52 protein-coding genes, 5 tRNA genes, 1 other RNA gene and 2 pseudogenes (2 of these 60 only partly in view) are annotated in these 55,618 nt (G+C 71.6%); 35 read left to right on the forward strand and 25 right to left on the reverse strand.

Features of this window, described 5'->3' with window-relative positions; all coding sequences use genetic code 11:
* The 5 genes from AMK18_RS19815 to AMK18_RS19835 form a co-directional block, all read left to right on the forward strand.
* On the forward strand, positions 1-488 hold the 3' portion of the coding sequence (locus AMK18_RS19815; protein ID WP_073863785.1) for an ABC transporter ATP-binding protein. Its footprint begins 457 nt before the window's first position; 488 of the gene's 945 nt are visible here — the last part of the coding sequence; its start codon lies off the left edge, out of view; its stop codon occupies positions 486-488.
* Positions 485-1,297, forward strand: a complete 813-nt coding sequence (locus AMK18_RS19820; RefSeq protein ID WP_018101741.1) for an ABC transporter permease — start codon at positions 485-487, stop codon at positions 1,295-1,297. The genes AMK18_RS19815 and AMK18_RS19820 overlap by 4 nt, the downstream gene beginning before the upstream one ends.
* An 18-nt stretch (positions 1,298-1,315) precedes the next feature.
* Entirely contained in the window at positions 1,316-2,647 is a 1,332-nt protein-coding gene (locus tag AMK18_RS19825; RefSeq protein ID WP_073863786.1) for a sensor histidine kinase, read from the forward strand.
* A 2-nt stretch (positions 2,648-2,649) separates the two neighbouring features.
* Entirely contained in the window at positions 2,650-3,261 is a 612-nt protein-coding gene (locus AMK18_RS19830; RefSeq protein ID WP_073863787.1) for a response regulator transcription factor, read from the forward strand.
* Positions 3,262-3,283: 22 nt separating this feature from the next.
* A tRNA-Gly gene (locus AMK18_RS19835) sits at positions 3,284-3,356 on the forward strand.
* Positions 3,357-3,408: 52 nt separating this feature from the next.
* Here AMK18_RS19835 and AMK18_RS19840 read toward each other — a convergent pair.
* The 6 genes from AMK18_RS19840 to ffs form a co-directional block, all read right to left on the reverse strand.
* Positions 3,409-4,320, reverse strand: coding sequence for a phosphoribosylaminoimidazolesuccinocarboxamide synthase (locus AMK18_RS19840; RefSeq protein ID WP_073863788.1), 912 nt, complete (start codon positions 4,318-4,320; stop codon positions 3,409-3,411).
* Positions 4,321-4,436: 116 nt separating this feature from the next.
* Entirely contained in the window at positions 4,437-5,900 is a 1,464-nt protein-coding gene (locus tag AMK18_RS19845; protein ID WP_018101745.1) for a N,N-dimethylformamidase beta subunit family domain-containing protein, read from the reverse strand.
* Between the two features lie 194 nt (positions 5,901-6,094).
* Positions 6,095-7,792 (reverse strand): hypothetical protein, encoded by a 1,698-nt coding sequence (locus AMK18_RS19850; RefSeq protein ID WP_073863789.1) that lies wholly within the window; start codon positions 7,790-7,792, stop codon positions 6,095-6,097.
* A gap of 241 nt (positions 7,793-8,033) precedes the next feature.
* Complete coding sequence (gene purD / locus AMK18_RS19855; protein WP_018101747.1) at positions 8,034-9,302, reverse strand: phosphoribosylamine--glycine ligase; 1,269 nt, start codon at positions 9,300-9,302, stop codon at positions 8,034-8,036.
* 70 nt (positions 9,303-9,372) lie between these two features.
* Positions 9,373-11,556, reverse strand: coding sequence for a DNA polymerase III subunit gamma and tau (locus tag AMK18_RS19860; RefSeq protein ID WP_073863790.1), 2,184 nt, complete (start codon positions 11,554-11,556; stop codon positions 9,373-9,375).
* Between the two features lie 64 nt (positions 11,557-11,620).
* An RNA gene (gene ffs / locus AMK18_RS19865) (signal recognition particle sRNA small type) lies at positions 11,621-11,715 on the reverse strand.
* Between the two features lie 111 nt (positions 11,716-11,826).
* Here ffs and AMK18_RS19870 point away from each other — a divergent pair.
* Positions 11,827-11,914, forward strand: a tRNA-Ser gene (locus AMK18_RS19870).
* 90 nt (positions 11,915-12,004) lie between these two features.
* On the opposite strand, the gene AMK18_RS19875 is transcribed toward AMK18_RS19870, so the two are convergent.
* The gene (locus tag AMK18_RS19875) at positions 12,005-13,069 is read right to left on the reverse strand and encodes a hypothetical protein (RefSeq protein WP_241836606.1); all 1,065 of its coding nucleotides are present in this window, start codon (positions 13,067-13,069) and stop codon (positions 12,005-12,007) included.
* Between the two features lie 438 nt (positions 13,070-13,507).
* Between AMK18_RS19875 and AMK18_RS19880 the strand changes: the two genes are divergently transcribed.
* From AMK18_RS19880 to AMK18_RS19885, 3 genes and pseudogenes are all read left to right on the forward strand, one after another.
* A complete protein-coding gene (locus AMK18_RS19880) occupies positions 13,508-13,840 on the forward strand; it encodes a hypothetical protein (protein WP_073863791.1) in 333 nt (110 codons plus the stop codon).
* A gap of 147 nt (positions 13,841-13,987) precedes the next feature.
* Positions 13,988-14,167 (forward strand): annotated as a pseudogene (locus AMK18_RS35265) (transposase family protein); the annotation flags it as partial.
* A 483-nt stretch (positions 14,168-14,650) separates the two neighbouring features.
* On the forward strand, positions 14,651-15,604 hold the full coding sequence (locus AMK18_RS19885; protein ID WP_241836607.1) for a hypothetical protein: 954 nt from the start codon (positions 14,651-14,653) through the stop codon (positions 15,602-15,604).
* A gap of 444 nt (positions 15,605-16,048) precedes the next feature.
* On the opposite strand, the gene AMK18_RS19890 is transcribed toward AMK18_RS19885, so the two are convergent.
* On the reverse strand, positions 16,049-17,494 hold the full coding sequence (locus tag AMK18_RS19890; RefSeq protein ID WP_073863792.1) for a hypothetical protein: 1,446 nt from the start codon (positions 17,492-17,494) through the stop codon (positions 16,049-16,051).
* Between the two features lie 516 nt (positions 17,495-18,010).
* On the opposite strand from AMK18_RS19890, the gene AMK18_RS19895 reads away from it, so the two are divergent.
* Positions 18,011-18,904 (forward strand): phosphorothioated DNA-binding restriction endonuclease, encoded by an 894-nt coding sequence (locus AMK18_RS19895; RefSeq protein ID WP_073863793.1) that lies wholly within the window; start codon positions 18,011-18,013, stop codon positions 18,902-18,904.
* A 6-nt stretch (positions 18,905-18,910) separates the two neighbouring features.
* On the opposite strand, the gene serS is transcribed toward AMK18_RS19895, so the two are convergent.
* The gene (gene serS, locus AMK18_RS19900) at positions 18,911-20,203 is read right to left on the reverse strand and encodes a serine--tRNA ligase (protein WP_018101774.1); all 1,293 of its coding nucleotides are present in this window, start codon (positions 20,201-20,203) and stop codon (positions 18,911-18,913) included.
* 273 nt (positions 20,204-20,476) lie between these two features.
* On the opposite strand from serS, the gene AMK18_RS19905 reads away from it, so the two are divergent.
* The 4 genes from AMK18_RS19905 to AMK18_RS19920 all read left to right on the forward strand — a co-directional run bounded on the left by AMK18_RS19905 (position 20,477) and on the right by AMK18_RS19920 (position 24,387).
* Entirely contained in the window at positions 20,477-22,579 is a 2,103-nt protein-coding gene (locus AMK18_RS19905; protein WP_073863794.1) for a TerD family protein, read from the forward strand.
* Positions 22,580-22,672: 93 nt separating this feature from the next.
* Positions 22,673-23,293: an HhH-GPD-type base excision DNA repair protein gene (locus AMK18_RS19910; RefSeq protein ID WP_018101776.1), complete on the forward strand. Its 621-nt coding sequence runs from the start codon at positions 22,673-22,675 to the stop codon at positions 23,291-23,293.
* A gap of 69 nt (positions 23,294-23,362) precedes the next feature.
* Entirely contained in the window at positions 23,363-23,659 is a 297-nt protein-coding gene (locus tag AMK18_RS19915) for a type II toxin-antitoxin system VapB family antitoxin (RefSeq protein ID WP_018101777.1), read from the forward strand.
* A 131-nt stretch (positions 23,660-23,790) separates the two neighbouring features.
* Complete coding sequence (locus tag AMK18_RS19920) at positions 23,791-24,387, forward strand: LytR C-terminal domain-containing protein (RefSeq protein ID WP_018101778.1); 597 nt, start codon at positions 23,791-23,793, stop codon at positions 24,385-24,387.
* A 36-nt stretch (positions 24,388-24,423) separates the two neighbouring features.
* Here AMK18_RS19920 and upp read toward each other — a convergent pair whose 3' ends face one another.
* On the reverse strand, positions 24,424-25,059 hold the full coding sequence (gene upp / locus AMK18_RS19925) for a uracil phosphoribosyltransferase (RefSeq protein ID WP_018101779.1): 636 nt from the start codon (positions 25,057-25,059) through the stop codon (positions 24,424-24,426).
* Positions 25,060-25,174: 115 nt separating this feature from the next.
* Between upp and AMK18_RS19930 the strand changes: the two genes are divergently transcribed.
* The 5 genes from AMK18_RS19930 (at position 25,175) to AMK18_RS19950 (ending at position 27,856) form a co-directional block, all read left to right on the forward strand.
* Entirely contained in the window at positions 25,175-25,438 is a 264-nt protein-coding gene (locus AMK18_RS19930; RefSeq protein ID WP_073863795.1) for a hypothetical protein, read from the forward strand.
* A 191-nt stretch (positions 25,439-25,629) separates the two neighbouring features.
* Positions 25,630-26,184: a tRNA adenosine deaminase-associated protein gene (locus tag AMK18_RS19935; RefSeq protein ID WP_073863796.1), complete on the forward strand. Its 555-nt coding sequence runs from the start codon at positions 25,630-25,632 to the stop codon at positions 26,182-26,184.
* 171 nt (positions 26,185-26,355) lie between these two features.
* Entirely contained in the window at positions 26,356-26,853 is a 498-nt protein-coding gene (gene tadA / locus AMK18_RS19940; RefSeq protein WP_079199320.1) for a tRNA adenosine(34) deaminase TadA, read from the forward strand.
* A 77-nt stretch (positions 26,854-26,930) separates the two neighbouring features.
* Positions 26,931-27,018: transfer RNA gene (locus tag AMK18_RS19945), tRNA-Ser, on the forward strand.
* A gap of 175 nt (positions 27,019-27,193) precedes the next feature.
* Positions 27,194-27,856: a class I SAM-dependent methyltransferase gene (locus tag AMK18_RS19950; RefSeq protein ID WP_073863797.1), complete on the forward strand. Its 663-nt coding sequence runs from the start codon at positions 27,194-27,196 to the stop codon at positions 27,854-27,856.
* 10 nt (positions 27,857-27,866) lie between these two features.
* Here the strand turns inward: AMK18_RS19950 and AMK18_RS19955 are convergent, their stop codons facing one another.
* Positions 27,867-28,361, reverse strand: a complete 495-nt coding sequence (locus AMK18_RS19955; RefSeq protein WP_018101784.1) for a TrmH family RNA methyltransferase — start codon at positions 28,359-28,361, stop codon at positions 27,867-27,869.
* Positions 28,362-28,454: 93 nt separating this feature from the next.
* Here AMK18_RS19955 and AMK18_RS19960 point away from each other — a divergent pair, with 93 nt between their 5' ends.
* From AMK18_RS19960 to AMK18_RS19975, 5 genes are all read left to right on the forward strand, one after another.
* The gene (locus AMK18_RS19960; RefSeq protein WP_073863798.1) at positions 28,455-29,633 is read left to right on the forward strand and encodes a DUF371 domain-containing protein; all 1,179 of its coding nucleotides are present in this window, start codon (positions 28,455-28,457) and stop codon (positions 29,631-29,633) included.
* 340 nt (positions 29,634-29,973) lie between these two features.
* Entirely contained in the window at positions 29,974-30,138 is a 165-nt protein-coding gene (locus AMK18_RS34925) for a hypothetical protein (protein ID WP_018101786.1), read from the forward strand.
* A gap of 9 nt (positions 30,139-30,147) precedes the next feature.
* The gene (locus AMK18_RS19965) at positions 30,148-30,441 is read left to right on the forward strand and encodes a Dabb family protein (protein ID WP_018101787.1); all 294 of its coding nucleotides are present in this window, start codon (positions 30,148-30,150) and stop codon (positions 30,439-30,441) included.
* A gap of 228 nt (positions 30,442-30,669) precedes the next feature.
* Complete coding sequence (locus AMK18_RS19970; RefSeq protein WP_026171347.1) at positions 30,670-31,581, forward strand: RNA polymerase sigma factor SigF; 912 nt, start codon at positions 30,670-30,672, stop codon at positions 31,579-31,581.
* A 234-nt stretch (positions 31,582-31,815) separates the two neighbouring features.
* Complete coding sequence (locus AMK18_RS19975) at positions 31,816-32,682, forward strand: RNA polymerase sigma factor SigF (RefSeq protein ID WP_018101789.1); 867 nt, start codon at positions 31,816-31,818, stop codon at positions 32,680-32,682.
* Positions 32,683-32,837: 155 nt separating this feature from the next.
* Here the strand turns inward: AMK18_RS19975 and AMK18_RS19980 are convergent, their stop codons facing one another.
* Positions 32,838-33,050 (reverse strand): hypothetical protein, encoded by a 213-nt coding sequence (locus AMK18_RS19980; protein ID WP_018101790.1) that lies wholly within the window; start codon positions 33,048-33,050, stop codon positions 32,838-32,840.
* 249 nt (positions 33,051-33,299) lie between these two features.
* Between AMK18_RS19980 and AMK18_RS19985 the strand changes: the two genes are divergently transcribed.
* The 5 genes from AMK18_RS19985 to AMK18_RS20005 all read left to right on the forward strand — a co-directional run bounded on the left by AMK18_RS19985 (position 33,300) and on the right by AMK18_RS20005 (position 38,782).
* The gene (locus AMK18_RS19985) at positions 33,300-33,821 is read left to right on the forward strand and encodes a MarR family winged helix-turn-helix transcriptional regulator (protein ID WP_018101791.1); all 522 of its coding nucleotides are present in this window, start codon (positions 33,300-33,302) and stop codon (positions 33,819-33,821) included.
* A 23-nt stretch (positions 33,822-33,844) separates the two neighbouring features.
* On the forward strand, positions 33,845-36,346 hold the full coding sequence (locus AMK18_RS19990; protein WP_073863799.1) for an MFS transporter: 2,502 nt from the start codon (positions 33,845-33,847) through the stop codon (positions 36,344-36,346).
* A gap of 215 nt (positions 36,347-36,561) precedes the next feature.
* Positions 36,562-37,380 carry a YceI family protein gene (locus AMK18_RS19995; protein WP_073863800.1) on the forward strand — a complete coding sequence of 273 codons (819 nt, stop codon included), beginning with the start codon at positions 36,562-36,564 and terminating at the stop codon, positions 37,378-37,380.
* A gap of 26 nt (positions 37,381-37,406) precedes the next feature.
* The gene (locus AMK18_RS20000; RefSeq protein WP_073863801.1) at positions 37,407-37,871 is read left to right on the forward strand and encodes a PPOX class F420-dependent oxidoreductase; all 465 of its coding nucleotides are present in this window, start codon (positions 37,407-37,409) and stop codon (positions 37,869-37,871) included.
* Positions 37,868-38,782, forward strand: coding sequence for an NAD(P)-dependent oxidoreductase (locus AMK18_RS20005; RefSeq protein ID WP_073863802.1), 915 nt, complete (start codon positions 37,868-37,870; stop codon positions 38,780-38,782). The genes AMK18_RS20000 and AMK18_RS20005 overlap by 4 nt, the downstream gene beginning before the upstream one ends.
* A gap of 4 nt (positions 38,783-38,786) precedes the next feature.
* Here the strand turns inward: AMK18_RS20005 and AMK18_RS20010 are convergent, their stop codons facing one another.
* The gene (locus AMK18_RS20010; RefSeq protein ID WP_073863803.1) at positions 38,787-39,551 is read right to left on the reverse strand and encodes a TetR/AcrR family transcriptional regulator; all 765 of its coding nucleotides are present in this window, start codon (positions 39,549-39,551) and stop codon (positions 38,787-38,789) included.
* Positions 39,552-39,769: 218 nt separating this feature from the next.
* Here AMK18_RS20010 and AMK18_RS20015 point away from each other — a divergent pair, with 218 nt between their 5' ends.
* Positions 39,770-40,642, forward strand: a complete 873-nt coding sequence (locus tag AMK18_RS20015) for an endonuclease/exonuclease/phosphatase family protein (RefSeq protein WP_073863804.1) — start codon at positions 39,770-39,772, stop codon at positions 40,640-40,642.
* Between the two features lie 10 nt (positions 40,643-40,652).
* Here the strand turns inward: AMK18_RS20015 and AMK18_RS20020 are convergent, their stop codons facing one another.
* From AMK18_RS20020 to AMK18_RS20030, 3 genes are all read right to left on the reverse strand, one after another.
* Positions 40,653-42,818: an ArnT family glycosyltransferase gene (locus tag AMK18_RS20020; protein WP_073863805.1), complete on the reverse strand. Its 2,166-nt coding sequence runs from the start codon at positions 42,816-42,818 to the stop codon at positions 40,653-40,655.
* Positions 42,815-44,209: a bifunctional glycosyltransferase family 2/GtrA family protein gene (locus AMK18_RS20025; protein WP_239079383.1), complete on the reverse strand. Its 1,395-nt coding sequence runs from the start codon at positions 44,207-44,209 to the stop codon at positions 42,815-42,817. The genes AMK18_RS20020 and AMK18_RS20025 overlap by 4 nt, the downstream gene beginning before the upstream one ends.
* A gap of 82 nt (positions 44,210-44,291) precedes the next feature.
* Entirely contained in the window at positions 44,292-45,125 is an 834-nt protein-coding gene (locus tag AMK18_RS20030) for an MOSC domain-containing protein (protein ID WP_073863807.1), read from the reverse strand.
* Positions 45,126-45,251: 126 nt separating this feature from the next.
* On the opposite strand from AMK18_RS20030, the gene AMK18_RS20035 reads away from it, so the two are divergent.
* Entirely contained in the window at positions 45,252-45,947 is a 696-nt protein-coding gene (locus AMK18_RS20035; RefSeq protein WP_073863808.1) for an IMP cyclohydrolase, read from the forward strand.
* Here AMK18_RS20035 and AMK18_RS20040 read toward each other — a convergent pair.
* The 4 genes from AMK18_RS20040 to AMK18_RS20055 all read right to left on the reverse strand — a co-directional run bounded on the left by AMK18_RS20040 (position 45,894) and on the right by AMK18_RS20055 (position 50,091).
* Positions 45,894-47,462, reverse strand: a complete 1,569-nt coding sequence (locus tag AMK18_RS20040) for a sensor histidine kinase (RefSeq protein WP_073863809.1) — start codon at positions 47,460-47,462, stop codon at positions 45,894-45,896. The two genes, AMK18_RS20035 and AMK18_RS20040, sit on opposite strands and share 54 nt — an antisense overlap.
* 4 nt (positions 47,463-47,466) lie before the next feature.
* Positions 47,467-48,210: a response regulator transcription factor gene (locus AMK18_RS20045; RefSeq protein WP_073863810.1), complete on the reverse strand. Its 744-nt coding sequence runs from the start codon at positions 48,208-48,210 to the stop codon at positions 47,467-47,469.
* A gap of 77 nt (positions 48,211-48,287) precedes the next feature.
* Positions 48,288-49,163, reverse strand: a complete 876-nt coding sequence (locus tag AMK18_RS20050) for an amidohydrolase family protein (protein WP_020207281.1) — start codon at positions 49,161-49,163, stop codon at positions 48,288-48,290.
* A gap of 13 nt (positions 49,164-49,176) precedes the next feature.
* A complete protein-coding gene (locus AMK18_RS20055; RefSeq protein WP_073863811.1) occupies positions 49,177-50,091 on the reverse strand; it encodes a DUF2797 domain-containing protein in 915 nt (304 codons plus the stop codon).
* Between the two features lie 54 nt (positions 50,092-50,145).
* On the opposite strand from AMK18_RS20055, the gene sigJ reads away from it, so the two are divergent.
* From sigJ to AMK18_RS20070, 3 genes are all read left to right on the forward strand, one after another.
* Positions 50,146-51,087, forward strand: a complete 942-nt coding sequence (sigJ, locus tag AMK18_RS20060; protein ID WP_073863812.1) for an RNA polymerase sigma factor SigJ — start codon at positions 50,146-50,148, stop codon at positions 51,085-51,087.
* Between the two features lie 114 nt (positions 51,088-51,201).
* Positions 51,202-52,407 carry an NAD(P)/FAD-dependent oxidoreductase gene (locus AMK18_RS20065; RefSeq protein WP_073863813.1) on the forward strand — a complete coding sequence of 402 codons (1,206 nt, stop codon included), beginning with the start codon at positions 51,202-51,204 and terminating at the stop codon, positions 52,405-52,407.
* A 53-nt stretch (positions 52,408-52,460) separates the two neighbouring features.
* On the forward strand, positions 52,461-52,949 hold the full coding sequence (locus AMK18_RS20070) for a hypothetical protein (RefSeq protein ID WP_073863814.1): 489 nt from the start codon (positions 52,461-52,463) through the stop codon (positions 52,947-52,949).
* Between the two features lie 20 nt (positions 52,950-52,969).
* On the opposite strand, the gene AMK18_RS35270 is transcribed toward AMK18_RS20070, so the two are convergent.
* From AMK18_RS35270 to AMK18_RS20095, 5 genes and pseudogenes are all read right to left on the reverse strand, one after another.
* Positions 52,970-53,233: an ATP-binding protein gene (locus AMK18_RS35270; protein WP_338014066.1), complete on the reverse strand. Its 264-nt coding sequence runs from the start codon at positions 53,231-53,233 to the stop codon at positions 52,970-52,972.
* A 125-nt stretch (positions 53,234-53,358) separates the two neighbouring features.
* Positions 53,359-54,571 (reverse strand): annotated as a pseudogene (locus AMK18_RS20080) (helix-turn-helix domain-containing protein).
* Positions 54,572-54,606: 35 nt separating this feature from the next.
* Entirely contained in the window at positions 54,607-54,984 is a 378-nt protein-coding gene (locus tag AMK18_RS20085) for a hypothetical protein (RefSeq protein ID WP_018101811.1), read from the reverse strand.
* Between the two features lie 70 nt (positions 54,985-55,054).
* Positions 55,055-55,127: transfer RNA gene (locus tag AMK18_RS20090), tRNA-Arg, on the reverse strand.
* Between the two features lie 161 nt (positions 55,128-55,288).
* Positions 55,289-55,379, reverse strand: a tRNA-Ser gene (locus AMK18_RS20095).
* A 199-nt stretch (positions 55,380-55,578) separates the two neighbouring features.
* Between AMK18_RS20095 and AMK18_RS20100 the strand changes: the two genes are divergently transcribed.
* A protein-coding gene (locus tag AMK18_RS20100; RefSeq protein WP_018101812.1) for an SSI family serine proteinase inhibitor crosses the window boundary here: on the forward strand, positions 55,579-55,618 show its beginning. Its footprint extends 419 nt past the window's final position; 40 of the gene's 459 nt are visible here — the first part of the coding sequence; its start codon is at positions 55,579-55,581; its stop codon lies off the right edge, out of view.

Here is a 55,618-nt window from a genome sequence, read left to right on the forward strand (position 1 = left end):
TGCTCGGCCGGCCCGAGGTGCTCTTCCTGGACGAGCCGACCACCGGTCTCGACGCGGAGGGCCGCCGCGACACCTGGGCGCTGGTGCGCCGCCTCCAGGAGGACGGCATCACCGTGCTGCTCACCACGCACTACCTGGAGGAGGCCGAGGCCCTCGCGGACCGGCTGGCGATCATGCACCGCGGCCGGATCGTGACCGCGGGCACCACGGCCGAGGTGACGGCGGCCCGCCCCGCCCGCATCCGCTTCGAACTGCCCGAGGGCGTTCCGGCGGCACGGCTTCCCCTGGAGCTCCGCGCCGCCGCCGAGGGCCCCCGCGTCGAGATACGGACGCACCGCCTCCAGGACGCCCTGACCGAACTGCTCCGCTGGGCCGACGAGTCGGACGTCCGGCTCCACGGGCTCGACGCCCGCTCCGCCTCCCTCGAAGAGGCGTTCCTCGACATCGCGAAGTCCGCCGCCGAAACCGAAGAGGTGCCCGTCCCGTGACCACCGCGACCACCCCCGCGACCATCCCCGAAGCCGGCCCCGCGCGCACGACGGCCGTGAGCCGGCTGGCGGCCCTCGGCCGGGCCGAACTGTCGTTGCTCGCCCGGAACAGGACGGCGATCTTCGTCGCGCTCCTCATGCCGGCGGCCATGATCATGGCGATGAAGTCGGCGTTCGAGAAGGTCGACCTCGACGGGACCGGACTCAGCGTCGCCGGAGCGACGCTCATGGGCGGCGTCGGGACCGTGCTCATCCAGGCCGTCTACATGAACCTGGCCGCCGCCTACGTCGCCCGGCGCGAGGAACTGGTCCTGAAGCGGCTGCGCACCGGCGAGGTCACCGACGGCGAGATCCTGGCCGGGACCGCCCTTCCGGCCGGCGCCCTCGCCCTGGCCCAGAGCGCGGTGATCGTCGTCGCCGGAATCGCCTTCTTCGGCCTCGGCGCACCGGAGCGCCCGGAACTGCTCGTGGCGGGGCTGCTGTTGGGCGTGGTGCTGCTGACGGTCCTGGCCGCGGTCACCTCCGTGATCACCCGCACCGTGCAGACCGCCCAGCTGACGACGCTGCCGCTGTTCCTCGTCTCGATGATGGGCTCGGGCCTCTTCATCCCCCTCGACATATTCCCCGACCGGCTCGCGGCGGTCTGCGAGTACCTGCCGCTGACCGGTGTGATGACCCTGGTCCGGGCCGGCTGGTTCGGCGGCCCCGAGGGCACCGACCTGCTCGGCGCCGCGTTGACCGGGCTGGTCTGGACGGCACTGGCCGTGTTTGCTGTGCAGCGGTGGTTCCGCTGGGACCCCCGCCGCTGACGAGGAGGTTGGGCCGTGATGCGCGTACGGGGCTGGTACCGCGGCTGGCAGGAGCGCAGCAAGATGGAGCGGATCGACCTGTACTCGCGGTTCACCGTCTCCTGCATCCCCTGGCTCTTCGCCCTGGCCTGGCAGGGGGCGCCCTTCGACCACGACATCCGCCACGCACCGCTGCCGCTGGCCCTCGGTCTGGCGCTGCTCCTGGTGAGCCTGGCGCAGTGCCTGCTGAGCAACCGCAACCTGCACGCTTCCTACGAGCACTACCTGGGCATCTCCGTCTTCCCGGGGCGGCGCCTGGTGGCCCCCGTGGTGCTTCTGGTCGTGGCCGTCGGGCTCCTGGCGGCGCTGGCCGGGGTGGACGGCGTCAAGGGCTCGGGACTGCTGCTCATGACGTTGAACGCGCCGATGGCCCTGGTGATCACGCGGGTGCTCCTGGTGCCGGTCCGCCGCTTCCTGGTCGAGTCCCTCTGCCTCACCGCCCTGATCACCGGCGCGCTCGCGGTGGCCGGCGTCCGGGGCGGCACCCTGGCGGGAGTGCTGCCCTGCAGCCTCTTCGGCTGTGTGCTGGTCCTGATCTCGGTCCGGCCCAGCGCCTGGAGCATGAGCGTCATGTGGCAGGCCGAGCAGGCCCGGGGCATACAGGCCAGGCTCGCCGTGGCGGAGGAACGGCTGCGGTTCGGGCGGGACATGCACGACGTGCTGGGCCGCAACCTCGCGGTGATCGCGCTCAAGAGCGAGCTGGCGGTGGAGCTCGCCCAGCGCGGCCGGCCGGAGGCGGTGGACCAGATGATCGAGGTGCAGCGGATAGCGCGCGCCTCGCAACAGGAAGTGCGCGATGTGGTGCGCGGCTACCGTGAGGCGGACCTGAGTACGGAACTGGCGGGTGCGCAGGGCGTGTTGAGCGCGGCCGGCATCGAGTGCACGGTGACCGGCGACAGCGGCGAGCACCTGCCCGCGCCCGTGCAGTCGGCGCTCGGCTGGGTCGTCCGGGAGGCGGCCACCAACGTGCTGCGCCACGGCGACCCGCGCCACTGCGTGATCCGGGTGCGGGTCTCCGCCGGCTCCGTGGCGCTCGAGGTGGAGAACGACGGCGCGACACCCGCCGGGACGGCGCCCTCGCCCACCTCGGACGGGCCGGGCTCCGGACTGGCCGGCCTCCGCGAACGGCTCGCCGCGCTGGACGGCTCGCTGGAGGCGGGCCCGGCGAAGGGCGGCCTGTTCCGGCTGACGGCGACGATCCCGCTGGCGGAGGTCCCGGCGGCACGCCGCGCGCCCCTGGTCCTGCGTCCCGCGGCCATGGTGGCCCCGGGTGTGATGGTGAGGTCGCGATCCGGCCTCGTGGAGGAATGACGATGACCGCGGTACGGGTACTGCTCGCCGACGACGAGCATCTGATCCGGGGCGCGCTCGCCGCCCTCCTCGCGCTGGAGGAGGACCTGGTGGTGGTCGCGGAGGCGGCGACGGGTCCGGAGGCGCTGGCCATGGCCCGGGCCCACCGCCCGGACGTCGCGGTGCTCGACCTGGAGATGCCGGGGGCCGACGGTGTGAGCGTGGCCACATCGCTGCGGGCCGAACTCCCGGACTGCCGGACCATGATCGTGACCAGCCACGGCCGGCCCGGCCATCTCAAGCGGGCCCTCGCGGCGGGCGTGCGGGGCTTCGTGCCCAAGACCGTGAGCGCCCGCCAGCTGGCCGGCATCATCCGTACCGTGCGGGCGGGGAACCGTTACGTGGACCCGGAGTTGGCGGCCGACGCCATCGCCGCCGGGGACTCCCCGCTGACCGTGCGCGAGACCGAGGTGCTGGAGCTCGCGGTCGACGGGGCGCCGGTCTCGGAGATCGCCGAGCGGGCCTCGCTCTCGCAGGGGACCGTACGGAACTACCTCTCGGCGGCCGCCTCGAAGCTGGGTGCGGAGAACCGTCACGCGGCAGTGCGTCTCGCGCGCGAGCGGGGATGGGTATAGTAGGTCTCGCGCTTCGGCGCTTGCGGACGTAGCTCAGTTGGTAGAGCGCAACCTTGCCAAGGTTGAGGTCGCCAGTTCGAACCTGGTCGTCCGCTCAGAAGAAGAAGCCCCCGGCCTTTCGGCCGGGGGCTTCTTCGTGTGGCTCGCCTACCAGGACGTGCCGGTGAGGAGTTCGAACGCCTCGATGTACTTGGCGCGGGTCGCGTCCACGATCTCCTGGGGCAGCGGCGGCGGAGGCTGCTCGCTCTTGCGGTCCCAGCCGGAGGCGGGGGACGTCAGCCAGTCGCGGACGAACTGCTTGTCGTACGACGGCTGCGCGTGGCCCGGCTCCCAGGAGCCGGCCGGCCAGAAGCGGGAGGAGTCCGGGGTCAGGACCTCGTCGGCGATGATCAGTTCCTCGCCGCCGTCGGCGGTGGGCGCGTAGCCGAACTCGAACTTCGTGTCCGCGAGGATGATCCCGCGCTCGCGGGCGATGTCGCGGGCCCGGCCGTAGACGTCCAGGGTGGTCCGGCGCAGCGCGACTGCGGTCTCCGTACCGACCTGGCGGGCCACCTCCTCGTAACTCACGTTCTCGTCGTGGGCACCGACGGCGGCCTTGGTGGCGGGGGTGAAGATCGCGCCCGGCAGCTCGGAGCCGTCGACCAGGCCGTCGGGGAGGCCGATGCCGCAGACGGTGCGCGAGGCGTTGTACTCGACGAGGCCGGAGCCCGCCAGGTAGCCGCGGGCGACGCACTCGACCGGGACCATCCGCAGCGACGTGCAGATCATCGTGCGGCCCTCCCAGTCGGCGGGGGCTCCGGCGGGCACCTCGGTCGACAGGACGTGGTTCGGCACGAGGTCGGCGAGCTGGTCGAACCACCACATCGAGAGGCGGGTCAGGACGCGGCCCTTGTCCGGGATCTCGGTCGGCAGCACCCAGTCGTACGCGGACATCCGGTCGCTGGCGACCATGACGAGGTCACCGGCCTCGTTCCGGTACAGGTCGCGCACCTTGCCGGTGTGCAGGTGGGTGAGGTCCGGCACCTGCACCGGCTCGGGCTTTTCTACGAATCCGGACACGCTGCCTCCGCGTACGTTGTTCCAAGAACCGTTCCGATTGTCCCGTATCCGGGAACGGCAGGCTGCGGAGGGGTGCCGTCCGGGTGGGCGCGGGAGCGCGGGGTGGCGTCCTCCGGTCAGGCGCGCTTGCAGATCCGGTCGAGGAGGTTGGCGGTGGCCTTCTGGATGCGCGGGTCCACGTGGCCGGGGCGATCCAGGGCCGGGGACCAGGCGAAGGTGCCCGAGGCGAAGACGAGCGCGCCGGACGGGGCCCGGTACAGCGAGGTCTCCTGGTGCCGCATCACGCCCTCGCTGTCCTGGTACGGGGAGTGGGCGAGCAGGATGCGGTTGTCGTGCTCCGGCAGCGTGGTGCGCGGGAAGTAGCGGTCGGCCTCGCCCGCCACCAGGCCCTCGATCTCGTCGCCCTCACCGGCACCCGTCGCGTCCCACAGCCAGTGCTCCGCGTTCCGCACGACCAGGGGGTGGGGCTCGGGGACCCGGCCCGCGTACTGGATGCCGAGCAACTGCTGCTCCGGGCGGTCGATCTCACGCCAGAGCGCGGGCTTGCCTGGCCCCCGGCGCTTGCGGCAGGTGAGCAGCCGGTCCGGCACCCCGGACGCCGAGGGCCCCAGGCTGACCTGCCAGTACATGGTGTTGGCGGAGAGGTAGACCAGGGAGGTGCCGTGCTCGCGGGCGCGCTCGGCGGCCCGGCGCATCGGCACCGACCAGTACTCGTCGTGGCCCGGGAAGACCAGGCCCCGGTAGCGGGTGGGGTCGACCCGGCCCGCGTGCAGGTCGCGGGTGTCGGCGTAGGCGAGGTCGTAGCCGTAGCGCTCGGCCCAGCGGATGAAGTCGTACGCGTGTCCGACGTGCAGCGGGAGGCCCGCGCCCGCGTAGGGGCGGTCGAAGGAGACGGTGACCGCCGCGTCCTCCTCACCGAGGAGCCGGCCCTCCTCGTCCCAGGCGTGGTAGAGGCTGGCGCCGGTCCGGCCGTCCTCCGGATAGAGGTTGTACGCCTGCCAGGTGACGTCCGGGAGGACGAGCAGCAGGTCCGCCGGGTGGTTGTCGCGGATCGTGAACGGGATGTGGGAGCGGTAGCCGTCGAGCGTGGTGAGCACGGCGACATACGCCCCGAGCGACCAGTAGCTCGGGATCTGCAGCCGCCAGGACAGCCACCAGTGGTGACAGGAGACCGTGCGGTCGGCGGTCAGCGGGGCCGGCTGCACGATCCCCGAGAGCCGGGGGCTCGTGGTGATCTTCGAGGCGCCGTCGCCCCCGTAGTGGCCGATCCGGTAGACGTCCACGGAGAACTGCTGCGGCGGGTCCACCGTGATGTGGAAGTCGATCGCCTCACCGGGGGCCGCGGCGCCCGTGGAGGTGAAGCCCTTGATCTGGCGGCGCACATCGTCGGCGGTGCGGGTGCCGCCGCCGGTGGAGCCGCGGGACAGGGTGGGGTCCACGTACCAGGGCACGACCTGGCCGGTGTCGTCGAAGTAGTTCTCGCTGCCGCGCAGCCAGGGCAGCGGCCCCTGGCCGAAAGGGTCGGTCACGGCATGCGCCAGGGCACCCGATTCCCACCGACGGATCTGTTCAGCCCCCATCACGCTCCCCCTCCCTCAGGCCCCCGGATCAACTGTGGTGCGCCGTCAGTCAGCGCCGTTCCCCAGCACATCACATAACGCACGCACTCCGTCACCGTTCGTCGTGAATTGACGTTAACGGAAGCCGTCGCTCCGGTTATGCGGTTGTTCTCGGCCATCCCGTCCGCCCCGTCTCCTGTCGGCGGGGGCCTGTTTCAGACGAGACGGACGGGCTTGTCGGTGCGTACGCCGACCGAGGCGAGCCAGGACCGCAGCGGTCCGGCGTCGCCGTCCTCGATGAGGCTGAGGACGGGGCTGCCGAGGTCCGCGCGGCGCTCGCCGTCGACCAGCAGCGTGGGCCCGTCGAGCCAGTCGAGGCCGGGCGCCGCGCCCGCCGTGTCCACGGCGGCGCAGCAGACCATGGCCGCGACGTGATCGGCGAGCAGCTCGGTGCCGGTACGGGGCGGCTGGAGCGGGAACAGCGGGAGCGGGTCGGGGCCCCAGAGGGCGAGGAGATCGTCGCCGGCGGCGGGGTCGGAGCCGGTGCCGGGGGCGGCCGGGCCGCCCGGGGCTGTGGCCTTCGCTCGTCTCTGCGCCTCGTCCTCCGCCTCGGCCTCCTCGCGCGCCACGGCGGCGGTGATCCCGGCCGCCAGCTCCTCGCCACCGGCCTCCCCCGCCTCCAGGTGCTCGACCACACGGTCCAGCGTGGGCACCCCGCCGACGGCGGCGGCGGGCGGCACGCCCACGGCGTCCAGGACGCGGTGCAGCCGGGCCGCCTCCGAGCGCCACTTCCGGTCGACCACCTCGTCCGGATACTGCTGCCAGTCCACCGGGGACCAGTCGGGGCCGGTCTCGGCGGGCCCGCCGTGGAACAGCCGCGCCGCCAGCAGGGACGCCGCCTCGTCGGCCGCCCCCGGCTCCTCCAGGAGGTCGCAGGCGGGCCGCTCGCCGAGCCGGGAGGCGTACCCCTCGGCCAGCCGGTCGCGGCGGGAGAGCTCGGTGAGCGCGGCGACCACGCCCGCGTCCAGCTGCGAGGGCCAGCGGCCCATCCGCCAGGCGGGCAGCGCGACCCGGGTCAGCAGCCGGTCCCAGCCGGCGTAGGCGAGGCCCACCTGCTCCTGCGCGACGATCCGCAGCCCGTAGTCCACCTCCCGGGCCCGCGAGGACGCGGCGGCCGCGACCCCCCGCTCCATCTCCGCGGCATGACCGCGACAACTGCGCAGCAGTATCCGGGCGATCCGCCCGACGAAGACGCGCGGCAGCCGCAGGGCCCGGCGCACCGGCCCCCGGGCGGGGGCGGCGGCATCGGCGACCGCCCCGTCCAGGCCCCGGACGAAGCGCCGGGCAGCGGCTATGTCGGGCTGGGCGGAGGCGCTGGTGCCCGCCACGACCGGGGCGAGCAGGGCCCGCAGCTCGGCGACCCGCATCCACCACAGGAACGGGGAGCCGATGACCAGCACGGGGGCCGCCTCGGTCCGGCGGGCGGAGCCGCCGGACGCCGGATGTGTACGGTCCTCCAGCCAGCTGTCGCAGTCGGGCGTGAGGGCTATGGCCGAGGGCGCGGGTACGTCGAGTCGGTCCGCGAGCTCGCGGACCAGGCGGTAGAGGTCGGGCGCCGCCGCCTCGCTGAGCGGGACGGTCGGGCTGACCGCCGGCTTCGCGCGTACGACCGCGAGCGCGACGGCTCCCGCGATCAGCAGGACCACGACCGCGCAGACGGCCACGGCCCAGCGCGCCGCGTCCCAGCCGCCGCCGTCCGCGAACCCCCGCGCGCCCGCGGCGAACAGCACCACGGCCAGCGCGGCGGGCAGCAGCGCGACCGCCGTCGCCCTGCCGCGGATGCGCAGCAGGACGAGCGCCCGGGCCCGCGCTGCCCGCGCACCCGGCTCCTCACCCGTACCGGTACCGGACACGGCTGGACCTCACCCCCTCTGCCCCCACGGCGGTGTTGCTCACTCCCCCACTGTGGCACCGGCCACTGACATCGCAATGCCGGTGGGCCAAGTGCCGGAACGCTTGCGCCGCACCCTAGTTGGGGGTGCGGCGGGCGTCATCCGGATGGCTCAGCCGTCACTCGATGGAATGGCTTTGGTCAAAGGTGTTGAGGTGCGAGGGGTCAGCGGGGTACGGGCCTGAGCCCACCGCGCGTCCGGTTCAGGCTCCGGCGGCCGCCGCGTCCTCCGCGGCCTTCTTGGCGATGTCCGTACGGAGCTGGGAACCGTCGAGCCGGATCCGCGCCGCAGCCGCGTAGGCGCGCTCACGGGCGCCCGCGAGGTCATCGGCGGTCGCCGTCACGGACAGCACGCGGCCGCCCGCGCTGACGACGGTGTCGCCGTCGCTCTTGGTGCCGGCGTGCAGCACGTACGCGTGCGGGGCGTCCTGCGCCGCGACCTCGTCCAGCCCCTCGATCGGGTCACCCGTGCGCGGGGTGCCCGGGTAGTTGTGCGAGGCGATGACCACGGTGACGGCCGCCTCGTCGCGCCACACCAGGGGCGGCAGCTGGTCCAGGGTGCCGTTGGCGGAGCCGAGCAGCACACCGGCCAGCGGCGTCCGCAGCCGCGCCAGGACGACCTGGGTCTCCGGGTCGCCGAACCGGGCGTTGAACTCGATGACCCGCACCCCGCGCGAGGTGATCGCGAGACCCGCGTACAGCAGCCCAGAGAAGGGCGTACCGCGCCTGCGCATCTCGTCCACGGTCGGCTGGAGCACCGATTCCATGACCTCGTCGACCAGCTTGGGGTCGGCCCACGGCAGCGGGGAGTACGCGCCCATGCCGCCGGTGTTCGGACCCTCGTCGCCGTCGAGGGCGCGCTTGAAGTCCTGGGCGGGCTGGAGCGGCAGCACGGTGGTGCCGTCGGTGATCGCGAAGAGGCTCACCTCGGGGCCGTCGAGGAACTCCTCGATGACCACCCGGTCGCAGGCCAGCGCATGGGCGCGGGCCACCTCGACGTCCTCGGTCACGACGACGCCCTTGCCCGCGGCCAGACCGTCGTCCTTGACCACGTAGGGCGCGCCGAACGCGTCGAGGGCACTGTCGATCTCGGCGGGCGTGGTGCACACGTAGCTGCGGGCGGTGGGCACGCCCGCCCCGGCCATCACGTCCTTGGCGAACGCCTTCGAGCCCTCCAGCTGCGCGGCGGCGCCGGACGGGCCGAAGCACGGGATGCCCGCGGCGCGCACCGAGTCGGCGACACCGGCGACGAGCGGTGCCTCCGGGCCGACGACCACCAGCCCGGCGCCCAGCTCGGCGGCGAGGCGCGCGACGGCGACTCCGTTGAGGGCGTCGACCGGGTGCAGTTCGGCCACCTCTGCGATGCCGGCGTTGCCGGGCGCGCAGTACAGATCGGTGACGTCGGGGTCGAGGGACAGAGAGCGGCACAGGGCGTGTTCGCGGGCGCCGCCGCCGATGACGAGGACCTTCACGGGGTGCAGCCTAGCCGCCGGGGCGCCGCGCCCTTGACGGACGCCGGTCCGTGGACAGGGGGCGGCCCGCCTACTCGTTGTTGAACTCCTCGACCACCGTGGCACCCAGCTCGCGGACGATCAGCTCGTGCCCGGAGAGGGCGGAGTCGACCAGGTCGGGGTCGTCGGCCTCCGGGATGTCGTCCTCCGGGGCGACCGGCTTCGGCGCCTCGGGGGCCGCGTAGGCGGCGGGCGGCGGCCCGGCCGGGGAGCCGGAGCCGGGGCCCGGCTGCTGCGGAGCGGGCGCGGGAGCCGGTGCCGGGGCGGGCGCGGGGGCGGCGGGCCGCTCGTACGACTGCGGGGCGGGCGCGGCGGGGCGCGGCGCGGCGGGCGGCGGGCTGTACGGACGCTGGGCGCCGCCGGAGGGGGGCTGCGGGGGCTGACCGGCGCCGCCCGACGGGTCGACGATCGCCTCGATCTTCCACTGGGCGTTGAACTGCTCCGCCAGCGCCTGCCGCAGCACGTCCTCGCTGCCGCTGCTCGTGAAGTTGTCCCGCGCACCCGCGTTGAGGAAGCCGATTTGCAGCGTGCTGCCGTCGAACCCGGTCACCTGGGCGTTCTGGCTGAGAAGGATCCACGTGAAACGTCGGCGGTTCTTGACCGCCTCCAGGATGTCGGGCCACATGTTGCGCACCTGGCCCGCGCCCTGCGCCATGCCCGGAGCGGCCTCGGGCGCGGCGGGCCCGGGGGGCGCGGCGGGGGCGCTCTGCGGGGCCGGGGCCGCAGCCGGGGCGGGGGTCCGGCCGGGTGCGGCGGCGGTGGGCCAGCCACCGGGCCGGCGCCCCTGGTCCGGGGCGGGCGCGGCGGCGGGCCAGGCACCGGGCCGCTGCCCGGCGGCGGGCGCCTCCGCGGGCGGCGGTGCCTGTACGGGGGCGGGGGGCGGGGTCTGGGGCGCGACCGGCGCCGGGGCGGGGGGCTGCGCGTCTCCCCGGACGGCGGCGCGGGCGGCGGCGGGCCCGGCGTCCGGCTGGGGGGCAGGCGGGACCGGTGCGTGGGCGAGGGCCTCGGGGCCGGGCACGTAGCCCATGGCGGGGCCGGGGCCGGTGGTGGCGAAGGAGGCGCCCCGCTCCAGCCGGGCCAGCCGGGCCTGCATGGAGCGCTCGTCGTCGAAGGCGGCGGGCAGCAGGACGCGGGCGCAGATGAGCTCGACCTGGAGGCGTGGCGAGGTGGCGCCGCGCATCTCCGTAAGCCCCTCGTTGACCAGGTCGGCGGCGCGGCTCAGCTCGGCGGCCCCGAACACGGACGCCTGGGCCTGCATGCGCTCCACGACGTCGGCGGGGGCGTCGATCAGCCCCTTCTCGCCCGCGTCCGGCACGGCGGCCAGGATCACCAGGTCACGCAGCCGCTCCAGCAGGTCGGCGACGAACCGGCGCGGGTCGTTGCCGCCCTCGATGACCCGGTCCACGACCTCGAAGGCCGCGGCCCCGTCTCCCGCCGCGAAGGCGTCCACGATCGAGTCGAGCAGCGAGCCGTCCGTATAGCCGAGCAGTGCCGTCGCCATGGCGTACGTCACACCCTCGTCGCCCGCACCGGCGAGCAGCTGGTCCATGACGGACATCGAGTCACGCACGGACCCGGCCCCGGCGCGCACGACGAGCGGCAGGACGCCGTCGTCCACATGGCTGTTCTCGCGGCCGCAGACCTCGGCGAGGTAGTCGCGCAGGGTCCCGGGGGGCACGAGGCGGAACGGATAGTGGTGCGTACGCGACCGGATGGTCCCGATGACCTTCTCGGGCTCCGTGGTCGCGAAGATGAACTTCAGGTGCTCCGGCGGCTCCTCCACCACCTTCAGCAGGGCGTTGAACCCCGCCGACGTCACCATGTGCGCCTCGTCGATGATGTAGATCTTGTAACGACTCGACGCCGGTCCGAAGAACGCCTTCTCCCGCAGATCACGGGCATCGTCCACGCCACCGTGCGAAGCGGCGTCGATCTCGATCACATCGATGGACCCCGGCCCGTTGCGCGCCAGGTCCTGGCAGGACTGGCACTCCCCGCAGGGCGTGGGCGTGGGCCCCTGCTCGCAGTTCAGACAGCGGGCCAGGATGCGCGCACTCGTCGTCTTGCCGCAGCCTCGCGGGCCGCTGAACAGGTACGCGTGATTGACCCGGTTGTTCCGCAGGGCCTGCTGGAGCGGGTCAGTGACATGCTCCTGACCGATGACCTCGGCGAACGACTCGGGGCGGTAGCGGCGGTACAGCGCAAGGGACGACACACCTACGAGGTTATCGGGGCGCACTGACAACCGGCCCCGACCGTGACCCGCACCACCCGGAAACGCAAGGGCCCCCCACGCACCCGCCAGAGCCAACCTACCCTTGCTGCCTTCCGGCCCTGGGGGAGTTCAGTCAGATAGCGCCACGTGAGGGGCTGACGCCCACCTTAGCCGATCCCCACCCCCACAAGTCCACCTCGGCCACCACCCCGCCCCCTCCCCGGGGAACGGGTTCGCGAGCACTCCTCAACGTCTTGTATTGTTTGCCGCGGAGGATTCGCCTAGTGGCCTAGGGCGCACGCTTGGAAAGCGTGTTGGGGGCAACCCCTCACGAGTTCGAATCTCGTATCCTCCGCCAGTGCCTCACCGGGCACGATGTCGAAGGGCCCCACCGTTCGCGGTGGGGCCCTTCGACGTATGTGGTTGCAGTTTTGGTTGCAGTTCCCGGCTATCGCCCGTTGAGGACGGAACGGCACACGTTGCAGTACATGGCGGCGTTGCGCCCGTAGCGCCGCATCATCTGGCCGCAGCCAGCACACAGCCCGAGCTCCCACGGCGGGCATCCCAGCGCGGCAGAGGCGGCGGCGCGTTCCACGGTGGTGATCCGCATCGGGTCGCGGAAGTGCTGGACCGGCATGCGGGGAAGCGTGAAGCCGCCGGTCGGCTGGTCAAGGTCACGAATGGGCCGGCCGTCGCTGACGAACCAGCCCTCCTCCCCCGCTCGGCAGGCGCAGTCGATCTCCTGCTCGGCGAACGTGATCACGTCGTCCTCCTCTTCGGCCGGGGCCGCCGGGAGAGGCGACTTCTCGCCGATGAGCTCCTGCCACAGCGCACAATCGTCGGCCGAGACCCACATGCGCCGACCGGCACGGCCGCTTCCTCGGCTGGGCACGTAGACCGGGACGCTCTCACCAGTGGCGCTCTGCAGGACCAAGTCCTCGATGAAGACCGGCTTCTTCTCCGGGAGGCACAGCGCGGGCACGAACCAGTCCGCGTGAATCGCGCCACAGTGGCCGGCACCCTCACTGATGATGCAGTGGCGTTCGCTGCTCGGTATGCACTTCCAGACTTCGAGGTGCCGGTACCCACCGCGGATCACCATCTCCTTTCCGCTGGCGATGTCCTTCCACGGCATGTCGTCGACCTGCACCCACGGAGCGCGGTCGATCAGGGAGGCCATCCGGTCCTTCGTTACCCAGAGGGGGTTGATGCTGTGCCCCACGGCGTTGACCGAGCGCCGGTGCACGCTGCTGGGACTGAGGTGGTGGTACTGGATCTCCCAGCCGATCCGCGTGCCGTCGGGTCCGACGACTACGGCGCCCCAGATGCTGCGCCGGTTGCCGATGGGAACCTCGGCCTCGGCGTCCAGGCCGTAACGTCCGGCGGTCTCGACGATCCGCTCTTTGGTGGCCTTGTGCTGTGCGCTCTCCGCCAGCGTCGCCTTGTGCGTGATCGGCAGATGCGAGGCGACGAGCGGTCGCCGGCCACCCACGCGCCCTCGACGGATGAACATCCAGGGCGATTTGCCGCCCGACTCCGACTGGCAGTCGCGCCTGTCGTGGTGCGCCAGGCATTCGAGCAGCTGCGGATCGCGAATCGCTCAAACCGCTGGCCTGCGCACACAGTCAGGCAAGGGGTACCACTTATGCAACTACCTTGACTGGTGGGGTTCTTCGACTGGGTCTGCCTCGGGGGACATGACTCTCGGCAGACATAACAACGAGCAACTACTCTGCGGCCGATCATCTGGGAACTCCCGGAAGACGCTTCCCGCGTCCGCGTCTTGATCAAGCACGACGCTCACGAAAATGCCCAGAAGATCAGCGTCGTCTACGGGGAGGCCAAGGGCGCCGGCACCTGGGCGCGAGCCGTGAGCAGCATCGGTGCGACCAGCAACATCGGTGCAGGGGCGGCGGCACACGCTCACACGGTCCCGCTCAACTGACCCTGTATGAACTGCTCCGAACCGGTCAGCGTCACCAACCGGTCCTGGGCAAACAAGGTGGGCGACAAGTACCTGGATGCCGAGGCTCCCTCGTACCTCTGCGGGGTTTGCACAGCAAGCCAGAGACGCGAGGAGACCGAGCGACAGCAACGCGCCACTGAACAGAGGCGTGTCGAGCAGGAGCGTGAACAGGAGGAGAGCGAACGCATCAGAATCCTGATTGCTGATGTGATCAAGGATGAGGATGCGAAGAGCAAGCCATCCGTCTCCCTCAGGGTGGAAAGTCCTCTGCCCCTGACCCTCTACTACACCGAGCTTGTTTGCCTTCGCACCGGATAGTCCGACTCAGGCGTTCGCTCGTTCTCAGGATGGTGACGGCATCGCCTTCGTTTCCACAGAGTTCGCGTGGCGCGTCATCGGGTGAGTTCCTCCGGCTGTCGACAGCGCTGCCGGGCCGGTCCACGGCCTGACTGCCGCCCGTACTCACCGCGGGGCGAACTCACGCCAAACGAGCAGACCACGAACCGGGCGTCGTCCGCAGCCCGTGCACCCGTCGAACGCGGCATGGCACGACTGAAAGCCTGGGCAGGTCTTCCGCAGATCCCGCATCAGCCCAGCCGCATGAGCGTCATCGCCCGAGCCGCCCTCTCCCTGGAGAGGCAACGCTGGAAACGCTCAGTGCCCGCTGCTTTGGGCTCGGGAAGCAGAGTGACGCCCTCACATGGCTCTAGTCGGAGTCCAGAGACGGCCGGAGCACTTGCCGAGGGGGTGGACTCACCGCCGGCCCGTTGCGGTGCAAAGCGTCGTTTAACGCCCTGGACAGCGAGGTCAGCGCCCCTCCAACGGCACATCTGATCCCTCATGAGCGCGTCCACGCTGCGCATATGTGCAGCCCTGACATGTACAGGCAGCCTCAGGAAGGCAAGACGGACAAGGTGACTGCCTCCTGGAGCGGGCGACATGGAAAAACACTGAATAGAAATGATCAATCATGATCAAATCTTTCAATAAAATTGCATCGTATGGCAGTAGTACGACATCGACCACTGGCGAGCGATTCCCCCCTCTAGCATCTTCAGCAACCGACGGGACGTGCGCCGGACCATCTCCAGGCCACGCGAACACAGGCGCAACCGAGAGGAAGAGGTCGTGACCGAGGAAAGCGACAAAGATCCGTACACCGAGATCATCCAGGTGACGCCCGAAAAATGCTCCACCTGGATGGAGAAGAGGACATGCAACCGCGTCCCCTTGAAGCGCTCCAATGTGGATAAATTCAAAAGCATTCTCCGGAACGGTCAATACCGCACAACCCACCAAGGGTTCGCGCTGGACTGGCACGGTTGCCTGATTGACGGACAACACCGCGCCGCCGCAATCATCGAGACCGGCGCCACGGTGACTGCTCAAGTCACGTACAACCTCAGCCCAGAAAGCTTCGCTGCCATCGACGGCGGTCGCGTCCGTTCTGCTGGGGACTTCGTCGCTCAGATCACCGAGATGCGGCAGAGCAATGCCAACGTATACGCAGCCGCACTGAAGATCCTCGCCAACCGCGGAGCCGGGATCCACTGGACAAGGTGGACCAGCGGAAAGCTGACCGCAGAACAACTACAAGAGCTGGTTCCAGCTTGGCCGGTCGAAGAAAAACGCATCGTTCACCTCATCAGCAAGGGTAAGCAGTGCCACGCTAGCGCAACGGGCTTGATCGTCGCCCACAAGATCATCACGGAGGTGTGGCCGGAGCACATTGCCGATCTTTTCTTCGACGGCATCGGAGAGGAGAGCCGCGAGTTCGTCGGAAGAGACCCGCGCGCGATGTACACGAATACCATGATCAACGTGAACCGTGGAGTTGTGAGCCGGGACAGCGTGCAACAGTCAGCCCAAGCCATCAAGGCGTTCAATGCCCTCGTATCAGGGGATTCCATTGGCACACTAAAGAAGATGAAGGCATCCGGCGTGAAAATCGTAACGGACCGACGGACTGGCAAGGAAATCCGGCAAGAGTATCTCGCGGACCGCTACCCTGATGTCATTCAACCCGCTATCAATATCAGCGAAAAGTGGCTCGGGGAAAGCGGTTTGGAACCGAACAGGTAGATCCCCTCGCTCGCTTCGCCTCCTGCTGGAGTGAAACTGGAACGGACCGGTGTGTCGGGGCTCCGTGCCGGCCTCTCGGCTCATGAGGTGATTGCTCACGGCCTAGGCGCCGAGCAACAGCACGACGTCACCGCCGGGTGGCACCACATCACGCCGGCGAGCCCCGTCCCCGGCCTCACAGGGCAAGGCACCTAGCCGTCTCAATTCTGCTCTCGTTCGCCGACGTACGGCGCTCGTCGGACGCCCTGCCTGTTTTCGGCTCCGTTCCTCGTCAGGCTGCCACTGTCCCACCCGAGCGCCGAGACGAACGCTTGGAAAGCGTGTTGGGGGCAACCCCTCACGAGTTCGAATCTCGTATCCTCCGCCATTGCTCTCACCGGGCAATACGTCGAAGGGCCCCGCAGCTTGCTGCGGGGCCCTTCGACGCGTTCGGGCTCTGGCGGGTTACTCGTTGCCGATGCGCAGGACCCCGGTGATGGTGCCCTGGTAGATCACGCCGCCGGGGGCGATGGAGCCGACCATCTGGAGGGTGTCGTAGAGGGCGCTCGTGCCGAGGTAGTGGGTGCGGACGGTCTTGCCGGTCGCGGGGTCGATCTCGGCGTAGAAGAACGAGTCGAGGATCGAGGTGGTGTCGGTGAAGGGGAGGGCGGGGGCGCGGACGACCGTGTGGATGAGGCCGTCCGCGGTGGACAGCCGGGGTACGGCCGCCGAGCGGATCCTGGTGTCCCACTTCAGGTCGCAGCCGGATCCGTCCGCGCGTACGTCGACGCGGCTGAGGCCGCCCTTGAAGTCGGCGGAGGCCGGAGTGGACGGGCCCGCGTCGTCGGGGAGCGCGGGGTAGGGGTATCCGTAGGTGCTCGCGACGAAGACGGAGTTGCCGGCGCCCACCGGGGAGTTCTCGCTGCCGCTGCCACCGGTCCGGAGAACGGGGACGGAGCACACCTGGGCACCGGTGTCCGTGCGGTAGACGAGCAGGTTCTCGGTGGGGGCGGCGTTGTCCACGACCGTGAGGTAGTCGGTGCCGGTGCGGGGGCCGAAGAACGTCGGGGTGGAGCCGGTGCCCCAGCTGAGCTGGCCGGGCTTGCGCGCGGGCCCTCGGTCGTACGGTTGCCGCCAGGCGATGCCGGGAACGCCGTCGGCCCCGGCGGTCAGCAGATAGGTGGCCTGTGTGGTCGCGACGGCGGTGCCGGCGGGTGCCGTCGAGATGGAGTTGCCGACGCGTTCCCCGGCGGGGAGCGTCAGGGCGTGGACGGCGCCCGTGCGGTCGTCGGCGGTGCCCACGATGCCGCCGCCGGTGGCGAACCAGACGCGGCCCTGCCAGTCCGGCGAGATGCCGGTGACCGCGTCCCCCTCCGGTACGGCGGACGCCAGCGACAGCGAGTTGGCGACGTACAGCTCCCAGCCACCGGAGGCCGTCCGGCGGTGGGCGATGCGCAGCAGGGCGCGGTCGCCGTCCACCGCGACCAGCCGGTCCTGGTGGTCGAGGTACGCGTAGACCCCGCCGAGCAGCGAGCCCTTGGCGATCTTCAACTGGGCCAGCGAGTCGCCGGTCGCCGGGTCCAGCAGGTGCACGGTGGGGACCTGGCCGAGGATCGGCGTGCACAACGCCACCGGGTATCCGTCGGCGCCGACCAGGACGGTCGGGCAGGCCGACTGCAGGGCGACGCGCCTGGAGGTCAGCGGTCCGGTGCCCGGGCCCGCCAGCGGGGTGGCGTCGGACGAGCCGGTGTCGCCGTGCATGGTCGCGGTGCCCTGGGGCCCCGCGTACGGGTTGTGCGGTGGGAGCGGGTCGAAGACCGTGGCGGCCTGCGCCGGGAAGGCGGCCCCCAACGCGAGCAGAGCAGCAGCACCGAGCACGGCGGCGCGCGGGAACAACGGGAGACGCGGCATGGCGATGTCCAATCGGGCGAGTAACACGCGGGCCGGCCGGGAAGGGGCCGGCTTACGGGACCGGGAAAGCGACGCCCTCGGCCGTCCCGCGTCACTACCCGCGCCGGAGATCGGATCGGGCGGGCCCGGCACGAAACAACGTCCGCGCGGTACGGACCGGAAGCGGTCAGCGACGGGGGCGCGGCGGCGAGGGCCGCGAGGAGAAGAAGGGCCGCCCGCCTTGGGGCGTGCCGGTTACGTCAGCGACACAGCGCGCTGGACTGCCGACAGCAGTCGACGTGGCGACGGATCACCAGCAGGACGGGTGCGTAACCGCTGCCTGCCATATCTGTCATGAACATGGATCGTAGTGTCCAAGTCCCCCTGGGCAAACGCCGTTCCGTATCGCGGACGGTGTACGGAAAACCGGCGTCGATGGGGCTGATCCGCGCCGACAATGGGGCAGCCGGACAGCCCTGTGCCATGATCGGCGGTGTTTCGCAGCGCTTGGCCCTCACAAGGAGATCCGGCTGACGCATGGACTGGCTGGAACGTACCGCGACCCTGCGGCAGTGGACCCGGAGTGGGGTGCGGGCGCCGCACAAGCCGTTGTTGGTGTTGTACGCGCTTGCGCGGTTTCAGCAGGATGCCGCGGGGGAACTGCGGTACAGCTCCGTGGAGGCGGATCTGAAGCGGCTGCTGGATGAGTACGGGCCTGGGCGTGCGACGACGCCCGCGTATCCGTTCCACCATCTCGTGAGCGACGGGGTGTGGGAGGTGCGCACCGATCGCGGGGCGGGGAGTCCCGGCACCGGCGTACGGGAGTTGCGGGCGACGGGGGCGACCGGGCGGCTGGTGCCGGAGTTGCGGGACGCGTTGCGGCGGGAGCCGTCGTTGCTCGGGCGGATGGCGCGGGTGCTGCTCGACCTCAACTTCCCGCCCTCCCTGCACGAGGAGTTGTGCGAGGCGGTCGGGCTGGAGCTCCAGCCGGCCGAGATCGCCGAGGCGGGGGCGGCCGCGCGGCGGGGGCGGGATCCGCGGATGCGGGAGTGGGTGCTGACGGCGTACGAGTACCGGTGCGCGTTCTGCGGGTACGACGGGCGCATCGGCGCGGTGCCCGTCGGGCTTGAGGCCGCCCATGTGCGGTGGTGGGCGTTCGACGGGCCGGACGTGGTCGAGAACGGGCTCTGCCTCTGCTCCCTGCACCACAAGCTGTTCGACAAGGGTGTCCTCGGCCTCGGTGCCGACGACCGCATCCTCGTCTCGCAGAGCTTCGTCGGCCACAGCGCGGCGGCCGGCGCGCACGTCATAGCGCTCGCCGGCCGCCCGCTCATCGGGCCGCAGTCCTCCGCCGCCCCGGTCGCCCGGGACCACCGCGACTGGCACGCGCGCGAGGTGTTCCACGGCGAGCCGCGCGCGGCGGCGGTCTGAGGCCCCTTACGCCTCCGGTGTCCCGTCCGCCGCGATCCGGCGGAAGCCGAGGTACGGGGTCAGGGCCTCGGGGAGCACGAGGGAGCCGTCCTCCTGCTGGCACTGTTCGAGGAGGGCGGCCAGGGTGCGGCCGATGGGGAGGCCGGAGCCGTTGAGGGTGGCGACGAGCTTGGGCTTGCCGTTCTCGTCGCGGGTGCGGATGTGGGCGCGACGGGCCTGGAACGTACCGAAGTTGGAGACCGAGGAGATCTCGCGGTACGTGTTCTGGCTCGGGATCCAGACCTCGATGTCGTACGTGAGCTGCGCCGAGAAGCCCGTGTCGCCGGCGGCGAGCATGACGACGCGGTAGGCGAGGCCGAGCTCCTTCAGGCACGCCTCGGCGTGGCCGACCATCTGCTCCAGCTCCGCGTCCGCCTCCGCCGGGTCGACGATGCGGACCATCTCCACCTTGGAGAACTGGTGCTGGCGGATCAGGCCCCGGGTGTCCCGGCCGTACGAACCCGCCTCGGAACGGAAGCACGGGGTTTGCGCGGTCAGCGCGAGGGGAAGCTCGGCGGGCGGGATGATCTCGTCCGCGTACAGGTTGGTCAGCGGGACCTCGGCCGTCGGGATGAGGAACAGCTCGCGGTCGGCCACCCCGGTCTTGAACAGGTCCTCCTCGAACTTCGGGAGCTGTCCGGTGCCGGTCATGGTCTTACGGGTGACCAGATACGGGACCGCGTGCTCCACGTAGCCGTGGCGGCGGGTGTGCAGGTCGAGGAAGAGGGTCGCCAGGGCGCGCTCCAGGGCTGCGCCCGCGCCGCGCGTCACCGCGAAGCGGGGGCCCGAGAGCTTGGTCGCCCGGGCGAAGTCGAGGATGCCCGTCGCCTCGCCGAGGTCGACGTGGTCCTTCGGCTCGAAGGAGAACACCGGCGGCGTGCCCACGCGCCTGACCTCGACCGCGTCCGCGTCGCTGTCGCCGTCCGGGGACTCGTCGGCCGGGAGGTTCGGAATGCTGAGGAGGAGGTCGCTCAGCTGCTCCTGGACCTGCTCCTGGTCCGCGTCGATGTTCCGGATCTCGTCCTTCAGCTCGCGGGCCCGCTCCTTCAGCTTGGTGATGTCACCGCCCTGACGCGCCGTCTGCTGGACCTCGCTCGCCACCCGCTTGGACTCCGCACGCAGCTCGTCCGCCGAGCGGATGTTCTGGTTCCGCCGGGACTGGAGCTCCTCCAGCGCGGGCAGGTCCAGCGCGTAACCGCGACGAGCGAGCCGGCGTACCGCTTCGGCACCCATGTCGATCAGGGCGCGGGCATCATGCATGAGGAAGATCCTTCTGGTCCGGCGAACGGGTCGGTGCGTTGTGGGACCGACGGTAGCAATGAGCGCACCGCGCGCGACCCGCAATATCTGCGGGGCCACCTCACCGGCTCCGCGGGGACCGCAATCGGACTTCACGATTCCTTCACGGGTAGTCCATACGGGGGATACGGTTCTCCCGTGTGCGGCGAGTTGCGCTGCGTCACGGAACAACCTGCTGCCGTCGCCAGGGCGCGACCCGACGCGGCCGCGCGTCTGGGGGACTGCATGCGTGAGATGACCAAGGGTGCCAACGTCGGGCTGGCGGACCTCAGCGACGATGCCGGCACGGTCATCGCGAGCCTGAGCTGGAGCAGCACCGCCGGGGACGGTGACGCGGACGTGTCCGTGCTCCTGCTGGACGCCGGGGGCAAGGTCCGGGGCGACGCCGACTTCTTCTACTACAACAACCCCTCCGCGGCCGACGGCAGCGTGCAGCTGCTGGGCAAGACGCCGACGGACGGCGGCAGCGAGGACCGCATCAGCCTCGACCTGACCGCCGTCCCCGAGGACGTCGAGCGCCTGGTCGTCGCCGCGAGCCGGTACGGCGGCTCCCGCTTCGGCGACCTGGACGACCTGCGGATGACCGTCGCCGACCGGTCCGGCGAGGTGCTGCTCGGGTTCTCGATCGGCGACGCGTCCGTGGAGAGCGCCTTCATCTTCGGCGAGCTGTACCGGCGCGGTACGGAGTGGAAGTACCGGGCCGTCGGCCAGGGTTACGAGACCGGGCTCGCCGGACTCGCCACCGACTTCGGCATCGACGTGGACGACGAGGGCGAGAACGAGTCGGCGGACGAGGGTGCGCACGCGGTTGCGGACCCGGGTGACGGGGAAGGCGCCGCGCCCGCCGTCGAGTTCGCCGGTGCCGCCCAGCCACTCCCTGACGGTTCCTCCCAGCCGCTCCCCGCTGTTCCCGCGCAGCCCGGCCCGAAAACCTCGGCGGTCGAAGAGCCGCCGGCCGCCCCCGCCCCCAAGCGCCCCCGTGCCCGTACGGCGAAGAAGAAGGTGACCCTGCCCGCCGTCGCCACGAAGTCGCTCGCCGAGAACGACTCCTGGCGGGCCGCACGGCTCTTCCCCGCCTCGAACCTCAAGAGCGACAAGGAGCGCGAGGTCCGGGCGACCTCCGTGCTGCTGTCCGTGATGGCGCAGGTGCCGGAGTTCGGGCGCCGGCTGACCGCCGCCTTCGGGGCTCCCGCGGGGCGCATGCAGACCTTCACCGAGGTCTCCCTCCCGCACGGCGAGACCCCGAAGCGTCCCGACGGGGTGATCCGGGTGGAGCGGGCGGGGAAGCTGTGGACCGCGCTCGTGGAGACGAAGACCAACGGGAACGCGCTGAAGTCGGAGCAGGTCCAGAACTACATGGACATCGCCGCCCGCCGCGGCTACGAGGCGGTGATCACGCTCTCCAACGACGTGGCGCTGGAGGGCAGCCCGCTGGTCGAGGTCAAGACCGACGGACGGCGCAAGCACAAGGTGGCCCTGTGGCACCTCTCGTGGGCGGAGGTGGCGCACCAGGCCCAGATGCTCATCCGGCACGAGGGTGTGGGCAACGCCGCCCACGCGTGGCTCCTCCAGGAGCTGCTGCACTACCTCCAGCACGAGAACTCCGGCTGCCACGGCTTCCAGAACATGGGCCCCTCCTGGGTGCCCGTGCGCAACGGCATCGACGAGGAGACGCTCAGCCAGGGCGACCCACGCGCCGTGGAGGTCGTGGAGAGCTGGGAACGGCTCATCCGCCAGGTCTGCCTGCGGATCGGCGGCGAGCTGGGGCAGAAGGCCCTGCCCGTCCAGCGCACCCCGCGCGGCACCACCGCCCTCTCGCGGCGCGCCGCGCACGCCGACCGGCTCTGCGAGGAGGGGCGGCTCGCCGCCGAACTGCGGGTGGACGGATCGCCCGGCACCATCACGATCGTCGCCGATCTGCGGACCGGGAAACTGCGCACCTCGGTGGAGATCCCGGTGCCCGAGGGGGGCTACCCGCTGACGTCCGCCAAGCGCCTGATGCGGCAGCTCGCCGAGGCACCCGCCGATCTGCACGTCGAGACGCTGGTCGAGGGGCAGAAAGGCCCCCGCGGCACCCTGGAACGCCTCCGTCCGGAGCCGGGCGACGTGCTTCCCCGCGACGGCAGCCGGATCACGGGGTTCCGGCTCTCGCTCTTCAAGAGCATGGGCGCCACGCGGGGCAACGCCGAGACCGGGTTCATCCGCAGCGTCGACAACGCGGTGGACCGCTTTCACTCGCACGTGATCGCCCACCTCGCGCAGGCCGAGCGCCGCACCCGCCGCACACCCGCCCCGGAGCCGGAAAGTACCCCGGTCCCGGCGCCCGCGGGGGCCTGAGCCGACCCCCGCTGACCGGCAAACGGCTGCAAACCGCTCGGTCGGCGGTGGTTGTGCTGGCCGTCGCCCCCGGCGCTCGTCATGATGCCGCCCATGACCAAGAGCGACGATGGCCGAGACATCACCCTCCGGATCGCCCAGGAGCCGGCGGCGGACGAGCTTCTCGCACGCAGTCCGCTCGCCGCCCTGGTGGGCATGCTGCTCGACCAGCAGGTGCCGATGGAGTGGGCCTTCGCGGGCCCGCACGCCCTGGCGCAGCGCATGGGCAAGGATGATCTGGACGCCCATGAGATCGCCTCGTACGACCCGGAGGCGTTCACCGGACTGTTCACCGCCAAACCCGCGCTGCACCGCTATCCGGGCTCGATGGCGAAGCGGGTGCAGCAGCTGTGCCAGTTCCTGGTGGCGCAGTACGACGGTGAGGCGGCCGCCGTATGGACCGATGCCGCGACCGGGGCGGAGCTGCGGCGGCGGCTCAACGCCCTGCCCGGGTTCGGTACGCAGAAGGCGCAGATCTTCCTCGCGCTCCTCGGCAAGCAGTTCGGGGTCCGGCCGCCGGGCTGGCGCGAGGCGGCGGGGCCGTACGGGGAGGAGGGCTCGCACCGGTCCGTCGCGGACATCACAGGCCCCGAGTCACTGGCCGAGGTGCGCGCGTTCAAGCAGGAGGCCAAGCAGGCGGCGAAGGCCGCGAAAGCCGCGGCGAAGGGCAAGTGAGCCTTCTTGTACGCGGCGTGGTGGCAATCGTGGCTGCGCCCGGTGGCTCCTGACCGGTAGGCTTTCCGTGTGATCTTCAAGCGCATCGGAAATGGGAAGCCTTATCCCGACCACGGCCGGGAAAGCACCCGGCAGTGGGCGGATGTCGCGCCGCGCCCGGTCCGCCTCGACCAGCTCGTGACCACCAAGGGACAGCTGGACCTCGAAACCCTGCTCGCCGAGGACTCCACGTTCTACGGCGACCTCTTCGCGCACGTCGTGAAGTGGCAGGGCGACCTCTACCTGGAGGACGGGCTGCACCGCGCGGTCCGTGCCGCGCTCCAGCAGCGCCAGGTGCTGCACGCCCGCGTGCTCGAACTCGGCTGACGCCCCGGAGCCCGTACGGGGTTCGTTCGGGTGTTTTCCCACCCGGACGGGTGCGATCCATTGATCATTTAGTAGGCATCATCACCGGGTCGCACTACGCTGCGCCCATGAGCATGCTCACTCCCCCCGGCATGGGCGGAAAGTACCGCATCACGGGTGACAAGTACCCCCGCATGCGACGCCCCCGCCGCCGCAGCAAAGTGGTCCTCGCGACCCTCGCCTCCGTGGTCGCCCTCGGGCTGGCCGGATGGGGCACCTTGCAGCTCATCGATGTCTTCACGGGCGGCGACAAGACGGCCAGCGCCGCCGACCGGACCGAGCGCTGCCCGTCCCCGGAGGCGTCGAAACCCGCCAAGGTGCTGCCGCAGCCCGCGAAGATCACGGTCAACGTCTACAACGCGACCACGCGCGGCGGTCTCGCCAAGGCGGCCGCCGACGAGCTGAAGAAGCGCGGGTTCAAGATCGGCGAGGTGGGGAACGCGCCCGCCGCGTACGACAAGAAGGTGGCGGGTACGGGCATCCTGCTCGGCGCCCCGGCCGCCAACGACGGCACGTTCCCGGTGCTGGGCGCCCAGCTGCCCGGGGCCACGACAAAGACCGACGCCCGCAAGAACGGGGCGGTCGATCTGATCATCGGCAAGAAGTTCACGGCGTTCAGCAAGCCGCAGACGGCCGCCGCCGCGCTGTCCGCGCTGACGAAGCCCGCCCCGGCGCCCTCCTCCTGCTGAGGACGGCGCCGAGCGGGGGCGTTCGCGCGGGAGTGCCTAGTCGACGGTGCCGTACATGCGGTCGCCCGCGTCGCCGAGGCCCGGCACGATGTAGCCGTTCTCATTGAGCCGCTCGTCGACCGAGGCGGTGACCACGGTGACCGGCGTCCCGGCGAGCTCGCGCTCCATGACCTCGACCCCCTCCGGGGCGGCGAGGAGCACGACCGCGGTGACGTCGTCCGCGCCGCGCCTGATCAGCTCCTGGATGGCCGCGACGAGCGTGCCTCCCGTGGCCAGCATCGGGTCCAGGACGTAGACCTGGCGGCCCGAGAGGTCGTCGGGCATCCGGCTCGCGTACGTGGACGCCTTCAGCGTCTCCTCGTCGCGGATCATGCCCAGGAAGCCCACCTCGGCGGTCGGCAGCAGCCGGACCATGCCGTCCAGCATGCCGAGACCGGCCCGCAGGATCGGGACGACCAGGGGGCGGGGGTACGACAGCTTCACGCCGGTGGTGGGTGTCACCGGGGTCTCGATGTCGACCTGTTCGGTGCGCACATCGCGGGTGGCCTCGTACGCGAGCAGGGTCACCAGCTCGTCGGCGAGGCGCCGGAAGGTCGGGGAGTCGGTGCGCTTGTCGCGCAGGGTGGTGAGTTTGTGCGCGACCAGCGGGTGGTCGACGACGTGGATCCGCATGACTCCCAGCGTAGCCGCGCCTTCCGCACCCGTGCGCTGGCATCATCCACACGTTCGGGGGGAAGGTGGTGGCATACGGACCCAGCGACGCAGCCAGCTTGGGGGTGAAGAGCCGATGGCCGACGGGGCACAGAGCGCCGAGGACCCCAGGAACGCGCGGACTCCCCGGAGCACACCGGACACCCCCGACGCACCGGACTCCCCCGACGCACCGGACTCCCCCGACGCGGCCGAGACCGACGCACAGCGCCGCCGTCGGCGCGCCCAGTTCCTCCGCGAGCTCCACGAGGCGAAGGCGCTGCGCGACCGGGTGCAGCCGCGGCGGGTCAAAGCCGCCCGAATGCGCCAGGCCATGCGGATGCGTACGTTCCGCTGGTAGCCCCCCGGCCTGCGGAAAAGCCGCTGGTGACGGTGGTGGAGAGAACTGATGGCCGACTCAACCGCCGAACTGCTCTCGCGAAGCGCCGGTTTCTGTCACGATGCCGATTGGGCGGGACGCAGGGCAGCCGGAGCACCGACTGCTCCCCGCCCGGACCGGCCCTTGGCCCCGAGACCAGTGGGAGAGTCACGGTGTACTTCGCCGCACTGCTCGCGCGCACCGAAGACGGGTGGGAAGCGAGCGACACGGAGCTCGACGATGTGGAGACCCTGTCCGACCTGACGGATCTGGCCCGTGACGCCTCGGTTGACGAGGACACGGTGCTCGTATTCATCGAGCAGGAGGACGCCTGGTTCGGCGTCGTCCGGGTGGACGGTGAGGAGGACCCCCGGATCTACGTCTCGGACGCCTCCGCCGCCGCCCGCTCCTCGTACGGGGAGATCCTGCTCACCGACGAACTGCTCGGCCGCGAACCAGGCGCCGAGGACACGATCGCCGCCCTGGAGGAGCTCGTCGGCCTCGACGGCACCGAGGACGGCGAGCCCGAGACCACCGCCGCCAACGACGATGACGATGACGACGAAGGGCCCTCCGCGGGCGTCGTCCCGGCCGGCCCGATCGGCGACTCCGGGGTCCTGTCCGACCTCGGGCTCCCCGAGGCCGAGCTGCTGATGCTGCGGACGGACGCCCTGGCCGAGATCGCGGACGCCCTCGGGGCGGCCGAGGTGCTGGAGACCGTCCGCTAGGGTCTTTCCTTTGGATCAGGCCGGAACAGGGAGCGGGCTCTGGTGCCGTGCATCGCAAGGCGGAGGATTGAGGCAACGCGGAGCGTTGGTGATTGACGACAACGCCGCGAGGCGCGGTGCCAGAGCCCGCGAGCCCGGCCTGGTCCAAAGGAAAGACCCTGGGGTCCGCGGGTGACCGAAGCATTCCGTCCGCACGCCCCGGACCTGCCCGATCCCGTACGGGACCCGTGGCGGGCGGTGATGCGCCGTGCCCTGGCCGAGGCCGACCGTGCGGCGGCGACCGGTGACGTACCGGTCGGCGCCGTCGTCCTCGGCCCGGACGGCGCGCCGCTGGCCACCGGGCACAACGAGCGCGAGGCGACCGGGGACCCGACCGCGCACGCCGAGGTCCTGGCGCTGCGCCGGGCCGCCGCCGCACTCGGTGAGTGGCGCCTGTCCGGCTGCACCCTGGTGGTCACCCTGGAGCCCTGCACGATGTGCGCGGGCGCCCTGGTGCAGGCCCGGGTGGACCGGGTGGTCTACGGCGCCCGGGACGAGAAGGCCGGTGCCGCCGGCTCGCTCTGGGACGTCGTACGCGACCGCCGCCTCAACCACCGCCCCGAGGTGGTCGCCGGGGTCCTGGAGGCCGAGTGCGCGGCCCCGCTGACGGCCTTCTTCCGGGACCGCTGACCTGGCCGGGCCGGGGTGCGGGGCGTGGTCCCGTAACGGATTTCGGCGTACGGCCAACATGGTCTAAGCTCTCTCTCGGTAGCGTGTCCGAGCGGCCGAAGGAGCTCGCCTCGAAAGCGAGTGTGGGGAAACTCACCGAGGGTTCAAATCCCTCCGCTACCGCCAGCGAGAACCGCCCCCGAACCGTGTGAACGGATCGGGGGCGGTTTTGCGTGTGCCCGCGTCCGGTGCCGGTTGGTCACCGGGCCCCGTGCTGGGGGATCATGCCGGGGGCGGCGGGACGCCCGCCGGGGCCGGCCGCCGCCGTCCGGACAGCCGAGAGAAGAAAGCACTGGCCGTGATGCAGATCGTGCGGGGCAAGAAGCTCGAAAAGGCCGCCGAGGGTGAATTCGAGCGGCTGGTCCAGGAGAGTTCCCGGGTCGTCGTCGATGTCGGTACGGGGGACGCCCGGGCGTCCTATCGCATCGCCAAGGAGAATCCGGACTGGCTGGTCGTGGGCGTGGACCCGGCCTGGCAGCGGATGACGCAGACCAGCATTCGCAGCCGCCGCAAACCCGCCAAGGGCGGCGTACCCAATCTGCTGCTCGTGAACGCGGCGATCGAGAATGCCCCGGAGGAGCTGCGGGGGGCCGCCGATGAATTGCTGGTCCTGATGCCGTGGGGGAAATTGCTCCACGGTCTCGTGCGGGGCGACGAGGACATCTGGAGCGGCCTTCGTACGGTCGCCAAGCCGAATGCGCCGCTCACGGCCACGGTCGGCACCAGCATTTGGCGGGAGCCCGTGCCACGGGACATCCAGGGCCTTCCGGAGCTGACCCCTTCGTACGTCGAAGAGGTGCTCGGCGAAAGGGCGCTCGCCGCCGGCTGGAAGGTCACCGGTTTCCAGCTCACGAAGGCCGAGGACGCCGCCGCGGTCTCCTCGTCCTGGGCGCGCAGGCTGGACTCGGACAGCACCGAGGTCATCGCGACCCTGACGGCGGTCACGGCCGGACCGGAGGAGTGAGCCCGGCGGGTCAGCCCGTCGGGAACTGCCTGCAGTACTCGTACATGGCCATGGCGCCGGCCGTGGCGACGTTGTAGCTGTGCGGGGAGCCCCAGACCGGGATCTCCACGCACTCGTCCACACACGCGAGCTCGTCCTCCTTGAGGCCGGTCCGCTCGTTTCCGAGGACGATGACCGACTTACGGGGGAAGCTGATCTCGTGCAGGCTCTTCGAATTGGTGGCCTGTTCGAGCGCGATGATGGTGTAACCGTCCTCGCGCATCTTCTTCAGCACCGGCGGAAGGCTCCGGCGCATTTCAATCTCGACGTTCTCGGCACCGTCGCGCGCGATCTTCGGGTCGAGTTTCACATTGCCGCAGGCGATGATCCGCTCGACTCCGCAGCACCCCGCCGTGCGCACCACGCTGGACAGATTCACACGGCTGCGAAACGCCGAGCACGCGATGACGAGCTCGCGGTTACGGAGCAGAGGGGTGCCCGGCTTATGGCGGAGGTGTTCGAACATGCCGGGAAGTCTACTGGGCCACCGCCGGACCGCTCCGCGCCCGCGGACTACGATGACCGGTCCGGACAACGCACCTAGGCCCTGGAGAAGGCAATGAAGATCCACGCCCGGGGCCACGGACACGTCCGCGCCACCCACGCCAAGACCCTGGAGTTCACCGGCGAGCGGGAGATCACGCCCCGGGCGACCTGCGTCGTAGGGGTGGCCGCCGCCTTCGACCAGGAGGGTCTGGCCCTCCTGCGCGGCCCCGTCGCCGTCCGCCTCGCGGCCGGGCCGCACGTCGCGACCGGGACCGCCGTCGTCAACCCGCACCACGAGGTGACCGACCGCCTGGTGCTCCGGCGCAGCGACCACGCCTCACCGGACACCTTCGCCTTCCGCAGCACCCTGGTGGCGAGCGACCTCGACCCGGACTTCGTGGCCGCGCTGGGAGACCCGGCGACCGAGGTGACCCTGACGCTCACCGAGTCCGGGCCGCGCCGGCCGCTGGTGCTCGTCCACCGCCGCGGCCTGCCCGAACCGGAGGGGCGCCCGGGGCTGCTGTGGCGCGCGGCGGACGCCTCGGTGGACCTGGACGCGGCGCGCGTCCCGGACGAGGCGCGCGCGGCCCTCGCGGACGGCGGGGTGATCGCCGCGTCCGTCTCCGGCCCGTTGGAGGGCGTCTCGCAGGCGGCCGGGGCGTGGCTGGCCGACGCGGCGGCTCAGGGGGCCCGGTTCGAGGTGACGGGCGACGCGACCGGGACCGTACCGGCGCTGCTCGCGGCGGGCCTGCCGGTCGCTCCGGTGGTCCACCTGGGCCGGACCGACCGCCGGGCGCTCGCCTCCGCGCCGCAGGCGGAGCTGCTGCGGACGGCACCGGCCCCCGTGGTGTTCCGGGCGCCCGCCGCCGATCTCGCCGTGCTCGCGGAGGTGCTGGCCGGGTCCGCCGAGGACCGCCGGATCGCCGTGCCGGACGGGCATGCCGATCTCGGGCACGGGGTGAGGTGGCTGCCGCTCTCCGAGGCGGCCGAGGCCGTCGGGGGCGAGGAGGAGGGCGTGTTCGTCCTGGCTCCGCCGGAGCGGGCCGCCTGGAACGTGGACTTGCGCCCCCTGGTCCCGCTGCTGGTGGAGCAGGGGGTCACCGCGCGCACCCTGAGCACGGTGCTCCGCCCGTTCGGGATCAGCCGGCGGGACCTGTACGACGCGCTGGGCGATGCGCCGGCTTCCCCGAGCGCGGGCCCGGAAAACCCGAGCACGGGCCCGCGAAACAAGGGCTCGCGCGACAAGAAGTAGGAGGAGGGGGAAGCGGCATCGGGGGGATGTGCCGCTTCCCCCGGTCACGGGGCCTGCCGCTCCTTGCCGCGGTCGGGGGAGGCCACGGCATGGTCCCCGGCAGGGGTCCCGTTCCCGGCCCCCCGGAGTCCGAGGGGCTCACCTTCCATCCTGCCTCGCCGGGACCCCCTCGCGGGCGGACCAAGGGCCCCGATGCGCGGGACGTTGGTCCCTGGCCTCCGGGGCCGTGGTCGCGGCCCGGGACGGAAACGGCCGATGGATCCGCGCATACGTGTGGATAGACTCGCCCGACCGCACAGGGGATCGAAACCGCAGGGGATCGAAGGGGAGTCAGGGGCCGATGGTGCAAGCGAAGAAGATAGCTCTCTACGTGATTGTCGTCTTCGTGCTCTACACGATCATCAACTCCCCCGCCCGGGCCGCGGACCTGGTGCAAGTAGGGTTCGAGGGCATCGCGGACGCCGCGCAGGGCGTCGGCGACTTCATGTCCGAGCTCGTCAACTAGGGGTACCGCGTGATCCGCCATCTGGTCCTGTTCAAGCTGAACGACGGCGTCGAGCGGGACGACCCCAGGGTCGTCGCGGGTGCGGAGGCGTTCCGGGCACTGGAAGGGACCATCCCGGAGCTGGAGTTCTGGGAGTGCGCCTGGAACATCACCGACCGGCCGATCGCGTACGACTTCGCCATCAACTCGGCGGTCGCGGACGAGGCCGCGCTGAAGCGTTACATCGAGCACCCGGACCATCAGGCGGCCGCCGGTCAGTGGCGTGAATTCGCCACCTGGGTGATCGCCGACTACCCGTTCTGACGCCTTCGGCCCTGCGAGCCCCTCACCGCGACGGTGAGGGGCTTTTCTTTGTCCCAGGACCCGATGGACGCCCGGCGCACGTTTTAAACCCGGGCAAGGTCAACACGGCGCTATGGGGTGCTTGCACATAGTGGTCATGTCTTGTGATGCTATGACCGCTTTTGACGGACGGATTGACTGAAGTTGACCGCAAGCCGTAGTTGTTGACCGCGAAGGGGTGGCGTCATCGTGCCGGCCAGTACAGCGCCTCAAGTGCCTCCCCAGGTCCACCAGGCGGCACCGGCCGCCCCGCCCGCCGGGCCGTCGGCCCAGCCGCCGGGCCAGGTGCAGACGACGGTCCACGAGACCCCCGACGAGACGGCCGCCCCCGCCCGGTCCCGGACCGCCGACACCAGGGCGCTCACCCAGGTGCTCTTCGGGCAGCTCAAGAACCTGGAGCCGGGCACCGCGGAGCACGACCGGGTGCGCACCGCGCTGATCGAGGCCAACCTCCCGCTCGTGCGGTACGCCGCCGCGCGCTTCCGCAGCCGGAACGAGCCGATGGAGGACGTCGTCCAGGTCGGCACCATCGGGCTGATCAACGCGATCGACCGCTTCGACCCCGAACGCGGCGTCCAGTTCCCGACGTTCGCGATGCCCACCGTGGTCGGCGAGATCAAGCGGTACTTCCGGGACAACGTGCGCACCGTCCACGTCCCCCGCCGGCTGCACGAGCTCTGGGTGCAGGTCACCGGCGCCACCGAGGACCTGACGACCGCGCACGGCCGCTCGCCCACCACCGCGGAGATCGCCGAGCGGCTGAAGATCTCCGAGGACGAGGTGCTGGCCTGCATCGAGGCCGGGCGCTCGTACCACGCGACCTCACTGGAGGCCGCCCAGGAGGGCGACGGGCTCCCCGGCCTCCTCGACCGGCTCGGCTACGAGGACCCGGCCCTCGCGGGCGTCGAGCACCGGGATCTGGTCCGGCACCTCCTCGTACAACTGCCCGAGCGGGAGCAGCGGATCCTGCTGCTGCGGTACTACAGCAACCTGACGCAGTCCCAGATCAGTGCCGAACTGGGGGTCTCTCAGATGCATGTGTCAAGGCTCCTGGCCCGGAGTTTCGCCAGACTCCGATCCGCAAACAGGATCGAGGCGTAACCGAAACGGGTAGACCGTTCCCGGGGCGTTTCCCGGGGCCCAAAAGCCCCACACCCCTTGTTAACTGCGCAGACTCCCCCTGGACTTGTCGACAAGTCACTACAGCGTGTTGCCGACATGTGACATTCTGCGGGAAGTGAGTTTGCCGCAGCCCCGCCTCCGGTATTCAGGTGGAGGCTGCGTTCCTCCGATGGTCGTGGCCACCGCGACCGTCCGCGACCTCAAGGGGGTGGCATGTCCGAAGAACAGGGCAGCTCGAAGGTGCTCACGCTCGAAAAGAGCGAGCCGGCACCCGTTGCGCTCACCAGCTCGCCGGAAGCCATCGACACCCGCACGCTCTCCCGCTCCCTGTTCCTGCGGCTCGCCGCGCTGGGCCCCGCCCCGGGTCCCGGTGGGACCGACAGCCCGGAGCGTGCCTATGTGCGGGACACACTCATCGAGCTCAACCTGCCCCTCGTGCGGTACGCGGCGGCGCGGTTCCGGAGCCGTAACGAACCGATGGAGGACATCGTCCAGGTCGGCACCATCGGCCTGATCAAGGCGATCGACCGCTTCGACTGCGAACGGGGCGTGGAGTTCCCGACGTTCGCGATGCCGACCGTCGTGGGCGAGATCAAGCGCTTCTTCCGCGACACCTCGTGGTCGGTGCGGGTGCCGCGCCGGCTCCAGGAGCTCCGGCTCGCCCTCACCCGGACCAGCGACGAGCTCGCGCAGAAGCTCGACCGCTCGCCGACCGTGCCGGAGCTGGCCCGGGCGCTCGGCGTCTCCGAGGAGGAGGTGGTCGACGGTCTGGCCGTGGGCAACGCCTACACCGCCTCGTCGCTGGACTCGCCCGCCCCGGAGGACGACGGCGGCGAGGGCTCGCTGGCCGACCGGCTGGGTTACGAGGACACGGCGCTGGAAGGCGTCGAGTACCGCGAATCGCTCAAGCCGCTGCTGGCCAAGCTCCCGCCGCGTGAGCGCCAGATCATCATGCTGCGGTTCTTCGCCAACATGACCCAGTCGCAGATCGGCGAGGAGGTGGGCATCTCGCAGATGCACGTCTCCCGTCTGCTGACGCGTACGCTCGCCCAGCTCAGGGAAGGGCTCATCGCGGACTGAGTCCGCACCCGCCTCACCACCGGCCGCCGGGGCCTCCTCGGCGGCCGGTGCGCGTTCCCGTACGGCGGCGGCCGCACACCGAAGCGCCGCCCCCTCGCGGATCGGCGAGGAAGCGGCGCGAAGACGGATGCGGGCCGGGGCGCGTGACGGGTCGGTCAGCCGAACGCGAGCCAGGCGACCGCGCCCAGCACGATGACCACCGCGACGATCCCGGCGATCAGTCCGGTCCTCGGACCGGAGGAGACGGCGGCGGGCTGCTGCGCGCGCTGCGGCTCGCCCTCGTCGACGAAGGCGCGGAACATCTGGGTGCTGCCGGCCGGGTCGTAGGAGCCCTCGGGACCCTGCGGTGCGTGGGGATTGTGTGCCATGTCGCAGGACCCTAGCGAACTCGGGCGAACGGCCCAACCCCCGGGCGCCGCCCGCCGATCCGCCACCGGTGTGGCGCGTACCACATCGGCCTCTCCTCTACCGCAGACACTGCGGGTTTGACCAGGACCAGGCGCAGCCTTTTGCGTTCCTTTACTCCCGCAAGCCCCTTTTCGTTTGCCTGCAGCAACCAACGGCTTCTATGGTTGCCCTAAGCAACAAGATGACCGGTGAGATTGTCTGGGGGTCCCGTGGCCGCACGGAGTCAGTACGAAGAACTGGCCCGGCAGCTGAGCGCCATCGGGGCCGTCAAGCGAGGTCTCGCCCGCATCCTGCCCGCCGAATGCCCCGGTGGCTCCGCCGCCGTGCTGACTCTGCTGAGCCGGCACGGGGAGATGCGGATCAGCCGGCTGGCCGAGCTCCTCGCGGTCGACATGTCGGTGACCAGCCGGCACGTCGCCCACGTGGCGGAACGGGGCTGGATCGAACGGTTCCCGGACCCGGCGGACAAGCGCTCCCGCATCCTGCGGCTGACCCCCGCGGGGGAAGGGGTGCTGGAGGACCTCTACCGCCGGTCGACCGAGATGTTCGCCTGCCATCTTCAGGATTGGTCCGACGACGAGGTCGGACAGCTCAACACGTTGCTGGCCCGGCTGCGCGACAGCTTCTCCTGTCGCGGCACCGGAGGGTGCGCCTCCGGGAAGCACAGCGGCGAGTGCCGCTCCCGTCAGGCCGACGGCCACGACGGCTCGTACACCCGTACACCCGCGTAACAGAAGCAAAGACAAGGACTTACATGGCTACGACCACACCAACCGGTGTGCGGGGCGGCCACGCCAAGCACGGGGGCCACGACGCCTCCGACGGCACGCCGATGACACACCGGCAGATCATGGAGGCACTTGCCGGGCTGCTGCTCGGCATGTTCGTCGCGATTCTGTCGTCCACCGTCGTCTCCAACGCCCTGCCGGAGATCATCTCCGACCTGGGCGGCGGGCAGAGCGCCTACACCTGGGTCGTCACCGCCTCGCTGCTGGCGATGACCGCGACCACCCCCCTGTGGGGCAAGCTGTCCGACCTGTTCAGCAAGAAGCTGCTGGTCCAGATAGCCCTGATCATCTACGTCGCGGGCTCGGTCGTCGCCGGACTCTCGACCAGCTCGGGCATGCTCATCGCCTGCCGTGTGGTGCAGGGCATCGGCGTCGGCGGTCTCTCCGCCCTCGCCCAGATCGTCATGGCCGCCATGATCGCCCCGCGCGAGCGCGGCCGTTACAGCGGCTACATCGGCGCGGTCTTCGCCGTCGCCACCGTCGGCGGCCCGCTGCTCGGTGGCGTCATCACCGACACCAGCTGGATGGGCTGGCGCTGGTGCTTCTACGTGGGTGTGCCGTTCGCGGTCATCGCCCTCATCGTGCTCCAGAAGACCCTGAAGCTCCCGGTCGTCAAGCGCGAGGTCAAGGTCGACTGGACCGGCGCCTTCTTCATCAGCGCCGCCGTCTCGCTGCTCCTCCTGTGGGTCACCTTCGCGGGCGACAAGTACGACTGGATGTCCTGGCAGACCGGCGTGATGCTCGCGGGCTCCCTGGTCCTCGCGCTGCTCTTCGTCTTCACCGAGTCCCGCGCCAGCGAGCCGATCATCCCGCTGCGGCTCTTCCGCAACCGGACCATCACGCTCGCCTCGCTCGCCTCGCTGTTCGTCGGTATCGCGATGTTCGCCGGCACCGTCTTCTTCAGCCAGTACTTCCAGCTGGCGCGCGGCAAGTCGCCGACGATGTCCGGTGTGATGACCATCCCGATGATCGGTGGTCTGTTCCTCTCCTCGACCATCTCCGGCCAGATCATCACCAAGACCGGCCGCTGGAAGGTCTGGCTGGTCAGCGGTGGCTTCCTGGTCACCGCCGGTCTCGGCCTGCTCGGCACGATCCGCTACGACACGACGTACTGGCACATCGCGGTCTTCATGTTCGTCATGGGTCTCGGCATCGGCATGATGATGCAGAACCTGGTGCTCGCCACGCAGAACCAGGTGGACCCGAAGGACCTCGGTTCGGCCAGCTCCGTCGTCACCTTCTTCCGTTCCCTCGGTGGTGCGATCGGCGTCTCGGCGCTGGGCGCCGTCATGGCGAACCGCGTCACCCACTACGTCAAGGACGGCCTCGCGGACCTCGGTCCGCAGGGCGCGGCCCTGGGCCACGGCGGCACCGGCGGCGGGGGCATCCCCGACCTGGACAAGCTGCCCGCCCCGTTCCGCACGGTCATGGAGGCCGCCTACGGGCACGGCGTCGGTGACGTCTTCCTGTACGCCGCTCCGGCCGCGCTGCTCGCCTTCCTGATCACGATCTTCATCAAGGAGGTCGCGCTCAGGACCCGGGCCGGCGGCGACGCCCCGGCGCAGGCCGACGCGCCCGCCGAGGCCCCCGCCGACACCGTCACCGAGGCGGTCGCCGAGGGCGCCGCCGGAGTCACCGCCGTCGACACCACCGAGGCGGCCCCGGTCGCCGAGGCCGAGGCCCCCGTGGACTTCGCCAAGGGCGGCACCCCCGTCAGCGGTGTGGTCCGGGGTGCCGAGGGCGCGCCCGTGGCCCGGGCTGCCGTCACGCTGATCTCGCTCGGCGGCCGGCAGCTGGGCATCGCCGCGGCGCAGGCCGACGGGAGCTACGCGCTGGCCGCCCCGGGCGCCGGTTCGTACGTCCTGATCGCGTCCGCCGACGGCTTCCAGCCGCAGGCGTCCACCGTGGTCGTCGGCGACGAGCCGCTGGCGTACGACATCCTCCTCGCGGGGACGAGCGGCCTGGCCGGCACCGTGCGCGCCGCCGAGACCGGCACGCCGGTCGCGGACGCCATGGTCATCGTGACCGATGTGCGCGGCGACGTCCTGGCCACCGGCAAGTCCGCCGAGACGGGCGACTTCGCCTTCGGCGAGCTGGTCCCCGGCGCGGTGACCGTCGCGGTCAACGCGGCCGGCTTCCGCCCGCTGGCCCTGCCGGTCGAGATCGGCGGCCAGGGCGTCACCCGGGTCGACGTCGCGCTCCGGGCCGGTGCGCTGGTCCAGGGCGTCGTGCGGGCCGGTGCGAGCCGCCGCCCGCTGCCCGACGCCCGGGTCACGCTGGTCGACGCGGCCGGCAACGTGATCGCCAACTCGACCACCGGGGAGGACGGGGCGTACGCCTTCGCCGACCTGGACGCGGGCGAGTACACGGTCATCGCGACCGGCTACCCGCCGGTGGCCGGTGCCCTGACGGTGGCCGGTCACGGGGTCGACGGCCACGACATCGAGCTCGTCCACCCGGGCGAGTAACCCACGCGGTCCGGGGTGGATCCCGGGCCCGTACAAGACCCCTGGCGGGGGCAGCGCTTTTCGAGCGGAGGCGCCGCACCGGCCGGTGGAAATGGGCCCCGGCGGCGGGGACGGCAGGCAGGGGACGGCCTGCCGTCCCCGCCCCGGGGCCCGACTCATTGAATGACCCGGTCCGGTGGACGGACGACGGGTCATGAGCAAGGAGAGAGAACGGGATGGGACTTCGCGCACAGGTACGGACGCGGGACGGCTGGGCCGTGCAGCACGCGGTCGTGACGGTCACCGACATGACCGGCACCCAGGTACTGCGCGCCGCCGCAGACGAGGCCGGGGCGGTACGGGCCGACACCCCGCTGTCCGCGGGCGCGTACACGGTGATCGTGACGGCCGTCGGGTACGCCCCCGCGGCCTCCACCGCCCTCGTCACGGCGAGCGGCACGGTCGAGGCGGGCACGGTGGTGCTCAGCCGCCAGGGCGGTGTGGAGCTGCCGCCGCCGGGCGCCTGGTCGCTGGACCCGGCGCACTCCTCGGTGGGCGCGGTCGCCCAGCACCTGGGGATCTCCAGCGTGCACGGCCGGTTCACCGCGTTCGGCGGGCGCATCGAGATCTCCGAGGACGTCCAGAGCTCCCGGGTCGAGGCGGTCATCGACGCGTCGAGCATCGACACCGGCAACGGCATGCGGGACAAGCACCTGCGCTCCCCCGACTTCCTGGACACCGACCGGTTCCCGGAGATCACCTACCGCTCCGGCGGGCTGACCCCGGCCGGCCCCGACCGCTGGACCGTGCACGGCGAGCTGACGATGCGCGGCGTGACGCGGCCCGTCGACCTCGACCTGAGCTACCTCGGCACCGGCCCCGACCCGTGGGGCGGGGTGCGCGCGGCGTTCAGCGCGACCGCCGAACTGCGCCGCGAGGACTTCGCCATGAACTACAACCAGGTGGTCCAGGCGGGCATCGCGGCGATCGGCACCACGCTCCGCGTCGAGCTCGACATCCAGGCCGTGCAGGGCGATTCCCTGCCCGCCGTCTGACAGCCCTCCGCCGTAGGGTCGGTTCCATGGCACCCAACATCGCAACGAACACCGCCGTGGAACTCGACGCCCTGCTGGACTTCGTACGGCCCCGGCACCGGGCGATCCTGCTGACCACCCGGGCCGACGGCCGCCCCCAGGGCTCCCCGCTCACCTGCGGCGTGGACGACGCGGGCCGGATCGTGGTCTCCACGTACCCCGAGCGCGCCAAGACCCGTAACGCCAAGCGCGACGCACGGGTCAGCGTGATCGTCCTGTCCAACGACTGGAACGGGCCCTGGGTCCAGATCGACGGCTCGGCCGAGGTCATCGACGCGCCGGACTCGGTCGAGCCGCTGGTCGAGTACTTCCGGAACATCTCCGGCGAGCACCCGGACTGGGACGAGTACCGGGCGGCGATGGTGAAGCAGGGCAAGTCGATCATCCGGATCACCCCGGAGCGCTGGGGCCCCGTCGCCACCGGCGGCTTCCCGGCCCACCTCGCCCCGTGATCTCCCCCGCCCTGCTCGACCGGGCCCGGATCGTCGCCGGGCCCGAGGTCGGCGAGGCCGCCGTGCGCGGGCTGGCGGCGGCCACCGGGCGGCCCGTCGAACGAGGCCCCGGTGAGGGCCCCTTCGTGTACGTGGGCGCCTCGCTGCCCGACGCGGTGCGCGGGGCGGACCTGATCTGGTTCCACAGCGTCAACGCGGGTACGGACGCCCTGCTGCGTCCCGGGCCCTGGCCGGACGGTGTGCTGCTGACCCGGACCGTCGGCCGGATGGGTGAGCGGATCGCGCAGTACGTGCTGGGCTGGGTGCTCGCGGAGTGCCAGTCGGTCCCGGAGTTCGCCGCCCAGCACGCCCGCGCCGAGTGGCGGCGCATCGACTCCGAACTCGTCGCCGGACAGACCGCCGTGGTGCACGGAATCGGCCGCATCGGGTCCGCCGTCGCCACGCTGCTCCGGGCCTGTGGCATCCGGACCGTGGCCGCCGCCCGCACCCCGCGCCCGGTGCCGCCCGGCTTCGACGCGGTGGTCCCGGCGGACGAACCGGTGGCCGCCCGCTGGGTGGTCGCCGCGCTCCCGCTGACCGGGGGGACCACGGGCTACTTCGGGGCGGACCGGTTCGCGGCGATGGGCGGGGCGACGTTCCTCAATGTGGGGCGGGGCGCGACGGTGGATCTGGGGGCGCTGGAGGGGGCATTGCGCTCCGGGGCGGTGGGGCGGGCGGTGCTCGATGTACTGGCTGACGAGCCGGCGGCGCCCGGGGACGCGTGCTGGCGGCTGCCGCGTACGGTCGTCACCTCGCACTCCGCGGGGATCACGGCGGACGAGGACATCGTCACGGACTTCGCGGCGTGCCTGCGGGAGGTGGCGGAGGGACGGGCCCCGGCGCTCGGGGTGGACACGGGGCGCGGCTACTGAGCCCTCAGCGGGTGCGCTCCCGCATCGCGTCGATCCCCGCGATCAGCAGGTCCAGCGCGACGGCGAAGTCGCGCTCGCGGATCTCCTCCACGGAGGCCCCGCCGCGCGCCGCCATCAGGCCCGGCGAATCCTCCACGAAGCCGTCGAGCCGGGGCTGCTCCTGGATCGCCGCCCTCGCCTGCCGGACGTACTCGTCCTGACTGAGCCCCGCCTCCGCGCTGCGCCGCGCGAACCGGCCCTCGGCCGTGCCGAATCCGTACACGAACTGGAAGACCGCCGCCAGCGCCCCGCCGTGGCTCTCCGGGGGCAGCCCGGTCGCGCGGATGACGTCCCGCACGGTGCGGGTCACCAGCAGCGCGTGCGGGCCGAGGTTGAGGAAGCGGCCCGCGAGCGGCGAGACCCAGACGTGCCGCACCAGCAGCCCCCGGTACGCCGCCGCGACCGCGCGCAGCCGGTCCTGCCAGGGGGCGTCGGCGGGCGGCGGCGCGATCTCGCTGTAGACCGCGTCGAGGGCCAGTTCCAGCAGGTCATCCTTGGTGTCCACGTACCAGTACAGGGACATGGCGGTCACGTTCAGCTCGGCGGCCAGCCGGCGCATGGAGAACTTCGCCAGGCCCTCGGCGTCCAGCAGCCGGACCGAGGCCGCGGTGATCCGCTCCCGGTCGAGCCCGGCCGGCTGGGCCGCCCGGCGGGACCGCGCGGGCTGCCTGGTCTCCAGCCACACGCTGGACCGGACAGGGTTCTTCACGCGGTCGGCCGCGGACACCATGGCGCACTCCCTCGTCTCGCCGGCGGGACGGACGGACCGGCCGCATACCGCCTGCCCACGAAACGGAGGCTTACGGTCCGGCAGGTCCCGCCCGATGCTATGCCGCGGTCGCGGCCGGGCGGCGCGGGATCGCGGTGGGTGGGGCGTACAAGTGTCTTCTCGTGGGTACGGTGCCGGTCGCCGCATCGGATACGACCTGCCCCGGAAGCTGGAGTGATATGTCACTGCGTCGTCGTACGGTGGAAGTCCTGGTGGCCGCAGGGTTGTTGGGGGCCGCGCTCGCGCCTCCCGCGACGGCGGCGGGGCACGGGCGGGCGCCCGGGCAGTCGGTCCCGCTGCGCGTCGCCACGTACAACATCCATGCCGGGGCCGGCATGGACAACGTCTTCGATCTCGACCGGCAGGTGGCCGCGCTGCGCGCCCTGGACGCGGATGTGATCGGGCTCCAGGAGGTGGACGTCCGCTGGGGCGACCGGAGCGAGTGGCGGGACCTGGCGGCGGAGCTGGGCAGGCGGCTGCGGATGCACGTCTCCTTCGCGCCGATCTACAGCCTCGATCCGGTGGAGGAGGGCGGTCCCCGGCGGGAGTTCGGCGTCGCCGTGCTGTCCCGGTACCGGATCGTGAGCGCCGAGAACCACGATCTGACCCGGCTCTCCACGCAGGACCCGAACCCGGTCCCGGCGCCCGCGCCCGGCTTCGGCGAGGTGGTGCTGAAGGTGCGCGGGCTGCCCGTCCATGTGTACGCGACGCATCTCGACTACCGGGCCGACCCGTCCGTCCGTGTCGCCCAGGTCGCGGACACCCGGCGGATCATGGCTCAGGACCAGGCGCACGAGCGGCGTCCGGTGCGGCAGATCCTGCTCGGCGACTTCAACGCGCCGCCCACCGCTCCGGAGCTGGCGCCGCTGTGGAAGGAGCTCACCGACATCGAGCCCGGCGGGCCGACCTACCCGGCGCTGAATCCGGTGCAGCGGATCGACTATGTGGCGGTTTCGAAGGACACCGTGCGGGTACGCGGCGCGGCGGTGGCCGAGGAGACGATCGCCTCGGACCACCGCCCTGTCGTGGCCGATCTGTTGCTGCGGCGCTGAGTTCTGCGGTTCAGCTGTCCGTCGTCGGCTGGGTGAGGTCGTAGAAGGTGGCGCTGCCCGCCGTCACCTCCTTGAAGTTCTTCTCCACCCAGGAGGAGATCTGCGAGGCGGTGCCGCTTCCGCTGCCGCCCATGCCGCCTCCGCCCATGCCACCGCCCGAGACGAAGTAGTGGATGCGGCCGTCCTCGACGTACTTCTTGAACTGCGCGAGCGTCGGGGACGGGTCGCTTCCGTTGAAGCCGCCGATGGCCATGACGGGCTTCTCGGTGGCGAGTTGGTAGCTGGCGGCGTTCTGGGAGCCGATGGCCGCCGCGGCCCAGGTGTAGTCGTCGGCGTTCTTCTCCAGGAGCGCCTTGGCCTCGGAGCCGACGGACGCGCCGTTGAGGAGGCCGCCCATGCCGCCGGCTCCGCCGCGTTCGCCCATGGCGGGCGGGGTGCCGCGTCGGCCGTTCTGGGTGGGGGGTTGGGCCTGGTTCCGGCCTGTGCCCTGACCCGTCCCCTGGCCGGGCGGGGTGCCGGTGGGGGGCTGGCCCATGCCGGTGCCCTGCTGGTTCGTGCCCTGCTGGTTCGTGCCGCCCTGGCCCGGGGGCATCCCGCCGCCACCGCCACCCGGGCCGCCGCCTCGACCACCACCGCCGGGGCCGCCCATGCCGCCCGAGGACGGGCCTGCGGTGACGATGGAGCCCTGGTGGCCCGTGTTCAGGGTGCTCACGGTGTACGCGGCCGGCCCGGCGAGCGACGCGGCGAAGCCCAGAACGACCGCGACGAGGACCAGTTGGCGGCCCAGCCGGGCCGCGAGCAGCAACCCCACCGCCGCCACGAGGCCGGTGACGAGCACCGCCGTCCGCAGCCACGGCAGGTAGTCCGGGGTGCGGCCGAGGAGCACGTACGCCCAGTACGCCGTCATCGCGACGGTCGCGGCCAGCGCGGCGCCCGCCCACCAGCGGGCCCGCTCCTCCCACAGGACCGTGACTCCCATGCCGATCAGCGCGGCCAGATAGGGCGCCAGGGCCACCGTGTAGTACTGGTGGAAGATCCCGGCCATGAAGCTGAACACGGCGGCCGTCATCAGCAGCGAACTGCCCCAGGCGAGGAACGCCGCCCGCGCGGTGTCGGTGCGCTTCGCGCGCCAGGTCAGCCAGATCCCGGCGACGAGCAGGATCAGAGCGGCGGGCAGCAGCCAGGAGATCTGGGCGCCCACCTCGGAGTTGAACATCCGGCCGATGCCGGTCTCGCCCCACTGACCGCCGCCGCCCCGGCCGCCTCCGCCGCCGACGCTGCCGGTCTCCTCGCCGTTGATCCGGCCGAGCCCGTTGTAGCCGAAGGTCAGCTCAAGGAACGAGTTGTTCTGCGAACCGCCGATGTACGGGCGTGAGGAGGCGGGCCACAGTTCGACGGCCACCACCCACCAGCCGCCCGCGACGACCATGGCGAGCGCGGACAGACCGAGCTGGCCGAACCTCCTGCGTACGGGGACCGGCGCGAACACCGCGTACAGCACGGCCAGCGGCGGCAGGATCAGGAACGCCTGGAGGGTCTTCGACAGGAACGCGATTCCCACCGCGACGCCCGCCCACACCAGCCACTTCGTGCGGCCCTTCTCCATCGCGCGCAGCACGCAGTAGACGGTGACCGTCATCAGCAGCGCCAGCAGCGCGTCCGGGTTGTTGAAGCGGAACATCAGCGCGGCGACGGGCGTCAGCGCGAACACCGCCATGGTGATGAGCCCGGCGGCGGCACTGAACCGGCGGCGCACGGCCGCGTACAGCACCCCGGCCGTCGCGGCGGCCATCACCACCTGCGGGGCGAGGATCGCCCAGGAGCTGAGGCCGAAGACCCGCACCGACAGGGCCATGGGCCACAGGGTGGCCGGCGGCTTGTCGACGGTGATGGCGTTGGCCGCGTCGAGCGAGCCGAAGAAGAACGCCTTCCAGCTGCGGCTTCCGGCCTGCACGGCGGCGGAGTAGAAGGAGTTGGCGTAGCCGGAGGCGCTGAGGTTCCAGAAGTACGCCAGCGCGATGACGAGCAACAGGGCCAGGAAGGCGGGGCGCACCCAGGGCGCGTCCTCGGACCGGCCGCGCCAGATCCGGCGGGGCAGGGAGGCACCGGGCCTTGCGTGCCCCGGGGGCGTGTCCGGCCGGGCGGCCGGAGCGTAGGCGGGGTCGAGCGTGGTCATCGGACGTTCCTCGGGTCGGAGACGGTTTCGGCGGTGGGGGGTGCGGGAACGGCGGCGGGGGGCGTGACGGGGTGCACCGGGTTTCCCGGGCCTGCGGCCGGGAAGGGCGCGGCCGGTGCGGCAGCCGTCACCGGGTTTCCCCGCTCCCGGTCCGGGAAGACCCAGGCGCGGAACAGCAGGAAGCGCAGCACCGTCGCCGCGAGGTTCGCCGCGATGAGCACCGCGAGTTCGGTGCTGTGGGAGGGCGAGCCGGAGGCCGCGCCCAGGGCCGCCAGCGAACCGCTGGTCAGGGCGAGCCCGATGGCGAAGACCACGAGGCCCTGCGCCTGGTGACGGACCGCGCCGCCCCGGCCGCGTACCCCGAAGGTGAGCCTCCGGTTGGCGGCGGTGTTCGCGACGGCCGAGACGAGCAGCGCGGCCCCGTTGGCGAGCTGGGGACCGGCGCCGAGCCGGAAGAGGGAGTACAGCGCCAGGTAGAACAGCGTGGACAGGGCGCCCACGACGCAGAACCCGACGAGCTGACGGGCCAGCCCGCCCGGCACCCCGCCGATCGCCCGGTCGCGCGGATCGTCCCCGAAGGGCCGCGCAAGCCGGTCCAGCGGCAGCGCGCCGACGGCCAGCGCCCGCCCCACCCGCCACACGCCCTTCAGGTCATCGGTGGCGGTCCGGACGATGTGGACCGTGGAGTCGGGGTCGTCCACCCAGTCGACGGGCACCTCGTGGATGCGCAGCCCGGCCCGTTCGGCGAGCACCAGCATCTCGGTGTCGAAGAACCAGCCGGTGTCCTCCACCATCGGCAGCAGCCGCTGCGCGACCTCCCGCCGGATCGCCTTGAACCCGCACTGCGCGTCACTGAACCGCGCGGCCAGCGACGAACGCAGGATGATGTTGTACGCCCGCGAGATGAACTCCCGCTTCGTCCCCCGCACCACCCGCGAACTGCGCGCGAGCCGCGATCCGATGGCGAGGTCGGAGTGCCCGGAGATGAGCGGCGCCACCAGCGGGAGCAGTGCGTTGAGGTCGGTGGACAGATCGACGTCCATGTACGCGAGGACCGGCGCGTCCGAGTGGGTCCAGACGGTACGCAGCGCCCTCCCGCGCCCCTTCTCCTCCAGCCGGAAGGAGCGCACCCCCGGCAGCGACCGCGCCAGCCGCTCCGCCACCTCGGGCGTCCGGTCGGTACTGGCGTTGTCGGCGACGGTGATCCGGAAGGCGTACGGGAAAGTGCGGGCCAGGTGCTCGTGCAGCCGCAGCACGCACGGTTCGAGGTCCTTCTCCTCGTTGTAGACGGGTACCACCACATCGAGCACGGGCGCACCCGCCGCACCGCCCACGCCGGCGAGGAGGTGGTCCCGGGCCGGCAAGGTGCTCCAAGGAGTCTCTGTTCGCATGCCATCGACAGTCGCCAACCCCGCTGTCACGGCCATGTGCTGAGGCTGTGGCCCAGATGTGAGTGGTCCGGGGCTCCCGCGCTCAGAGCTCGGCGTCGCCCCACTCCGTGACGGCCACCTCGTCGCCGGCCGACAGCTTCCCCGGCGCGATCACGGAGAACTTGGCGCCGAACACGACGCCCCCGCTCGCCGCCCGCCGGTATCCGGCGAGGGTGCGCAAGGGCTCCGGACCCCGCCGCACGCCTGCCTCCTGCGCGACCAGGGTGACGGCACAGCGCACGGCGAGCTTCGCGTAACCCAGCTCGGCGTCACCGATGCCGACGCGGCGCGCCCGGTCCTCTGCGTGCGGTTCGCCCGCCCAGCCGCCGTCGACCACGATGTTCGGGCGGAACCGGTCCATCGGCAGCGGCGGGGCGCCCCGCTCGGCCATCCGCCGGTTGAGGAGGTCGAGGGAGGCGACGGAGAGCAGGTGCACGGCGCTGCTGTCGGCGTAGCCGGACGGTCCGGAGACCAGGCCCTCGGCGATCCGGTCGTGCTCCGGCGGCACCCGGACGAGACGGCTGGGGGTGCCGAGGACCTCCGAGAGCCAGCCGGCGGCGTCTTCCCCCTGATCGATGCCCCGGAACATCGCGCCGAACAGATCGACCTCCCGGCGCGGCCCGGACGTCGTCACATCGAGGCCCACCGAGCCGTGACCGTCCGCACCGAGGACGAGGCGGGCACCGTCGGGGCCGACAGTGGGCCGGATCAGGGCGAGGCGGGGATGCCGGCGCTGTGTGCGGAAGACCCCGTCCTCGCTGATGACCATGAAGCTCCGGTCGTGCGCGAGGCCCGCAGGTGTCAGGACCGCCTCGCTCATCGACGTACCCGCGCATCCCTTGACGGGATAACAGACGAGATCCACCACCCTGGCCACGCGCCCTCCTCGGGTCCACGACCACTATCCGGTCTTCCCTCCGCCGTCGGCGGCTCTTTCGCTTGGATGCCGTGGACAGCCTCGCGCGACGCGGGTACGCCATGGACGGACGGGGAATTGAGCGCAGTGAACGGTTTGACCAACATACTGACGGGCAACCGCTATCCCGGGCGCGGGGTCCTGTGGTGCAGGACCGGCGACGGCGACACGCTCGGCGCCTACTTCCTCACCGGGCGCAGCCCCGCCTCCCAGGCCCGCACCCTCCACAGCGCCGCGGACGGAACGCTGATCGTCGCCCCGTCGGAGCCGGGCGCACACGACCACCTGCGCCACTACGTCGCCGCCCGCCGGAGCGGCCGGTGGCTCGTCTACGGCAACGGCGAGCAGGTCGCCGCGGTCGCCGGCCGGCTCGACTCCGGAGAGGTACCCGCTCTGGCCCTGGACGGACTGGACTACGAACCCGACCCGCCGATCTTCACCCCCCGGCTGACCGTCGTCGCCGACGGCGGTCCGGGCGGACGGGCCTGGTTCGGCGCCGCACGGCACAGCGGCGGGAAGCGCACGGCCACCGACCGGCTGACCTTGGAGGTCGGCGGCCTGGAGCCCGCCGAAGGGGTGCTCATGACGACCTACCGCTCGGACAGCGACGGGATCAGGACCGGCGATCCGTTCGCCGAGGTCCGCGTCGCCGCTGGCGACCGCGACGGCCTTCTCGAAGAGCTGTGGACCGCCCTGCCGCCCGAACTCCGGATCGCCGCCGCGGTCTTCTCACCCGGCGCTCCGGCGAAGGCCGACATCCGTCAGGCGGCGGCCCGGAGCTGACACCGGGGTCCGGCGACCGTCCGCAGCCGTCCGCTCCGCGGGCAGCCGGACCGCGAACACCGTCTCCCCCGGCACCGAACGCACCTCCACCGCGCCGCCGTGGGCCGTCACCACCGCTTGGACGATCGCCAGGCCGAGGCCCGTCGAACCGGCGTTGCGGGAACGGGAGGCGTCGCCCCGGGCGAAGCGTTCGAAGACGTGGGGGAGGAGGTCAGGGGGGATGCCGGGACCGTCGTCCCGGATCTCCACGGTGACCCAGGGGTCGCCGGTTCCGGCCAGGACGCGGGCGGTGACCGTGGTGCCCGGCGGGGTGTGGGTACGGGCGTTGGCCAGGAGGTTGACCAGGACCTGGTGGATGCGGGTCGGGTCGGCGCGGACCGTCGCCGGGGCGTCCGGCAGCTCCAGGCGCCACCGGCGGGCGGGCTCGGCGCGGTCCGCCGCGCGGGCATCGCTCACCGCGTCCACGACGAGCGGCGAGAGATCGGTGCTCTCGTACGAGAGCGGGCGGCCCGCGTCCAGGCGGGCGAGCAGGAGCAGGTCCTCGACCATGCCCGTCATCCGCTGCGCCTCCGACTCGATGCGGCCGAGCGCGTGCCGGGTGTCCGGACCGGGGTCCTCCCTGCCGCGCCGGGTGAGTTCGGCGTAGCCGCGTATCGAGGCCAGCGGCGTCCGCAGCTCGTGACTCGCGTCCGCGACGAACTGGCGCACCCGTGTCTCACTTCGCTGCCGCGCGTCCAGGGCCGAACCGACGTGCCCCAGCATCCGGTTGAGCGCCGCGCCGACCTGGCCGACCTCCGTGCGCGGATCCGCCTCCGCGTCCGGGACCCGCTCGAAGAGGGCCACCTCGCCGCTGTGCAGCGGAAGTTCGGAGACCCGGGTCGCGGTCGCCGCCACCCGGCGCAACGGCCGCAGCGCCACACCGACCATCGCCGCGCCCGCGATCCCCGCCGCGACGAGCCCCGCACCGGTCACGCAGACCTCCACCAGGATCAGGGTGCCCAGCGCACGGCTCACCTCACTGGTGGGAATGCCGACGAGGACCGTGCCGCCGTCGTCCGTCGGCACCGCCCGCACCCGGTAGCCGCCCAGGCCGGGCAGCTCGACGTCGTGCGCATGGTCGTCCGCCGTGACACCGGCCTCCGTCACCGCGTCCCGCTGCGCGTCGGTCAGCGGTTCGGTGTTCTCACCGGCGTCGAACCCGCCGTCCTTCACGACGGCCGAGTCCGTGATCTCCCCCCGCTCGACCAACGCGCCGAACGTCTCCAGCGGCTGGCCGCCCATGCCGATGAAACCGAGCGGATCACGCTCCGGGGAGGTTTTCGGGCCCTCGGGCGAGGGAACACCCGGCACCCGCTCGGCCCGGACCGCTATGTCCCGCAGCTGGTCGTCGAGTTTCCCGTACATGTAACTGTGGAACGCGATCGCGGTCACCGAGCCGATCACGGCGGCGACGACGGCGATCAGGGTCACCGCCGAGACCACCAGGCGGGTGCGCAGGGTCCACGGCCGTCGCATCGCGCTACTCACCGGGCTTGATCAGGTACCCCGCCCCGCGCCGGGTGTGGATCATGGGCGAGCGGCCCGCGTCGATCTTCTTGCGCAGGTAGGAGATGTACAGCTCGACCACGTTGGCCTGGCCGCCGAAGTCGTAGTTCCAGACCCGGTCCAGGATCTGCGCCTTGCTGAGCACCCGGCGCGGGTTGCGCATCAGGAACCGCAGCAGCTCGAACTCGGTCGCCGTCAGGTGGATGTTCTTCCCGCCCCGGCTCACCTCGTGGCTGTCCTCGTCCAGCATCAGATCGCCCACGACGAGCTGCGACTCGCCGCGCGCCGCCGCCGCCGTCCCCGAGCGCCGGATCAGCCCGCGCAGCCGGGCCACGACCTCCTCCAGGCTGAACGGCTTGGTGACGTAGTCGTCGCCGCCCGCCGTGAGCCCGGCGATCCGGTCCTCCACGGAGTCCCGCGCGGTCAGGAACAGCACCGGCACGTCGGACAGTTCCCGCCGAAGCCTGCCGAGGACGGCGAGCCCGTCCATGTCGGGCAGCATCACGTCGAGGATCACCACATCGGGCCGGAACGCGCGGGCCGTACGCACGGCGGCCGCACCGTCGCCCGCGCTGCGCACCTCCCAGCCCTCGTAACGAAGCGCCATCGACAACAGCTCCGTGAGCGAAGCCTCGTCGTCCACGACCAGCACCCGCACGGGGGTGCGGTCCGGCCTGAGCAGTTCGGTACGCCCCTGGGGCGAGGTCGTCGTCGTCATGACGCCAGCCTCCGGGACGGCTCTGAGAGAGTTCTTTTCCGTTTCTGTGAATTCCCTGAGAAAGCCGCGCCGGGACCTCAGACGCCGAACAGCGCCTTCGCGTTGTCGTGGCAGACCGCCCGCAGCCAGTCGTCACCCAGGTCCAGACGCTCCAGGGCGTGCAGTTGGTGGGCGTACGGGTACGGGATGTTCGGGAAGTCCGTGCCCAGCAGCACGCGGTCGCCGAGGGCCGCGAGGCGGCCGAGCTCCGCCGTGGGGAACGGGCTGAACTCCTCGACGAAGTCCGTGAACGCCATCGTCGTGTCGAGCCTGACCTCCGGATACGCCTCCGCCAGCGTCAGGAACTCCGCGTACTCCGGCATCCCCATGTGCGCCACGATCAGCGGCAGCCGGGGATGGCGGGCGAGGACGCGGCCGATGGGACCGGGGCCGGTGTGCTTGCCGGGGGCGGGGCCCGAGCCGCAGTGCGTCACGACCGGGATGCCCGCCTCCGCGAGCAGCCCCCACACGGGGTCGAGCAGCGGGTCGTTCGGGTCGTACGCGCCGACCTGGAGGTGCGCCTTGAAGACCCGGGCCCCCGCCTCCACGGCCTCCCGCACATAGCGCCCGGCGTCCGGTTCGGGGAAGAACGTCGCGGTGTGCAGGCAGTCCGGCGTCCGCGCGGCGAAACCGGCCGCCCAGTCGTTCAGCCAGGCCGCCATCCCCGGCTTGTGCGGGTACAGCATCGACGTGAAGCGGAGGACCCCGAACGAGCGGAGCACCGCCAGCCGTTCCGCCTCCTCGTGCCGGTAGGCGATCGGCCACTCCAGACCGGTCAGCGGGCCCGCCGAGTCGAAGTACGCCCACACCTTGCGCAGGACCCGCTCCGGCATGAAATGCGTGTGTACGTCGATGAGCCCGGGCAGCCCGAGCCGCTGCCGGAACCGCACCACGTCGTCGTGATCGTCACCCATACGGGCGACCATCTCAGAACAGCCCGTCCTGCGCTGCCCCACCCCCCACCACGACGGCCGGCACGCTCACCCCGGCCGTGCCCGCCCCGGCCGCCGTCAGCGCCCAGCCGGTCATCAGCCGGGTGTCCACGATGACGAGGCCCTGCGGGCCCGCGTCCAGGTGGAGGTCCGGTCCCGCCGCCGCGACGAGCCTCCCCGCCACCGCGCCCCCGTCCACCAGACCGGCCACCGCACGGACCGGCCCGGACCGGGGTATCGCACCGGGGCCGGTCCCCGCCATCGCCCCCAGCCCGAACACCCCCGCGTGGTCCACCGCCGCGAACGGCAGCCGCTCCAGCGCCTCCGGCCGGCCGCCGCCCTCCAGGGCCGCCGCCTTCCCGTACAGCTCCGCAAGCTCGCCCGCCCGCTCCGCCGGGTCCGGGAGGGCCGCCCGCACCTCCCGCTTGCGGGCGTACGGAATGCGGTCCGGGACCCCGAGGGCCACCCGCAGCACCTCCTCGGCCCGGCGCGCCGCCATCAAGGGCCCCCGGCCCAGCCAGCTGAAGACCACCGCCCCCTGCTCCCGCAGCCGCGCCGCGCCCCGCTCCTCGCCGGTGATCCCGACCTTCACCATGCCGGGCCCGAACCACGCGAGGTACACCCGGTACGTGCGGGGGTCGTCCGGGATCGTGTCGGCGGCCACCGAATGCGCCCGGTCGAGCCGCCCGCACTCCGGGCAGCGGCCGCCCGTGGAGCCCGCCGGGACCACGGCACCCAGCGGGCAGGCGTTGCCCCGGGCCCCGGAGCAGCGCCGCTCGCCGGACGCCCGGAAGCCGAACTCCGTTCCGTACGCCAGGGCGCTCGTCCTCGTCCGCGTCCCCTTGCGCCAGCCCAGCGCGGGGCCGTCGGAGCCCTCGGGCCAGCGGAGGCCGGTGCACTGCCAGTCCATGTCCGCAGCGTACGGGCGGGCACTGACAACGGGGCCGGGGCTACGATTCCGGGCATGACGACCGTGCAGGACGTGGACCGGTTCGAGGCGGCCAGGCCCCGGCTGGAGGCCATCGCCTACCGCCTCCTGGGCTCGGCGAGCGAGGCCGAGGACGCCGTGCAGGACACCTACCTGCGCTGGCAGGCCGCCGACACCGGGAGGATCGAGGTCCCCGAGGCGTGGTTGACGAAGGTCCTCACCAACCTCTGCCTCAACCAGCTCACCTCCGCCCGCGCCCGCCGCGAGACGTACGTGGGCGCCTGGCTGCCCGAACCGCTGCTCGCCGGGGACCCGATGCTCGGCCCCGCCGACACGGTGGAACAGCGCGAGTCCGTCTCGTACGCCGTGCTCACGCTCATGGAGCGGCTGACGCCCGGCGAGCGGGCCGTGTACGTGCTGCGCGAGGCGTTCGGCTATCCGCACCGGGAGATCGCGGAGATCCTGGACCTGAGCGAATCCGCCGTGCAGCAGGTCTACCACCGGGCGAAGAAGCACATCGCCGACGGCCGGACGCGCACCGAGGTGGACGAGGCCGCCGCCCGCCGGGTCATCGAGGAGTTCCTGCTCGCCGCCGCGGGCGGCCGTACCGAACCGCTCGTGGAGCTGCTGACCTCCGACGCGATCTCCATCGGCGACGGCGGCGGGAAGGTGCCCGCGCGCGCCAAGGCATTCGAGGGCGCGAAGGCCGTCGCGACGTTCATGCGCGGCCTGCTCAAGCCGGGCAAGGCGAAGACCGCGATGACCGGCGGTTCCGTGGAACTGCACATGTCGTACGCGAACGGCGCCACCGCCGTCCTGGCGGTCGTCGGCGAACGCGTCATCGGCGTCATGTGCGTGGAGGTCACCCCGGAGGGAATCGCTTCGTTCCGCAACCAGGTCAACCCGGACAAGCTGGAACGCGCGACCCGGCAGTGGGCCGCGATGGAACACGGAAAGCCGCTGCTCACGGCCTTCTGAGCACTCAGTGACGCAGGTCACACCACACTCCTGTCAGGAAAGCGCGGGCTACCCGGTTCAAGGGTCGAGAAACCACCCCGCAGGGGCGAACCCGCGCGAGACAGGAGCAGGCACATGCAGCAGCACCGCATCATCGTCCTCGGAGCCGGATACGCCGGAGCCATCGCGGCGGGCCGCGTCGCCAAGCGGCTGCGCCGCGAGGACGTCAGCGTCACCCTCGTCAACGCGGAGCCCGACTTCGTGGAGCGCGTCCGCATGCACCAGCTCGCGGCCGGCCAGGACCTCAAGCCCCGCCCGTTCGCCGAGATGTTCGCCGGTACGGGCGTGGAGCTGAAGGTCGGCCGGGTGACCGCCGTGGACGTCGACCGCAAGGCGGTCACCGTCAGCAGCGCGGACGGCGAGGAGGAGCTGACGTACGACTCCCTCGTCTACGCCCTCGGCAGCGCCTGGAACACCCAGGGCGTCCCCGGGACCGCCGAACACGCCCACGAGATCGCGAGCCGCCCCGGCGCGCTCCGGCTGCGCGAACGGCTGGCCACCCTCGCACCCGGCCAGTCCGTGCTGATCGTCGGCGGCGGACTGACCGGCCTCGAAGCGGCGACCGAGTTCGCGGAGGCCCGCCCGGACCTCGACATCGCCCTCGCCGCGCGCGGCGGCCTCGGCGACTGGCTCTCGCCCAGCGGCCGCGCGCACGTCCGCAAGGTCTTCGACCGGCTCGGGATCACCGTCCACGAGAACACCGCCGTCGCGGAGGTCGGGGCCGGTTACGCCACCACGGCCGAGGGCACCTCGTACCAGGCGGCGGTCACCGTCTGGACGACCGGCTTCGCCGTCCACCCGCTCGCGGCGGCCACCGCCCTGGAGACCTCGGGGACCGGCCAGATCGTGGTCGACGCGACCATGCGCTCGGTCTCGCACCCCGATGTGTACGCGATCGGGGACGCGGCCCTCGTCGCGGGCCCCGGCGACAAGCCGCTGCGCATGTCCTGCGCCTCGGGCGTCCCCACCGCCTGGCAGGCGGCCGACGCCCTCGCGGCCCGCCTCGCCGGCACCAAGATCCCGTCCACCCCGCTGCGCTACTTCAACCAGTGCATCTCGCTGGGCCGCAAGGACGGCCTCATCCAGTACGTCACCGCCGACGACCGCGCGGTCAAGGCAGCGCTGACGGGCCGTATCGCCGCCATCTACAAGGAACTGGTCTGCAAGGGCGCCGCCTGGGGCGTGGCCAACCCGACGACCGGCATGCCGACCCGCCGCCGCCCAGTGGCGGTGTCCACCCCGCAGCCCGCAACGGCCCGGGTGGCGACCACGGAGCAGTGAGGGATGCGGGCTGTGCTGTAATCCCCCGTAAACACAGGGGGACGGGGACAAACATGGCTGCGAGGACCGTTCGGCTGGCAGGAGCACTCATAGGGGCGGCGCTCCTGCCGCTGACGGCCTGCGACGACGCCCCCGACGAGGACCGCACTACCACCGCGGTCCAGGCCGCGCGCAATTACCAGCAGGCCGGCCTGGACCAGGACTACAAAACGGTGTGCGAGTCCACCACCGAACGCTGGCGCCGAGCCCAGCACGCCCCCACGATCGCGGAGTGCGTCGACCTCATAACCACCCGCCGGATCGGCAGCACTGAGGGCATGCGGATCAGCACGGGCAAGCCGATCGACCTCCCCCCCTACGGCTCCCATCCCGCAGGCACCGGCATACGGGTGACCATCGGCCCCATAGGCAACGACATGTACGCCCACACAGCCCTCCGCCTCGTCCCCGATGACGACACCTGGCTCGTCGACCAGGCGGTCAACCTCATGGACGGCACAGACCCAACAGCCGTACGGGAAGCACTGAAGCGCAAGAAGTAACGGGCGTCGGCGCATCGAAACTACTCGTCCTCAGCAGCCTCACCGGGGGCCTCCGGCGCAGCCTCGGGGATCACGATGAAGTCCCGGCGGGCGTACCTCACGGAGTTGGCGACGAGTTCGCTCACGATCAGGGCGCAGTCGTCGGCCAACTCCTCCAAGCCCCAGCAGGACAGGGCGGTATCGGTGAAACGTCTGGCGGCAGCGGCGCTCTCCGGCTTGCGCGGCATCGTCTGGCTGTACCCGGGATGCCCGAGGGGGCGGGCCTGCGCTGTAGCTTGCGGCATGTCGGTCTGCTCTTTCAGATCGGCCGAGCCCCGGGGCCGGTCGCACGGCCGCCGGGGCACTGTCCGCTCATGTAAGCGACATGCGAGAAGGGGTTACAGGGGCGCTGCGTCCTACTTTCAGGACGCTAAGCGCAGACCCCAAGAAACTCGGCCAACGGCCGCAGCCCTGCCGGGTGGTTGGGCAGGGACCAAAGATCCCGCACGATGGCCACGGCCAGGGTGTGGTGCTGCATCCACGTCGGTGCCACCCGGCGCAGGGATTCGAGAGTCTTTACGGCTCCGGCCGCGTCTCCGGTGTCCGTGCGCGCCCGTGCCACGTCCAGAAGCAGCCACGTCCGCCAGGACGGCGGCGTGTCCTTGCTCAGCCATCCCCTTGGCCAGAGCCAGGGCATCCTGCGGGTGCCCGTACTGAACGGCCAGGCGAACACGCTCAATCCGCACGGAGGACGGGCTGAAGACGCTGACCATCCGGTTGTCACCACCCTCAGGCAGCTTGGCGACGCGCGCAGCCTCCTTCTCCGCCGCCCCCATCATCGCCGCCGCACGGTCGTAGTCCCCGCTCCGTGCGGCGGACGTGGCAGCGCTCATGGCCAGCGCTCCCCACACCTTCAGCCCGTCCACGGTGTCGAGTCGCCCCGCGCTGACCATCTCGTCAGCGGTACGCAGCACAATGCCCAGTGCGTCCTCCAGACGGCCCTGCCGCTGGTACGTCCACGCCGTGGAGTTGACGATCATCGGCACGAGCAGCGGATCGGCCGACTGCCCGGCCGCCTCTATCGCGCGCTCCAAACTAATGAGAGCAAGATCGGTCTTCCCCATCCGCACAGCAACATGCCCGGCAAGCTGAAGCGCCTTGCCCAGTACGCCGAAGCCGGCCCGTCGCACCTCCCCATCGGATGAAGCAGTGGCCGCACGCGCATCAGAAATGAGCTCTGGCAGAACCGTCATGACGGCGTCGAACTCGGCGGAGTGGTACTGCGTCCACCCCTCCGCGATCCGCTCACGCAGCCGATCCATCGAGAAGCCGTCCCCGGGCGGCTCCGGCTCCGGCCCCCAGAGCGCGGGCATGATGGCGCGACGCACCGCCACGAACCGCGGCCCGTCGTTCTCCCCCGAGGACGCAACAGCAGGCGGATCCCCGAGAAGCGTCGTGAGCTCCACGCCCAGACCGTTCGCGAGCGCGTGCAACGTAGGAAGGCGTGCCGACTGCTTCCGCCCCTGCTCAAGCTGCCGAATCACGTCAACGGACACATCCGCCCGCTCGGCCAGCTCTTCCGGCGTCACCGAGGCCAGCCGCCGCAACCGCCGCAGAGTCCGCCCCAGATCATCGTTCGCCACGCAGCCACGGTACGCGCGCGAGCCTCACCTGTGGCTCACCGATCAACAACCCACCGCGCATCAGCCGGCCAGGTCCCCGTCCCCACGACGCACTCCACGATCAGAAGCCCCTCCGCGAGGGGCACGGTGTCCTGGTCCGGGTACTCATCGTCCTGGCCGTTGGCCAGGACGAACCCGTCGCTCTCCCCGTCGGCCCCGGGGTCAACGGCGTGCTCCCCGGGATCGCCCTCCCCGTCGAGCAACATCACCATGGCCCGTTCGCCATTGGTCACGAAGGCCAGCAACCGCCCGCGCGAGCTGCGCAACCACGTCTCCAGTTGCCCGCCGTCCGCCCTGGCCCGCAGGGCCGGAGAAACGGCCTCGCTCGAAAGGGAACGGGAACCGTCATCGTCAATCACCCAGGACTCGATCACGGCCCCGACGATCTCACGCGGACCGCATACGCAAGAGGCCCCGGATTTCTCCGGGGCCTCTCACCTGCTGTGCACTCGGCAGGATTCGAACCTGCAACCTTCTGATCCGTAGTCAGATGCTCTATCCGTTAAGCTACGAGTGCTTGTGCTTCCGGGGTTTTTTCTGCCCCGTCGGCGTTGCGAGAACAACATTACATGACCTGCGCCGGGACGCGAAATCCATTAGGCGCACCCGGCCTGAGCTGGGCAGATGCCGAGGAACGACCGAAGCCCCGGTCCTGGGGACCGGGGCTTCGGTGTGGTGCGGAGGCGGAGGGATTTGAACCCTCGATGGGGTGTAAGCCCCAAACCGCATTAGCAGTGCGGCGCCATAGACCGGACTAGGCGACGCCTCCATCCGCAACGCCCGCGCGAGCGCGAGTGGTGCGTGCAGATGATGACACAGCTGCACGCCGCGCCACCAATCGCGGCCTACGGTACTAGGCGGTCGGCCGCGAGGGCAAAGCGGTTGCCGTGCGCAACGCCGGGGCGCGTCGCGCGTTAGGCAGGGCGGGGGCGCCGCCCCCGCAGGTTCTTCCGCCACAGGAGTCCGCCATGATGCGCCGTCTCGCTCTCACCGCTGTCGCGTCCCTCG

The organism is Streptomyces sp. CB01249 (genome assembly GCF_001905735.1).
GTDB lineage: Bacteria > Actinomycetota > Actinomycetes > Streptomycetales > Streptomycetaceae > Streptomyces.

What these genes read in the sequence shown, in the direction of transcription:
- AMK18_RS19825 (WP_073863786.1), top strand. Translation starts at nt 1,316, where the DNA reads ATGCGCGTACGGGGCTGGTACCGCGGCTGGCAGGAGCGCAGCAAGATG.
- AMK18_RS19830 (WP_073863787.1), top strand. Translation starts at nt 2,650, where the DNA reads ATGACCGCGGTACGGGTACTGCTCGCCGACGACGAGCATCTGATCCGG.
- AMK18_RS19845 (WP_018101745.1), bottom strand. Translation starts at nt 5,900, where the DNA reads ATGGGGGCTGAACAGATCCGTCGGTGGGAATCGGGTGCCCTGGCGCAT.
- AMK18_RS19875 (WP_241836606.1), bottom strand. Translation starts at nt 13,069, where the DNA reads ATGTTCATCCGTCGAGGGCGCGTGGGTGGCCGGCGACCGCTCGTCGCC.
- AMK18_RS19880 (WP_073863791.1), top strand. Translation starts at nt 13,508, where the DNA reads ATGAACTGCTCCGAACCGGTCAGCGTCACCAACCGGTCCTGGGCAAAC.
- AMK18_RS19890 (WP_073863792.1), bottom strand. Translation starts at nt 17,494, where the DNA reads ATGCCGCGTCTCCCGTTGTTCCCGCGCGCCGCCGTGCTCGGTGCTGCT.
- AMK18_RS19895 (WP_073863793.1), top strand. Translation starts at nt 18,011, where the DNA reads ATGGACTGGCTGGAACGTACCGCGACCCTGCGGCAGTGGACCCGGAGT.
- serS (WP_018101774.1), bottom strand. Translation starts at nt 20,203, where the DNA reads ATGCATGATGCCCGCGCCCTGATCGACATGGGTGCCGAAGCGGTACGC.
- AMK18_RS19905 (WP_073863794.1), top strand. Translation starts at nt 20,477, where the DNA reads ATGACCAAGGGTGCCAACGTCGGGCTGGCGGACCTCAGCGACGATGCC.
- AMK18_RS19910 (WP_018101776.1), top strand. Translation starts at nt 22,673, where the DNA reads ATGACCAAGAGCGACGATGGCCGAGACATCACCCTCCGGATCGCCCAG.
- AMK18_RS19920 (WP_018101778.1), top strand. Translation starts at nt 23,791, where the DNA reads ATGGGCGGAAAGTACCGCATCACGGGTGACAAGTACCCCCGCATGCGA.
- upp (WP_018101779.1), bottom strand. Translation starts at nt 25,059, where the DNA reads ATGCGGATCCACGTCGTCGACCACCCGCTGGTCGCGCACAAACTCACC.
- AMK18_RS19930 (WP_073863795.1), top strand. Translation starts at nt 25,175, where the DNA reads ATGGCCGACGGGGCACAGAGCGCCGAGGACCCCAGGAACGCGCGGACT.
- AMK18_RS19950 (WP_073863797.1), top strand. Translation starts at nt 27,194, where the DNA reads ATGCAGATCGTGCGGGGCAAGAAGCTCGAAAAGGCCGCCGAGGGTGAA.
- AMK18_RS19955 (WP_018101784.1), bottom strand. Translation starts at nt 28,361, where the DNA reads ATGTTCGAACACCTCCGCCATAAGCCGGGCACCCCTCTGCTCCGTAAC.
- AMK18_RS19960 (WP_073863798.1), top strand. Translation starts at nt 28,455, where the DNA reads ATGAAGATCCACGCCCGGGGCCACGGACACGTCCGCGCCACCCACGCC.
- AMK18_RS34925 (WP_018101786.1), top strand. Translation starts at nt 29,974, where the DNA reads ATGGTGCAAGCGAAGAAGATAGCTCTCTACGTGATTGTCGTCTTCGTG.
- AMK18_RS19975 (WP_018101789.1), top strand. Translation starts at nt 31,816, where the DNA reads ATGTCCGAAGAACAGGGCAGCTCGAAGGTGCTCACGCTCGAAAAGAGC.
- AMK18_RS19980 (WP_018101790.1), bottom strand. Translation starts at nt 33,050, where the DNA reads ATGGCACACAATCCCCACGCACCGCAGGGTCCCGAGGGCTCCTACGAC.
- AMK18_RS19990 (WP_073863799.1), top strand. Translation starts at nt 33,845, where the DNA reads ATGGCTACGACCACACCAACCGGTGTGCGGGGCGGCCACGCCAAGCAC.
- AMK18_RS19995 (WP_073863800.1), top strand. Translation starts at nt 36,562, where the DNA reads ATGGGACTTCGCGCACAGGTACGGACGCGGGACGGCTGGGCCGTGCAG.
- AMK18_RS20000 (WP_073863801.1), top strand. Translation starts at nt 37,407, where the DNA reads ATGGCACCCAACATCGCAACGAACACCGCCGTGGAACTCGACGCCCTG.
- AMK18_RS20010 (WP_073863803.1), bottom strand. Translation starts at nt 39,551, where the DNA reads ATGGTGTCCGCGGCCGACCGCGTGAAGAACCCTGTCCGGTCCAGCGTG.
- AMK18_RS20015 (WP_073863804.1), top strand. Translation starts at nt 39,770, where the DNA reads ATGTCACTGCGTCGTCGTACGGTGGAAGTCCTGGTGGCCGCAGGGTTG.
- AMK18_RS20020 (WP_073863805.1), bottom strand. Translation starts at nt 42,818, where the DNA reads ATGACCACGCTCGACCCCGCCTACGCTCCGGCCGCCCGGCCGGACACG.
- AMK18_RS20025 (WP_239079383.1), bottom strand. Translation starts at nt 44,209, where the DNA reads ATGCGAACAGAGACTCCTTGGAGCACCTTGCCGGCCCGGGACCACCTC.
- AMK18_RS20040 (WP_073863809.1), bottom strand. Translation starts at nt 47,462, where the DNA reads ATGCGACGGCCGTGGACCCTGCGCACCCGCCTGGTGGTCTCGGCGGTG.
- AMK18_RS20045 (WP_073863810.1), bottom strand. Translation starts at nt 48,210, where the DNA reads ATGACGACGACGACCTCGCCCCAGGGGCGTACCGAACTGCTCAGGCCG.
- AMK18_RS20050 (WP_020207281.1), bottom strand. Translation starts at nt 49,163, where the DNA reads ATGGGTGACGATCACGACGACGTGGTGCGGTTCCGGCAGCGGCTCGGG.
- AMK18_RS20055 (WP_073863811.1), bottom strand. Translation starts at nt 50,091, where the DNA reads ATGGACTGGCAGTGCACCGGCCTCCGCTGGCCCGAGGGCTCCGACGGC.
- sigJ (WP_073863812.1), top strand. Translation starts at nt 50,146, where the DNA reads ATGACGACCGTGCAGGACGTGGACCGGTTCGAGGCGGCCAGGCCCCGG.
- AMK18_RS20065 (WP_073863813.1), top strand. Translation starts at nt 51,202, where the DNA reads ATGCAGCAGCACCGCATCATCGTCCTCGGAGCCGGATACGCCGGAGCC.
- AMK18_RS20070 (WP_073863814.1), top strand. Translation starts at nt 52,461, where the DNA reads ATGGCTGCGAGGACCGTTCGGCTGGCAGGAGCACTCATAGGGGCGGCG.
- AMK18_RS35270 (WP_338014066.1), bottom strand. Translation starts at nt 53,233, where the DNA reads ATGCCGCAAGCTACAGCGCAGGCCCGCCCCCTCGGGCATCCCGGGTAC.